Source organism: Rhodococcus sp. IEGM 1318 (assembly GCF_033142465.1).
Taxonomy (GTDB): domain Bacteria; phylum Actinomycetota; class Actinomycetes; order Mycobacteriales; family Mycobacteriaceae; genus Rhodococcus_F; species Rhodococcus_F qingshengii_B.
On record NZ_JAWLSC010000002.1, the window covers coordinates 548,543 to 603,547 of the forward strand.

The following is a 55,005-nucleotide window of genomic DNA, read 5'->3' on the forward strand; positions in this document are numbered from 1 at the left end:
TCCCCCACCCCGCGTGTGGTCCCGCCGGGGGGGGGGGGGGGTGTAACACAACATTTTTCTCTCCCCTATGGGGGGGGTTGGGGGTCTCTGGTTGCCCCCCCCCCCGACCCTCGGATGAGCTGGATTCTCGGTATGCCTAGCGGAACAGGTTCGCGACAAACGGAATCGTGTCGGCCTGCGATTCGACCAAAGCGCCGCTGTGATCGGTGTTGTAGGTCTTGAACGTGACCGGTTCACCGTTGGCGACCAACGCTGCAACCAGCGAAAGTGCAGACGGTGCAGGGACATCCACGTCAAGCAGGCCCTGGCCGATAAAGATAGGGCGGTCGTATCCACTGGTCGGTACACCCATGTAATCGTTCAGCAGACCCTGGAAGTTCGGGATCTGACTGAGCGGGCGGGAGAAGATGTCACCGAGGACCAGATCCTTGGATGCCTCGTCCAGGTCTGCGGCGCAGAGCTTTTCGGCCGAGTCGACCTTTTCCCTTCCCAAGTCGTTCAGGTAGGAATTCAAGTCGATCTCGGGGTGCGCTTCCCGCAAGCCCGCGAGGATGTAGAGCGCGTACGACGTCAACCCGCCGCCGAGGGCGATGGGAGGGAAGCCCGGACCGGCAGGCAGGAGGGTCAACTCGATGTTGGCCGGCACTCCGGTACCCACGCCACCGCGGTAGTCGAGCGAATCCCCACCGTATTCGGTGGCGTAGCGGGCCGTCGTGATGGCCGCACCGCCGCCCTGCGACTGTCCGACCACTGCCCAACGATTCGAGATGGAGGAGTCGATGACCCGGGCCGCCTTGACCGAGTCGACTACGCTGTGCGCCTCCACCTTTCCGTCGAGGTACGGCATCAGCCCTGGTGTACCCAGACCGACGTAGTCGGTGGCGACGACGGCGTAGCCCTCCGAGAGCCAGCGCCCCAGGTACGGGTAGTCACGTTCGGGCAGGCCGGGACCGACCAGCGAAGGGGCACAGGAATCGTCGAGTCCGGTGGTGCCGTGCGCCCAGGCGATGACGGGCCAACCACCTTCCGGAGCGGGACCGGCCGGGACGTAGTACGCGCCACTGCTCAGCGCAGGTCCGCCATTGGAACCGATGGTCCAATACGTGAACCGCTTGGCGTCGGCGGTACCCGGAATCCACAGACCCTTCGGCAGCGGCTCACTCGACACCACCGTGCCCGTGGCCTGCGACGCGCTCGGCGCCTGCGCGGACGCGACAGGCGCAGCAACGGCGGAGCCGATCGTTGCAGCACAGAGGGCTGCGATGGATATGCGGGCAAACGACTTCGACTGGAATTTCACGTCTGACGACTCCGGTTCGTGCGGTGGGCGACCTCGTTGGACGTTATCGTAGATTTTGTTTAACCGATCGGTCAAGCAAAATCTTGCAGCTTTGCGACACGTACATGTCGAGATCCCGGCCCCGACTCCGACCTAGCATCGAACCGGCACGAAACAACCGCAGGAGGATGGATCCATGGCACACGTACAGCGTTTCGACCACATCGGTATCACCGTCGCGAACCTCGAATCGGCAACGGCGTTCTTCGTCGGACTGGGGCTCGAACTGGAGGGCACCGGATCCGTGGAGGGTGAGTTCGTGGAAACCGTCTGCGGTATCCCTGGAGCCAAGTGTGAAATCGCAATGCTGCGCCCTCCGGGCGAAGGATCACGGCTCGAGCTCTCGTCCTTCGTCACGCCTGACCACACACCCGGATCGACTGCTCCGATGGCCAACGAGATCGGTCTGCGCAACGTGTCTTTCCAGGTGGGCGATCTCCAGGCGGCGGTCGACGCGGTGGCTGCGGACGGTTACGGGCTCATCGGCGGGATCGGCGAGTACGAGAACAGTGTGCGCATGGCCTATGTCCGAGGGCCGGAAGGACTCATCGTGTCTCTGTTCGAGCAGATCGGCTGAGGCATCACGACGACCGGACCGTCAGATCGCCTTCCAGGAGCTGACCAAAGCGCCCATCGCGGCCGCGAATTCGGCGAACGCCGCGTCAATTCTGACGCGGTCACCGGTGGTCACGAGATCGAGCGTCAACCCCCGAATCTGCGCCAACACGATCGTCGCGTACCGATCAGCGCGATCAGCCGGACATCCATGCGCGAGCGCAGCTTCCGTCAAACCACCCAACCAGTCCCCCACCACATGATCGAGAAACTCGCGATACCGCTCCGGATGCAACAACGCCTGTCCGTAGATCTCGAACATCAAGCGAAAGTTCGGCAACGATTCCGCTGATGTGCGCCGATTCCAGTAACTCGTCATCATCTCGACGATGTCGGTCCCGGAAGAGATGTCGAGAGAAGAGCTGTCTCGCAGGGTGGCGACTACTTCAGTGAGCAGTTGTTCCTTCGAACCGAAATGATGGATGAGTGTCGCATGGCTGATCCCCAGGTCCTTGGCCAACGGCCGCATGGACAGTTCACCGACGCCGTTCGCCGTGACATACGCGGTTACCTGCTCGAGCAATTCGGCACGGCGATGCTGGTAACGCAGTTTCCGGCCGTCGATCGGCGTGCTGTCCTCCACCTGCAGGAGCCTACGCAGTACCGGAAACACAGCAGTACCGGAAACACAGCAGCACTGGGTCACACGGTGACGTGGTGGCGATCCGATCGACTGATCGTGACAGCGGCGACGACGATACCGATCACCACGCCGATCAACGTGTCCGCGACGCGAGCCACTGCCGCATCGGTCCCGATCGGAGCGCTGAAACCGATGAGTAGGAGTGCCATCGGAGTGACGGCCAGTGACGTCAGCGCATAGTTCTTGATCACGAGTAGCTCCGCGGCAGTCTGCAGAATCACAACCACGGCAACGGCTTGCCAGTAACCGAGCGTCAGCGCGATGAGAGCAGCAGCGACGACGGCGCCACCGACATTTCCCACCAACCGCTGAATCCCGCGCTGGACGGTCTGCTTGTAGTTCAGCCCCTGCATCGCGGCGATGGCACCCATCGATGCCCACAGCGGATGCTCCAGCCCGGCTCCCGCCGCGAGCCAACCGGCCAGAGCCGAGGCGGCCACGATGCGGAGAGCATTCATCCGCACCGGGCGCGAATACAGTCGGCGCAATCCTTCGAGGAAATAACCTTCGGGCGCCGCCAGGGTTCGTGCCGGCGCAAGGTCGTGTTCGATCATGCTGGAGCGCTTGAGCTTCCGAAGCTCCTTCTCGTGCTGAGCAATACTCCGGATCAAAGTCGCGTCGCCGTGCAACTGCCACTGCTGTACTGCCGCTTCTGCTTCGTCGAGCACTGCCACCAGTTCACGTCCGTGATCGACGGTCGACTTGATTCGACCGCTCGACGCAATGACCAAGCGGGCGTTGGCAATCGATCCGAGCGCCGGTTCCACTCCGTCTGTGCCGGACTGTTCGAGACGCCCCACCGCAGAGACTGCACGAGCCACCGCCAGGCGGGCAGGTCCCATCGGCAGTACGAGCGCTGGGAGCATCGCGGCCACCCAACCAACCAGAACTCCAAGCGCACCGGCAGTCACCAGTCTCGCCAGATCATCGACACTGGAAGCATATCCGGCTGCACCGGTCGCCGCGAAGACGAGGATGACCGGCCCTGGTCCGGTGATCCGGAAGCCCGACATGAAGCAGTACGACGCACCGGCAAGCAACGAGAGGATGCCAATCTGCAACCAGGTCGGAACGCCCACAACACCCATTGCGCCTCCGAAAGCGATGGAAACCACCAATGCGGCACCCACCATCGCCAGCTTGCCGGCCAACCGGGGATACGGCTCGTACCTACCGAAGGCGGCACACAGCGCGCCCAAGGCCGCGAAGCCGGCCAATTCCCGATGCCCGAGCAGTCCGCCGACCACGAGCACTACGGCGGTGGCGAGTCCGACCCTGATCGCGGGCGCGATGGTCGCGTCCGCGGACCCGATGCGAAAAGCCGCTCGCCACGTCGCCCCGGAGACGGTGTGTGCAATGGCCTCACTCGAATGAGTGAGGCGGCTGGGCGTCCTGGCTGCGGTTTCGGTTCGGGTCACCGAACCAGCATACATTTATTTCACTAGTAAATTACTTGTGAAGTAATGTGAATTCTGTCGCTAAGATGGGGCCATGGGCGCGGCGAACAGATCCGAAGACGACTTCATCGACAAAGTCCGTCGCGAATGGAAGCGCGCCTACCCCGAGTTCGACACCGCGCCCGTCGAGGTGATGGGCAGGATCGCCCGCATCAACGCGCAGTCTCTTCACCAACTCGACCGCGCGCTGGCATCCAGCGGAGTCTCTCGCGCCGAATTCGACGTGATGAGCGCACTCGCTCGCAGCGACCGTCCCCTGCGAGCGAGCGAGGTCACCGCCGTCACGATGGTCAGCGGCGCCGCCACCACAAAACACGCCGACCGCCTGGCCAAACTGGGCTTTGTCGAGCGTCAGCGTTTCGAACACGACGGGCGGGTGGTTCTGCTTCAACTCACCGACGCCGGTCGCGAATTAGTCGAGGCCGAGTTTCCCCGACGAGTCGAGCGAGACCGTCAGGTTCTGACCGGACTCGACGAGAGCGAACGAGCCCAACTGACGGCGCTGCTCAAACGAATCTCACTCAACATCGACTCGGGGATCTGGGACTGACCTACTTCGGCAGCGGTACGTTCTGCAAGCGCACCTGACCGCGCGCCACCTCTTTGCCCGATTCCGGATCGGTGATGACCACCGACCACAACTGCTGAACCCGGCCCTGCTGTATCGGCACAGCCACGACGTCCACGCGCCCACCCGTACGCGCTCGCAGGAAATACGTTCCGTTGTGCACTCCGACGGCGAATTCGCCACGGTCCGCCACTGCAGTGCTGGCCCCGATGCTCGCGGCGGACTCGACGGCGGCCGTGTAGACACCTCCGTGGACAACGCCCCACGGCGTGTGATGCGCCTCGGACAGAACGATGTGCCCGACGACCTTCGTGCCGGACACCTCGTCCAGTTGCAATCCGGCAGCGCTGACAAATCCGCTTGCTGCCTCGAGATTCAATTCCGTCATGACGACCCCTCATCTGCTCCGTTGGATTTCTCGACCTACCTTCCGCCCTCGAATACATACCGTCAAGTGCTAAGTTGGAATTTCCAACTAACACTTTCAACCAGCAGGGGCCCAGAGATGACGGCGACAAAAGGACGTAACTGCTCCATCGCCAACGCCTTGGAGGTCGTCGGCGAGAAGTGGTCACTTCTGGTGCTCAGAGAAATCGTCCTCGGGCAACGACGGTTCGACGAGATCGCCGCGGGCACGGGAGCCAGCCGCGACATCCTCGCCGCGCGTCTGCGCACCCTTGTCGACGCCGACGTCCTCGCAAAGCGTCGGTACGAAGAACATCCGCCGCGCTACGAATACGTAGCCACCGAATCAGGGAAGGCGCTCTACCCGATCCTGATGGCACTCATGGAATGGGGAGACACCTTTGCGACGACGGGTCCGCCACCAACCGTCGTCGAGCATCGTTGCGGTGAAATCATGCACGCCCAAGTTGTGTGCGCACACTGCAAAGAGCCGCTGGCCGCCAGAGACGCGCACGTAGTCGAACTCTCGCCACCTGCTCGATAGCGTCAACGTCCGGGTGGAAACCCGCCGGTTGCGATTGGACCCCACGAGTCGACGGTGACGCGGATCAGGCTCTTGCCCTGCTTGCGCATGGCTTCGCGGTACTCGTCCCAGTCAGGATGATCACCGGCGATGGACCGGTAGTAGTCGACCAACGGTTCCACCGAATCCGGGAGATCGATCAACTCCGCGGTTCCATTGACCTGGACGTACGGACCGTTCCACTCGTCAGAGTGGATACACAGAGACACCGCCGGTGTCCGTCGAACATTCGCCGCTTTGGCCCGTTCCGGGTACGTGGAGATGACAATCCGACCCTCGTCGTCGACACCACACGTCACCGGAGAGATCTGCAGCTCGCCCGATTTCTTCACCGTGACAAACGTGGCCCGATGGCGCGGCCTGACAAATTCGAGGAGTTCTGCAAACGACACACGATCTGCGCTGGCGATCTTGGACATGATCTCAGCCTAATTCGATTTACGAGCGAACGCTCAGGGCATCTCGATGGTCTGAGCACGTGCGATCTCGCCGATTGCACGAATGATGTACGCGCTCTGAGCTTTCTTCACTCCGGTAGACAAGCTCCCGATGACCAGAACCGCCGAACGCAGGTACGCGCCGTGCCCGATGCGGAAGGAATCGTCTTCCAGATCCGAGACCCCGAGCGCCCCGGTGTAGACCGCAGCGAGCGCCTGAACGTCCAGATCCGGCAGCCACACGATCGTGGACTTGGCACAGGTAGTCAGCGCATCCTGCACGTCCTCACTGGACAAGCCGTCCGGATGCGTGTCCTCGAGCAATTCACGCACGATCGCCGCGTGAACTGAGCTGACCTGCTCGAAGGAGAGCCCGCGCAGTTCTTCGACGGCGGCGAGCAATCCGTCACGATTTGCCGCCCGCACCGCGACCAGTGCGTCGACGGTGGCATCGGCGATGTCACGGGCCACGTTCGGCCAAGCTGTCGGCCAGCTCTGTTCGGGCGTCATCCTGATATCTCCTCGGTCTTCGCGTTCGCGCGGAAGCCTGCCACAGCCCACCGACAGGATGGGCGTTCCGTCAGTGCAGCCGCTTCAACAACGACATTGCGTTATGCGGCGCAAAGCCTTTCATGTCGTTGTCGAAGTAGACGTACACGTCGAGGCCCTCGTCCGCCCAGGCCTGAAATCGCTTGGACCACTTGTCCAGAGCGTCGTCGGTGTACCCACTCGCATACAGCTCCTTGTCCCCGTGCATCCGCACATAGACGAAGTCGGTCGTCGGAGTGGTGATGCGGGGGTACCTGCCGGCGGTGTCTGCAACGACAAAACCGATGGAGTGCTCGCGCATCAAGTCCACGGCTTCGTCGGTCTCGAAGCTGGCGTGCCGCGCCTCCACCGCGTAACGGATCGGCTCGTCCTGCTCAGTCTGCGCGAACACTCTCTCGTCGGTCAGCTTGTCGTCGTGCTGCGCTGCCAGATCAGCTGCAGCCTGCGTGGTGTGGGGAAGACCGTCGAAGAAGTCCGCCAATCGCCGCGGTTCGAACTGCAACGTCGGAGGTAGTTGCCACAGAATCGGCCCGAGCTTCGGCCCGAGGGCGAGCGTCCCGGCGGCGAAGAAGTTCGCGAGTCCGTCGCGGGCGTCGAGCAGCCGTTTCATGTGCGTGATGTACCGGCCGCCCTTGATAGCGAACACAAAATCTTCGGGAGTTTCACTGCGCCATTTGGTGTAGCTTTCCGGCTTCTGCAGCGCATAGAACGAGCCGTTGATCTCGATCGACGTCAATCTCTCTGCGGCATAAGACAATTCTTTGCGGTGAGCAAGACCTTTCGGATAGAAATCTCCGCGCCACGCGGGATACGTCCACCCGGAGATACCTACCCGAATATCTGCCATCGCTTCAGACTAAGCGGCACTCGAGTGTTTTTACACTCCGTGTTTTCAAACTCCGGCACTGAGCGCGACGGATACCGGTACGACGGTCAGGCACACCACCGCGGCGACGAACAATGCGATCACGAGGCGACGGTCCCATCTTCCGCGTGCACCGCTGGCAGCCAGCATGAAGATCACAAAACCTACACACACGGACACGATAGTCACGATCACCGGAGTTCCAACCATGCCGTGATTGTCCCCTACCCATTGCCACCGAGCGCCCTACGGGTACACGATCGAAGTACCCATCCCGAGCAAGGAGTGGAAATGCCGAAATACCTCTGGCAAGTGACATACTCGCCCTCCGGCGCCGCCGGCCTACAGCAGGAGGGAGGCACTGCGCGACGCGACGCGATAACCCGAATGGTCGAAAGCATCGGCGGCACAGTCGAATCCTGCCACTTCGCACTCGGTGGACATGACATGTTCGTCATCGGCAACCTGCCGGACGACGTCGCGGCCGCCGCATTGAGCATTCGCACGGCTGCCGCAGGTGCAGCCCGCTCCGAGTCGATCACACTGCTCACGCCGGAGCAGATCGACGAGGCTGTCAAGCGACCGACCGACTACCGTGCGCCGGGCAAATGACGGCAGAAGGAATAGATCCCGGCAGCGCCCGAGTTGCACCCGCTGTGACGGAGACTACGCAAACACCTGACCTGGGCACCTACGGAATCTGGCGAGGAGCGGCTGGTTTGCCGCCCGAACTGGGAACAACGATCGAGAAACTCGGTTTCGGCACCATCTGGATCGGCGGCTCACCGCGGGCCGATCTACGGATCGCCGAGAAACTCCTCGATGCGACCGAGCACATCACCGTGGCAACCGGAATCGTCAACATCTGGTCCTCACCTGCGGCTGAGGTGGCGGAGTCCTATCACCGACTCGAAGCCGCACATCCAGGGCGATTCCTCCTCGGCGTAGGCGTCGGACATCCGGAGGCGACCGGCGACTACACCAAGCCGTACGCCTCGCTCGTGTCTTACCTCGACGAACTCGACGCGGCCCAGGTCCCGGAATCTCGCCGCGTCCTCGCCGCACTGGGACCGAAGGTGTTGAAACTGTCCGCCGATCGCGCCGCCGGCGCGCATCCGTACCTGACCACCCCCGAACACACGGCCGAAGCTCGTGAAATCCTCGGACCCTCGAAGATCCTTGCTCCTGAGCACAAGGTTGTTCTGGAAACCGATCCGGAGAAGGCCAGAGCAATCGGACGTCCCGCCGTCGCCAACCCCTATCTGTATTTGCGCAACTACACGAGCAATCTCGAGCGCCTCGGTTTTGCACCCGAAGAGTTGGCCAACGAGGGAAACGATCGCGTCATCGACGCTCTGGTTGCGCGCGGTACCGCGAAGTCCATCGCGGATCGGCTTCGCGAGCATGTCGCAGCAGGCGCCGATCACGTTGCGATCCAAGCACTTCCCGCCGAAGGTGATCCGCTCGCGACCTACGAAGCACTGGCCGCCGAACTCTTCGGCTGACCGGACAACTCTTGACTTGGATAAGTTGTGTCCGAGCATACTTGGACATGACTTATCCAAGTAAGGAGAACATCATGAAGATCGTCATCTTCGGGAGCGGGCTCATCGGAAGCCAGGTCGCCGCGGGGCTCGCTGACGCCGGGCACGACGCGAAGGCACTCGGTCGCGCCGACGGGATCGACGTCACCACCAGCATGGGTATCGCCGAAGCCGTCGAGGGCGCCGACGTCGTCGTGGATCTGACCAATTCCCCGTCCTGGTCGGACGAGGACGTCTTGGTCTTCTTCCGTGACGGAACCGGCCACATCCTCGCCGCCGAAGAGAAGGCAGGCGTCGGGCACCACGTCATTCTGTCCATCGTGGGTGCCGATCGACTGCCCGATTCCGGGTACATGCGAGCCAAAGTCGCCCAGGAAGACCTGGTCAAAGCCGGCCCGATCCCCTAACGCGATCGTCCGCCCGACCCAGTTCTTCGAGTTCGTCGCCGGAATCGCCGACGCGGGAACCACCGACGGCGCCGTCCACGCAACGCCGGGACATCTGCAACCCATCGCGTCTCGAGACGTCGCGTCCCACGTCGCCGAGGTAGTGACCGCCGCGCCGCAAAACGGCACGGTCGAGATTGCCGGGCCCGAACCGCTGGGCATCGACGAACTGGTCCGGCGCCTGTTCATCGTCACCGGCGACAACCGTTCGGTGATCTCCGATCCCGAGGCCGGCTACTTCGGCGCGAAACTCGACAACTCGGCACTTACCCCGACGCCCGGTGCAGATGCATGGATTGCGCCGACAACATACGACGCGTGGCTTGCCGAGAAGGCCTGACGTACACCCTCGGCCGATGTCCGATCCGCACCGCTTTCCGCGGCGTCGATAGAGTCCAATCATGAGGCTTTCCGGAGGCGTGGAGTGGTCACTCCACTGCTGTGTGGTTCTGAGCCAGTCCAAGGGGCCGGTACCCACAGCCAGACTCGCCGAACTTCACGGGGTATCGAAGACATACCTGGCGAAGCATCTGCGAGCGCTCGCGCACGCCTGTCTGGTCAATCCGACCGAGGGCCGAGACGGTGGGTACGTCCTCACCCGGGCCCCCGAGAAAATTACCGTTCTCGACGTCGTCCAGGCGGTTGACGGCACCGAACCTGCGTTCCGGTGCACGGAGATTCGACAGCAAGGAATCCTCGCCGCTCCACCCGAGCAGTGCCGTTCCGCCTGCGAAATAGCCAAAGTCATGGCTGACGCCGAAAAAGCCTGGCGCGCATCATTGTCGGGGGTCACGATTGCCGATCTTGCTGCAACCCTGGATCTTCCAGACCTCAGAAAGATCCTGACCGAACCGATCTCGCCCTAGAGTTGTCTACGCCTCACGATGCATTAATGCGTCTTTCAACTATCGGGTACCTTGTTCGGGGATCAAATCTTGACGAAGAAGCCTCCGGGAATTTTCGCAGGATCTCGGAGGGGGTTTCATGGGAGTCAGTGGCGCTGCGGGTTTGGGGCAGAATATCCGTCAGACATCGGGACTGTTGCGTCGCTGGTGGTCCCTTGCGTACGACGGCGAGTGGTTCCCCAGGTTTCTGGCTGCTCGATCGATGTTGGGGACAGCCAGGGTCGTCGTCACCTTCTGGTGTGCTGTGTTCGTCGCACTCGCAGTACTGGCGCAATTCGTGAAGGGTGGCGCGACCGAAGTCCCTGAACGACTCGCTGCTGGGACAGCATGCGTGATCGCGCTGTACTGCATGATTCGTTGGTCGTTCGGACGATCCTGGCCGAGCCACCGACAATCCGTTCGCTTCATTGCGCTCACCAACATCTGTTTGTCCTTGATCCTGCTCGCCGGAATCCATGCGAGCTTCCTGGCACTGACCGGTGCTGTGCTGTTCGTGGTCGTCGCGAACTATTCGTCGGTATTTCACAGCCCCCGGATAGTCACGGCACAGATCGCCGGCGCACTGCTGGTCGTAGCACTACTGACAATTCGGGCGGTAACCGATCCGGATACCGATTCCTCGCTGTCGGTGTCCACCGGATTGGTCATCGGGTGTGTTATCGCATCAGCCGCGATGACCGTGCATTTTCTCGTCCTGTATTTGACCGACGACGCGCGACACGCTTGGCGAGATCCGCTCACCGCTGCTCTGAATCGGCGTGGGCTGCACAACGTCTGGCACCAACTGTTCGATGTCGAAGAACTCCGGGGACACGTAGTCCTTGCGATAGTAATCGACGTCGATTCGTTCAAGAGCGTCAACGACAAACTGGGTCACGCAGAAGGCGATCGGATGCTGGTGACCGTGGGTCGACGATTGAACTCGGTCGTCGGAGAGGTCGGATTGGTTGCGCGGACAGGTGGCGACGAGTTCGTGATTCTCATGCCTGTCGAGCCACGTCGCATCGAACAAACCGTGGTGAACATCCACCACTCGATATCGCGCCCCGCCGGCCGACAGTCGATTTCCGTGAGCGTCGGAGCCAGCGTGTGGCTGTCTTCGACAATCCCGGACGCTTCGGGAACCATCGATCGGATTCTTGCCGATGCCGACAACGCGATGTATCGGGCGAAGCGACGAGGTGGAGACCAGGTAGCTTGGGCGGTAACGCATCTGAGCTGAATCAGCACGTCGCATACCGATCAACTTCTAGACGGTCTTCGCGCCAACCGTCGCTGAGACCGGATACCCCTCAGATACGTCGCATCACGGAAACAACCTTGCCCAAGATGGCCGCTCGGTCGCCGTCGATGACGCTGTACGCGGGATTGCGAGGCTCGAGATAAACGTGGCCGTCGCGGCGACGGAGCACCTTCACGGTGGCCTCCCCGTCGATCATCGCGGCGACGATCTCACCGGAATGGGCCTCGTCCTGGCGGCGCACCACGACGACGTCACCGTCGCAGATAGCTGCGTCGACCATCGACTCACCACGCACCCGAAGACCGAACACCGTACCGGAACCGACGAGCTCGCGAGGAAGCGCGAGTACCTCGTCTGCGTGCTCCTCCGCGAGGATCGGCGCGCCGGCCGCAATGTCACCGACGACCGGAACCGTCACCGTATTCGACGACGATTGCTCCTTCGCTCCCACGAGGAACGGCCGCACGTCCAACTGCCGAGCCATGGCCGCTCCTCGGCGGAGGAAGCCCTTTTCTTCGAGGCTCTTGAGGTGCTTGGACACCGTCGAGGTCGAGCGCAGACCAACCGCGTCTCCGATCTGCCGCGTGCTCGGCGTGCACCCGTTGGCAGCCACGAGATCCCGGATGGTCATCAGAATCTGCTGCTGGCGGAGCGGCAGGGAGGAGGCGTCGAGGCCACCGAACATGTCGAGATCGTCGTAATCGGTCACGACGAGAATCGTAGTGAGGGGTCCCGACATCCAGGCCAGGCAGCCGGAGTCTGCCAGAAACGGCACAGCCAGTTTGTTTCCCGAGCGGCGCATGGCACGCTGAGCTGATGGAGCCTCTCGAACCGATGCGCCCGGTCAGTGTTGCAGTCGACACGCGGACCAAGACTCCACTCTGGAAGATGGCGGTTCTCTATCCGGCAGTGACATCGGTGTTCATGTTTGCCGCACTCACCACCCGAACGGGAATTGGTCTTGTCGTACTGGGACTGGTCATTTTCGCAGTCGGCGCGAGCACTTACGTGATGTCGGAGCGACGGATGCTTCGGGAGAACTCGGGGGTTCGAGTTCCATACTTCACCGGACCTTCCGTCGCCCCGCGGCACCTCGATCTACTCGCGGCAGCAGGGATGCCCCTGCTTACGAGTGGAGCGGTGTTGACCGTCCGAGCATCCGATGCAGAACGTCCTTGGGTTTTCATATCGGTGTTCGTGATAGCGATGGTCCTGGCAATAACTGTCCCGATGGTTGTGCATAACGTGCGGGTCAAGCGGACAGAATCAGCCTGAGCAGTCGCGCCATACCGATATCTCGCAGCGTCACGTTCAACCTTCCCAGACGTCGGACCGACGTCTGGGTGGTGCGACCGGTTCACCCCCGGTGGAGTCGGCTAGGCGCTGGCGGCCTTGTCTGCAGTTTCGACAGGGGTCTCGACCTTGCTGAACTGCAGCACGCCGTCTTCGATCTCGGCGTCGTGCATCAGCTTGCGGTCGCGGTAGTAATTGTTGACCACTTTCCACGCACCGCGGGCACCCTGACGCGGCATTTCTCCGTCGCCGCGCTGAATGTAGCCCGAGGTCAGAGCTCCGCCCATGAGAGATTCTTCCGCGAAGTCCTCGGGTTCGGCGTGAACCTCGAAAGTCGTATAGTCACGCTTACGCATGATCTTGAGTACGCGACACAAATAGGACGCGGCCAGGTCGGCCTTGAGCGTCCAGGATGCGTTGGTGTAGCCGAGGATCATCAGGAAGTTCGGAATGTCGGAGTAGAGAACGCTCTTGTAAGCGACGGTCTTGTTGAGCTTGACCGGCTCGCCGTCAATGCTCATGCTCGCCCCGCCCAGGATCTGCACGTTCAAGCCGGTCGCCGTGACGATGACGTCGGCCTCGAGTTCGCGGCCCGACTCGGTCAGGATGCCCTTCTCGGTGAACTTGGCGATACGGTCCGTGACGATGTCGGCTTTTCCACTCTTGAGCACTTTGAAAAGGTCCCCGTTGGGAACCACGCACAGGCGCTGATCCCACGGGTTGTAGCTGGGGGTGAAGTGACTCAGGTCCACGTTCTTGCCGAGCTGCAAGCGGATCTGGGCGAGGAACAGCTTCTTCGCCAGCTTCGGGTTGGTGCGTGAGAGCTGAAAGCTGGCGCGTTGCAATGCAATATTGCGGGCTCGACCGATCTTGTACGCAATCTGGTCGGGAACGCGCGCGAACTTGAGACCCACTGCAACGGGGTCCTCGGAGGGCAGCGCCTGGATCCACGTGGGTGAGCGCTGCAGCATGGTGACGTGGCCGGCCGTGGGAGCCATCGACGGGATCAGTGTGATCGCGGTGGCACCGGACCCGATGACCACTACCTTCTTGCCGGTGTAATCGAGATCCTCCGGCCAGTGCTGCGGGTGCACGATCCGACCGCGGAAGTCGTCCTCACCGGGGAAGGTGGGGCGGTAACCCTTGTCGTAGTTGTAGTAACCACAGGCGCCGACGAGGACGTTCGCGGTCCACGTCTCGGTCTCACCCGTCGCCTCGACCAGGACGGTCACGGTCCACCGAGCAGTCGCGCGATCGAAGTCCATTGCCACGACCTTGCGGCCGAAGTTGATGTGATCGGTGACGCCGTATTCCTTGGCGGTTTCCTCCACGTAGTCACGGATGCTGGCGCCGTCCGCGAGCACCTTGGTCCCGATCCACGGACGGAAACCGAATCCGAAGGTGAGCATGTCGGAGTCCGAACGGATGCCTGGGTACTTGAACAGGTCCCAGGTGCCACCGATGTTCTCGCGGCGCTCGAGGATCGCGTAAGTGCTTCCGGTCTGCTCACGAATGAGGTGACAAGCCGCGCCGATTCCGGACAAGCCAGCGCCGATGATCAGTACGTCGACATGCTGTGTCATGAGGAAACTCGTTTCGTAGGTCGTCGCGAAGCTACTTCTGGCGTCGGCAGTGGCCGAGAACGATCGGCCGGTTCAGGCCGGGTTCCCTAAGGTCAGCGCCAATGAACAGGGTATGTGCAACTGTCGGTAACAGTCAATATCTCGACCCGACCAAGTACGGAACATTGAGGTGCGACGCACCGGCCTCACGGTAACTCGACCGAGACGGCTGAATGCCTCGAGCCACCGGGGTGTCGTTCACGTCATAGGCGGAAAGGTCCGATAGCTCGTCTACTCGAGATACTCATCGCCAAAATATTTAGCGCCCTAACATAATTCGAGGGTTCACAACCAGGCATCTAGGCGAGCTTTTACGTGGCCCCGGAGGTGCCACACTCTATTCGCCTAGATGACGCGTCGAGCGCGCGAGTTTCCATGGGCGGACGGGCAACTGCGATATCGCCGTAACCTTCGTACGCATCAGTGGAGAGGTCACTGCGATAACTAGCCTGCTGACGAAACCACGCTGAAAGCAACGGTTTTGGTTTCGCAGCGACGAGAACGGGCGGACTGGACCCCCACCGGTCATGTAAGCGCTATGACACACTCCAGCACAGTCACCGTGTACACCACTCATAGCGATCGAGGGTTCGCCAATGCAATCGTTGCCGGAATCAGCACCAGGGCTGATTCCGGGACACAAACCGCAGACATGAAACTGTTAAAGCACCACACCAGCGATCACGGTAGAGCGATTGTTCTCCTACCACTCGGGGGCATCGACTGGCAGGTGAAGGAGCTCTCCGCACTCGAGGGATCGGTCCTGGTCGGCGATCTCAGTGGCGGCCGCTCCATGATTCGGGGGCTGGCAGCGGGCGCCCACACCGCGCTCAACTCTCAACTACCGTTCCCATCGCTGCTCGATGAGCTGCAGGCCGCCCTCAACCCCAACTCCACTCAGCCCGCACACGACAACTCCGCTCTCGTACAACGCATCCGGTTGCGTACCGAAGAAACCGCACGAATCGGCAGTCTCACCGATCGCGAATTCGAAATCGTGGGACTTCTCTACGGCGGTTCGAATGTCGACTTGATTGCTCGAACCGCTCACATCGCACCGACCACGGTTCGCGCCCACATCCGAAGCATCTTGCAGAAGCTTGGGGTGCACTCTCAGCTGGAGGCCTGCGCGATGCTCCGCCGCTCTGGTCACGACGCACGCAGACACCCACTCGAGCTTCGGATCGGACGCTTCTAACCGGAAGTGTCCCAGACGCACTCATTGAGATGGGTGCTCAACCCGATCGAACTCGAAGTTCGCAAAGATAGTCAATTTTGACGATTCGACGACGTGCCCGGACGTCGAACATTGGGTCCTACACGACATCGAAGACACGAGTGAACATCGAAAGGTGCATTCAATCAATGGAATACACACGCACAGTGCCGCGCCATCTCGTCCACAGACATGCTGTTGCCGAGGTTTTCTTGACGGATTACCGGATCGAATCGGACTCGGCGTACCAGGTTGCTGTGCAGCTCCCGGTCTCGCACCGGATATTCGACGCATCGAGCGAGCAACACGATCCGCTCGGGGTGGCAGAAGCATTCCGACAGGCAGTGGTGCTTCTGTGCCACACCCGATACGACATTCCTCTGCACTACAAGTTCCTCATGGAAACATTCAGCTTCGAGATGTTGGATGCACTCGACGTGAAACCAGTAGCGGAGCCGTTAAGTTTCTCGATGACCGTGGAAAAACTCACCCATCGTGACGGAGCGGTCTCGGGCGTTGAAGTGTCCGGGGTCCTCAGCGAGGGCACCCGGCACGTCGCCAGATGCAACGCTGTTGCGCGAGGAGTCAGCCCCGAGGGATATCGTCGAATTCGGCAAGGACGAGAAGACCACCGCCCGAGCCGGCGCGTCGTTCCCTCCGGAACCGCGGTAGTCGGATCGGAGCGAGTCGGACGCCTGACCGATGGAGATGTGCTCATCAGCACTGATCCTGCTCGGCACACGATGTTCTGCACTCCCGATCCGCGCAACCACTCCCTTTTCGACCACCCCGTCGACCACATCCCAGGAATGATTCTCTTCGAGGCCGCCCGACAAGCGGTCCGATTCCACATCGGCAACCCAGCAACAAAGATCGCCTCACTCTCGGCGGTCTTTCCGAGGTTCACTGAATGGGAAACGCCGTGCGAGGTGTCAACGACCCCCCTTGACGCGTCAGGCCATGCGCACCGAGTTCGGTTCACTCAAGAACTGGAAACCACCGCGGAACTTGAACTTACAGTTGCGGACCAATTATGAGAGGGAACGAACACGTTCTTCTCGTCGCGTCATCCACGTCAAACGCTCGGTGGTTCCCACTCTCTCGGCGCAAGCGCCGCCAGTTGCATGACGTGCGCCAACTTGTCCTCGCGGACAATCGTTGGCAGCACCAAGTTCCACATCTGACTCAACCGCTCGTACAGATCGGTTCTGCCCGTCAGCATTTCCGAGAGAATCTGCACTCCGGTGAACGACCCCACCACAAATCGAGCCAATGCGTCGATATCGGTACCCGGGACGATATCGCCGGCTTCAGCTGCTTGGGTTGCCACCTGCTTGATAGCCTCGATCCAATCGAGGTACGGCTGTTCGATAGGACCTTGAATACTGCCGATCTCCATCGTCAACCGCATGCCACCTCGCGCGATGGGCTCGGTCACAAGCTGCCGAGCCATCTCCTGCGAAACGAGCACCAGGGTTTCGATCGCGATGTCGGAATGCGCAGCAACCCGCCGGGTACCCTCCATCGCCATACCGTGCTGCGCTGCGATGACCGCGTGCGCAAGCTCCTCCTTCGACGCGAAATGAAAATACATCGCGCCCTTGGACACACCCCCGTGCTGCAAGATCGTACCCAAACTGGCGGAGTACCCGAACTTCTCGAAGCTCTTCGCAGCACCCAAAATGACGGCCTGGCGCGTGAGGACAGCACGCTCCTGCATGATCTACCCAGCTCTCGTTGCCGACGGAATGAATCTCAACGATACGTCGAAAGACCCGGCAGCAACGCTCTCGACACGGACACACCGTGACGACTCTGGTACTCGGGGCCACTGGTTTCATCGGCTCAGCAGTGATGAAACAACTGGTTTCCCGGGGTGGAAACGCTGCAATCGGTTTCGTGCGCACGGACAGCGCAGCCAAACGACTCAGCCGCAAAGGAGTTGCCGCCACTATCGGCGACATCAACGACAGCGCCTCTCTACGAGGTGCAATGAGCCAGGCGTCTACCGTCATCTGCTGCGTATCGTACGTGGGCGACGACGAACAACAGTGCGTTCACGTCAACCAACACGGCATACGGAACGTTGCGTCGATCGCCGCCGCCGTCGGCGTCGAACGGCTGCTCTACATCAGCACCGCGGCTGTGTACGGGCCAGGCCCGTTTCGAGACTTGCCGGTCAACGGCGTGCCTCTCAAACCCCTCTCACCTGCCAGTCGCACGCGCGCTCTCGCCGAGAAGTTCGTGCGCGACGCCGGAGGCCTGGTCATCCGGCCCCATCTCGTGTACGGATCCGGCGACAGATGGTTTCTGCCGACACTGACGCGAATTGTCTCTCGACTCGACTCGATCATCGACGACGGTAACGCCATCCTGTCAGTAGTCGACGTAGACCTACTCGCCCGATCTATCTGCAAACTGTCGATAGAACAGCAATTTCGCTACGGCTCAACACTTCACGTCAACGAGCCTGTCCCACGGACAGTCATCGACCTTCTCGAGCATCATGCGCGGGAGACCAACTGGACTCGGCCCCAGAACTCTATCCCCCGCGCCGACGCAGTGAAAGTTGCTGCCCAGCTAGGTCTCGACATGCACAAGATAGACATGATCAGCCTCGATCACTGGTTCCGGTCGAGACTGTACTGAGGACACCTGCGTAATGAACAAGACCTATTGGCAGTCACCAAGCATTTATGGGGACAACCCTTTTGAGGAGATGCGTACATGGCTGGATAGCGTGGTGAACTTCGAGGACACTGCACCGCTTTCCTCGGACGGGTGGCAACCAAGTCTCACCACCCTGAACTGTCGAGCGAGGCACTGCGGACAAGCGGCCCAGCGCAGTAGCCGCCCAGCCAGAGTTCGTTCACGGGCCGCATTCTACGAGGCCGAAAATTAATGTCTGCTGGCATCCTGGCCCCGCCGACGCAGACGCCAACGACGGCGACAGCGACAGCGACAGCGGCGGGCTACAGTTCCGCTGCCGGTGTCAGCTCCCGAAGTTCACGCCAGGGGCTGGTGTGGGCGCACCAGCGCTGGGCAGTGAGACCACCCAGGATGCTTGTTGCACCGCGTAAGTGGTGTACGGGAACATCGCCAGGTAGGGCTCGAGTCCTGGGTAGTCCGATACCCACATGCTCGTCGGTTCATCGACGCTGCTGCAGGACGCCAGGACGACGTAGGAGCCGTACGGGATATCGTTGATCGTCTGAACTGTTGTGCCGGTGGGGATCACACCGCTCTCATAGATCGTCTGTCCCGGACCGATCGTCACTTCGATCGGTGGCAGCACTCCGCTGGGCGCGTTCCCGAGCGAGGTGCTGCATTGCAGAGCTCCGCCCGAATTGTTGGTGATGGTGTTGCTCACGGTCGAGTCGGAAGCACTGTAGGCGAAGGTGACGTCGGCAGCGGTGGAAGCTGAGGCCAGCGAGGGAGCGGCCATTGCCAACGGAAGAGCGGCAGCACCGATGAGGGCCGCGCGTGTGATCGAACGCATCGAATCTCCTTCTCGTTCAGCGTGAAAGGTCGTCAGTTGATCTTGGCACGAAACGAGACCATTTGGACGGATTTACCGAAGATTGATGCCTTAGCTAATGACCACAGTTGGCGGCTATCTCAGAATGACTTGGGATGCCGACAAGTTGAATGCCCGTTTCTTCTTCGAGTGCTGGCCACCGATCACCCCGATTCGCGAGCGAATCGACATCGGCCGCTTGCTAGTCACTGGACCGAAATCAGCCTGAAACTCAGAACATTCCGGTTACTCGCAGGGTGATGTTCAGCCTTCCCGATGGCAGACCGATTCCCGGAAGACTACTTCCCGCAATAACTTTCGGCACACCGTGATACGCGAACCGCGACTCTCCGCCGAACACGAAGAGATCACCCGAGTGCAATTCGACGTCGGTGTACGGCTTGTTCCGGTTCTCGGAATTCCCGAACCGAAAGACACAACTCTGCCCGACACTCAGCGAGACGACAGGAGCGTTGCAGCGCTCGTCCTTGTCCTGATGCATACCCATGCGAGCGCCCTCGTCGTAGAAGTTGATCAGCGCGGTGTCGGGTGCGTACCTCTCCCCCTCACTCGGGTCACCGTAGGCAGCGGCAACGGCGGTGCGGCCGAGGTCGACGAGCCAGTCAGGTACCGCCGCAACGGGCGCACCGTTCACGTCGTCGGCCGTGCGGGTGTACTTGTACGGCTGCCAATGCCAACCGAGGCAGACTGTCTGCACCGACATCTTGTGCCCACCAGGAACAACAGCGGAGCGCATCGGCACGGGCGCGGTGGCCCACCGTCGACACTCGGCCACCAAGGTGCGTTGCTGTTCGACGCCGAGCCAATCCGGAACGAGGATCGCCCCCGGCGCCACTTCCAATCGTGGCCGAGGAATCAGAGCGTTCATGGTTTCCACGCTAATCGGTTTCGTAGCATTGACACCCTCCACACGGACTTGTATCGTAATCAACAGATTGGTTGATAAAGGAGATGGTTGACAAGTGATCGTGGATCCAGGGGCAGACGAGCGTCTTGACAAAGCGTTCATGGCGCTCGCCGACCCGGTACGACGGCGGATCATCGCCCGCCTGAGCACCGGTCCCCAAACGGTCAACGAGTTGGCCGAGCCATTCGAGATCACGAAACAGGCCGTCTCCAAACATATTCAGGTACTCGAGACCGCGGGTTTGGTCACTCGCAGCCGCGAAGCCCAAAGGCGGCCGGTACATCTCAACGCCGCAACTCTCGAGGCTTTGACGGCCTGGATCGACCGCTATCGACTGATCCACGAACAACAGTTCCGCAAGCTCGATCACCTACTCAGCACCACACAGAAGGAGACTTAGCCATGGCTACCACCAATCCCGTCACGATCACGGCTCCTGAGGGCGTGCCGTTCATCGACATCACCCGCGAGTTCGACGCACCTGTCAGTGCCGTCTTCGCAGCTCATTCGAATCCCGAACTGGTCAAGCAGTGGCTCGGCCCCAACGGATACGAGATGGAGATCGACGAATACGACTTCGTCAGCGGCGGCCGGTACAAGTACGTTCATCGCAACCCCGAGGGAGAAGAGTTCCGGTTCAACGGCGTGTTTCACGTCGTTCGCGAGAACGAATTTGCCATCCAGACGTTCGAATACGAGGGATTCCCCGACGTGGTCAGCATCGAATCGATCGCGTTCGAGGACCTGGGCAACGGACGCACCCGGCTCTCCGGCCATTCCGTGTATCCGAGCCTCGAAGCGCGGGACGGAATGATCGAGAGCAATATGGAACTCGGCGTCACCGAAGGTTACGAACGCCTGGACAAGATCGTCGCGCAACTCTGAGCACCTGCTTGCCAAAACCTCCGCAGTGAAAGGCAGTTTCATGGACTGGACCCTCGAAGTAGTCGTCGTTCCCGTCAGCGACCTCGACCGTTCGATCGAGTTCTACCGCGACAAAGTCGGTTTCGACCTCGACCACCACACCGTGAACGAACACATGACGGTTGCCCAGCTCACGCCGCGAGGTTCGGGCTGCTCCATCGTCATCGGCAACCTGCCGTCGCAAACCGAGATGGCCCCTGGTTCACTGAAAGGCTTGCAGCTGGTGGTTGCCGACGCTGCAGCGGCTCGGCAGGAGCTCATCGACCGCGGCGTCGATGCCAGCGGGGTCACTGTCTTCGATGAGCGTGACGGTGGCACTTTCTTCGGGTTCTCGGACCCCGACGGTAATACCTGGGCTGTCCAGCAGCTGAAGGTACGCGGAGAGAAGCCGCTCATTCCGAAGGAGTACCGCGACCGCTTCGGCGCGTAAAGCCCGCCTTCCACGCTGCGTAGTCTTCGGGCATGCAGACAGCGCAGGGGCGATAGCCGGCCGCAATCGCGGTCGGCTCGTCCGCGAAGAACACTCGACTGGCGACATAGCCACCACGCGCGATTGCCTGCGCCGCCCCTCGACAGTCGAGTCGGCCGTAGATCTTCGTTTTCCGGTGCCCGCCAAGCGCACCGGGCGTCGAACTCTCGTGGGGTTTGTTGCGGGCGTCGCGGAGTATGTACGTCCTATTCGGCATCGTGAAGCACCAATCCCAACGTTCGACGCGTGCCGGAGTGCACCACGCTGACACCATGTCGTACAGGGGCTCTGGACCACCCCCGCGAACTCTGCACCGGTCGATCCCGCGTGGTGAAGATCAACGCGTGACCTTGCTCGAGAACTGTCACCGTCCCTTTCGACTGGGCGCGCGGCCGCTGTTCCACGAGCAAGAACTCGCCGCCGGCGTGATCGATGCTAGGTCTGTCGAGCCCGATCACGACTTGCAAGGGAAACACCAACTCTCCGTACAGATCCCGATGCAGTGCATTCCAGTCACCAGGTCCGTAGGACAGGAGAATCGGTGTAGGGCGATTCTGACCGGCGTCGTGACACTGATCGATCCATTCTTCGAAAGAATCCGGCCACGGTGCACCCTCGCCCAGCTTGAACGCCCACTCCCGCGCCACGGGCAGCAGGTGTCGGTAGAAGGCGGATCGCATAGCCGTGATCGGCTCCGGTACGGGATCACCGAAGTACCGGTACGCCCCCTGGCCGAAGCAGTATCGAGCCATGTCGATGGTGCTCCGGAACCGGTCGACGTCCGAGTACCAGGAAACAATTTCGCGGCACTCCGACTCGTCGAGTATCGGCGCCGTCTGGGCACACCCACTGGAGTTGATTCCCTCGATCAGCGCAGGCCAATCGAGGGAATCAACTCGAGCAGACAGATCGGTGAAGAGGTCCATACGTCGTAGACGACGCGGCGGTCAGGAATGTGAGAATGCCAGCAGCTGGTCAGCCAGATCGTTGTACGTACGGGCGATCCCGGCATAACTGAGCACGGGTTCCGGATTCCAGGTCCCGATCTTCCCCGCCTTCACCGCGGGCAAGTTGGACCACGCAGGATTGGTGCCGAGTGTATCCAGTTGCAAACTGGACGGGCGATCGTCAAGGAAGATCATGTCGGCCGGATAGTGGTCCGCCATCTCCCAAGCCAGTTTCTCGACGTAGACCGACGACCCCTCGGCCGGATCGACGACGGCAAGGCCCAATCCCGCCAGGTCCGCGAGGATCGGGAATCCCGAACGACTGACACGAATCGTGTCCGGATCTGCGGAAGCGAACAAAACCTGTGAATTATTCAGCGAAGAAGCAACTTCGGAGATCCGCGCACGCGCAGCGTCGTAGTCTTTTCGCTGAGCCTCCATATCCTGGTCCGCCCCGAGTTCCACGGCCAGTTCCACGATCTCTTGCACGGTTCTGTCGATGGTTCCTGCTGCCGTTTCCACGAACAGTACTGTCGACAAGCCTTTCACCGCATCCAAGTTCGCCTCGTCGAGTAGTGCTGAACCACGCAACTGAGGGACTATGACGACGTCCGGCTCCAGCGCAGCGACCTTCTCGAGTTCCACTTGTCCCCAGAGCTGCCCGACCATGTCGGTCTTCGAGAAATCCAAATTGCCGGAGATGCTGGTGTCCGTTGATCCCGGTGATCGTGTCAGCGCCCCGAAAACACCGACAGGCACCAGTCCGTAATCCCACAGAGCGCCCGCGATACCGGTGTAGGTGACAAATGTCCTTGGCGGTGAATCCAATTCGATCAGATTGCCGCGATCATCGGTGAAGGACCAGCCTGCATCGCCTTCACCCCCGGCGTCTGCAGCCGAACGCGAGCAACCGGCCGCTGCCAGCGCAGCAGCCAATCCTGCTGCAGCGCCGAAGAACTTGCGGCGATTCCAGTCCATCTCGAGACGCCTGTGCGGTCGTGGAGTGAACAGCGTGGTCATGTGTGTGCCCTTTCGGCGATTGGTTGAACTGTTGCAGGAGTTGGCGAACGAGAAAAGAGAAGGATCGATCCAAAACCCGTGAGCATTCCGACGCCGGCACAGACGATCAACGGCCATAGCAAGGCAAACTCGTCCGAGCCGACGAAGAGCGAGCCGCACAAAGCAATTCCGGCAGCAAGCCCGAATTGGCGCGACGAGTTGGCTGTTGCCGAAGCCGTCCCGGCGCGCTCTGCCGGGGCGTCCGACATCGCGGCATTCGGCAACACCGGTGACACCATGGCCGAACCGACACCGGCCAGAATCAGTCCGGCGATCAGCGCCGGCCAGATCGGCGTGACGAGAACGTACAACATGGCCAGGCAACCGATTCCGCAGAGGATCGTCCCGAATCCGAGCGAAAATCGAAGATCGACTCGCTGAAGTCGTGATCCACCCAGCGCCGATACGAGGACAAAAGCGAGCGGTTGAATCGAGAGCACAAGTGCGGCCGTCGACGCCGACAGTTCCAACCCGTTCTGCAGCCACAGTGATAGAACTACGAGCGGGCCGTAAGCCGCAAGGTAGTACCCGAAAGCAGCGACGAGAACTCCGTCGAATTTCAGGGATCGGAACAAGGCCGGATCGAGCATCGGACTGCTGCTTCGACGCTGCCAGGACACAAATGCCGTCAGCGCACCGATTGCGATGAGGAAGGCAAGAGCTGTCGACGACGAAGCCCACCCGATGTCGCCGCCCCACGTCACGCCGAGAACCCCGGCAACGGCAGCGAGGGTGAACAAAACCATTCCGGCCCAGTCGATATTGTCGTCGCCGCGCTCACTGTCGGCGAAACAGAACACAGCCAGTGCGAGCGCCACTGCGGCCACGGGGATTCCGAAATAAAAGACCGCACGCCAGTCGAAGAACTGCGTCAGCAGCCCTCCTGCAATATTCCCGATTCCTGCCGCCAATCCGGCGACGGTGCCCCACGCGGCAAAGGCGACGTGACGATCACGTCCCGAATATGCGTCGCCGAGCAGAGGCAGGAGCGTCGCGAACATCGCCGCACCGGCAATTCCTTGCGCGCCACGAGCTGCGACCAGAGCCGTGACGTCCGGAGCAACAGCGCACACGGCCGTCGCAACCAGGAACACGACCAGGCCGCAGATGTAGAGGCGTTTGCGTCCCCAAGCATCACCGAGTGCGCCCATGCCCACAAGAAGCGCGGCAAGAGCCAGCGTGTAGGCGTCGACGACCCAGGACATCGCACCCGTACTGCCGTCCAAACCGACTGCGATAGCCGGCACCGCGATCGTTGTGATCGTGGCGTACGTCAGTAACAAGAAAGTTCCGATGCATGCGGCGATGAGCGGCAGCCATCGTCGTGTCGACATGGTCAACCTCCGAATAGGGCGGTAAGTGCGCCCTAACTATGGAGGTTCAAGTCAACTTGAAGTCAAGGGCCGATTCGACGCGAATGTCGAGTTGCTCGAGCAACCACGGACACTGCATCGGACGCTCCAGCCGACACGTCAGGTGATGCTCGAGAATCAGTTTCGCTCGTGTAGCGGCGGCGATCTGCGCCTCGAGTGTCGACACTTGATCCGCGAGAACCGTGGAGAACTGCTCAGACGTGGTGTCGGTTTCGATGAAGGAGCGCACCTGGTCCAAGGACATCCCAGTCTCGGTATACATCCGGATCAATGCCAGCCGGCGCAGCTCACGCTGCCCGTACCAGCGTTTGCCGCCAGTTCGCGACCGCGCGGACAGCAGTCCTTCAACCTCGTAATACCGCAAGGTCGACGCCGCGATTCCGAACGATTTTGCAACCTCGCCGATCGGGATCAAGTGCTCACGCATTCACCGATCGTAGGCTGAATGCGTAGGCGGTTCCGGCAGTTATGTGTGACTTGGCATACTAACTAACGGAAGGGGTCGCGTAAGTGATCTCACGGCAAAATGCTGGATGCGCTCGTTGAACGAGGGAGAGCTGTGCTGGATCCAACGCGACCTGTCGGGCCGTACTCGTCAGGAGTGCCCGCCACTGCCCTCGAAGTCCGCATGCCGGACCTCGAACGCTTCGGCCTCGCCCAGTTGTGGCGTTCCGCGATCATCGCCGTCGTGCTGTCGACGTCCATCATGTTGGCGCTGATCGTGTGGCCTTTCCGCAAGCGTGGACGCACCTGGGCGGATGCTGCCTCCGACGGGATGGTCGACGGCTTCATCGCACTGGGTCCCACCTTCGTCAAGCTCGGCCAACTAGTCGCGTCGTCGTCCGGCCTGTTCCCGGCCCCGGTCGCCAATGCATGCCTGCGTTGCCTCGACGACGTTCCGTCCTTCCCTGCCGAGCAGGCCCGAAGAGTCGTACAGGAGGACCTCGGTTACTCCGTGGACGAACTGTTCGCGAAATTCGACGACGCGCCTCTCGCGGCCGCATCGGTTGCGCAGGTACACGCGTGCGTTCTGCACGACGGCCGAGAGGCAGTCATCAAGATCCAGCGCCCGGACATCTATGCGCGCATGCTGATCGACCTGCGGGCGGCATATTGGGGTGCGAACATCCTCGAGAAGTTTGTCGAATTCCTTCGAATTGCCAATGCCACCGCTATCATTCGCGATCTGCACAATGCCACGATGACGGAATTGAACAGCGCGGTCGAGGCCGACCGGCAAACCACTTTCCGGAACAACATCAGTGCGTTCGGCGACAACAAAGGAGTCACGACGCCGGAGGTCTACTGGGATTACTGCGGTCCCAGAGTCATCTGTATGGAACGCATGCGGGGCGTTCCGCTCGATCGGTTCGTCGCCGGCCCCGACGGAATCGACGAAGCCCGGATGTTGATCCGGCGCGGGGTGAAGGTCTGGCTCGAATCAGTCATCGTTCACGGTCCTTTCCACGGAGACGTACACGCCGGGAATCTGTGGGTTCTCGACGACGGCCGGATAGCAATGCTCGACTTCGGCATTGTCGGTGTTCTTCCGGAAACATGGCGATCGATCCTCTCCGATATGTTCCGCGCGACGATTATCGACGGGGATTTCGCCCGCGTTGCCCGGGGAATTCGATCCTTGGGTTATGCAACCGACTACGAAGTCGACGACGCCCAACTCGGTATGCAGGTCGCCACTGCGCTAGCTCCGATCCTCGGCCGTGATCTGGGTGAACTCAAGCTCAGCGAGCTGATCATCGCGCTGATTCAATTGGGTAAACAGTGGGGTGTTGCGAGTCCCGAAGAATTGGTCCTTTTCGGAAAGCAACTCGGATACTTCGAGAGATATGCAACGGCGTTGGCACCCGGTTGGGTGATCGGACAAGACCTTTATCTGTTCAAGAACGTATTTCCCGAGGCCGTCGCCGAAAAGGCGCAAGAACTCGGCATCACGATGCCTGACGAATAGATTTGTCCCCTATTTCCTTATTCTGCATTCGCCTGTCAGGGTTAGCCTGTAATAACCCACCGGCCAAGGAGCAAATGTGCAGCCACTTTCTGCAGCCCTCCGGCCGGACGAGTCTGAACGATACGAAACGTCCGATCAGTGAGACGGATCTCGAGCCCGTCTCGAACTCTCGAGTAGACAACTGAGGAAGCCGAAGAACAACTCTTACTCAGGAGATACCTTGCGCACTCGTGGAGCCGTCATTCGCCAAGCACCAGGCGCATACGAGGTGGTCGATCTCGTACTCGACTCACCCCGCAGCGGCGAACTCACCGTCAAGATGGTCGCCTCCGGCTTGTGCCACTCGGACGACCACATCGCCAGAGGCGACCACGGCGTAGGTCGCTACCCCATCTGCGGCGGGCACGAAGGCGCCGGAATCGTCGTCGAGGTCGGGCCGAACACCGAAGGGTGGTCCGAGGGTGATCATGTCGTGTTCTCTTTCCTCGCCGCCTGCGGCCGCTGTCGTTGGTGTGCAAGCGGAATCCAGAATCTCTGCGACAACGGCGCCGCCATCATGACCGGCAGCAGGCCAGGCGAAACCTCGAGCTACAGAATGTCCCTCGACGGTCAACCCGTCGCACAAACCTGCGGCCTGTCCACCTTCAGCGAATACACCACGGTCAGCACTCTCTCGGCGGTGAAGGTCGACAAACATCTGCCACTCGACGCTCTGTGCCTGCTCGGCTGCGGCGTCGGAACCGGTTGGGGCGCCGCCGTCAACTCCGCTCAGGTGTATCCCGGGCAGACCGTCATCGTCATGGGCATCGGCGGAATCGGAATCAACGCGGTACAGGGCGCCGCGCACGCCGGCGCCGCCCACGTGATCGCGGTGGACCCGGTCGCTTTCAAGCGCGAGAGTGCATTGAAGTTGGGCGCCACCCATGCCGTGGCCACCATGGAGGAAGCCACCGACATCGCACGCTCGTTCACCAACGGCCAGGGCGCCGATTCCGCCGTCGTCACCGTCGGAGTCACCACCGGAGAACATGTCGCGCAGGCATTCTCGTCGATCCGCAAGGCCGGAACATGCGTCGTCACCGGTCTCGGGAAGATGACGGACGTCGGAATTCCCGTGAGCCTGATGGAACTCACGCTGTACCAGAAGAGAATTCAAGGATCCCTGTTCGGCGCGTCCAATCCCACCGCCGACATTCCCTGGATGATCGATCTCTACACCAGCGGCAAACTCGAACTCGACGGACTGATCACCAACCGGTACACCCTCGACCAGATCAACAACGGTTTCGCCGACATGCATGCCGGTCGCAATCTTCGCGGAATCATCACCTTCTGAGCGAGTTCTCTCCGGACTTTCACTCGAGAGCAAGTCCGGAGAGATCCTCACAACGGCTTCACCAGGCGTTCATGGTGTCCAGGATTTGTCCTCTGGCCATCCACAATTCAGCCGACCAGTACGGCCACGAGTGAATTCCGGCGGGCGGAAAGCTGTACGTCGCTGGGATTCCCAAGGATTTCAGGCGAATCTCGAATGCACGCGCATGAACCCACGAGAGCGCCTCGAGTCCCATACCCGTCGCCGTGTGGAAGTACTCGATCGGCGCAGACGGATGATCATACGGTCCTGGGATTCCGTTGGACGACGAAATGTACATCGACAGTCCGCGAAGCGATTCCGCGTTGACAAACGGGTCGTTGCGAAGCCAGCCTGACGACCACGGCGGGCCCCACATCGAGTCGACGTTGTACCGCCCGGCATCGAACATCGCTACCCTGATCGCTTCACGCATGCCCGGCCCCGAGATGTTGATGTACCCGGACAGCGAGCCCGCGAACTTGAACTGATCACGATGGTGCCCAGCCAGGTTCAATGCCGCGCTACCACCCATCGACAACCCGATGATCGCGTTGTTGGTCGGTGAAACACCGTATCCCGCAAGAAAATCTGGGAGCTCGCGCGTCAGAAACGTTTCCCACCTGTACGTTATCGGCTGGGCGTTGAAGTTCGACGGCGCGTACCAGTCCGTGTAGAAACTCGACTCGCCGCCCACCGGCATCACCAAAGTAATGTTGTCGTTGCGGTACTGATCGAGTGCGTTCGTTTCGAAACTCCAAGCATTCCTGTCATTTTGCGCGCGAAGACCGTCGAGCAAGTACAACGCGGCGTTGCCGCCCCTCGCGGCCCACTGCACCTGAACCTTGATGTTTCCCATCGAAGACGGGACCCACAACTCGTCGTATCCACCCCATGTCGCCGAGTGAGCCGGGCTAGCGCCACGGGCCGGGGAAGCAGTCGCCGCGGTCGGCCCGAACGTACCGCCGAGAAGGAGTATCGACAACAACGCCGCTAGGAGCACCCGCACCCGCCGTGTATTGCGTTCGGGCACCGCGAATTTGATTCTCTGCAAGGTTGTGTCTTTCCCCGAAACTGTGCATGAAGAAACTGCTCCGGTAAGTGCATCGTCGGTTCCACTGTCGACGTGTTTGTCCCTTTCCGGGGGCTCCGGCGTTACAAAGTCGAGGTCATCGCAGCAAACGGACAACTGTCATGCCGAGCGAATCCAGGTGGCGAAAAGCACAATTCACGAAGCACGCTGTCTGCGCTCACTCAGCCGAGCAGCGAAGCGATCGCGTCTCGCCCAGCAGCAGCACAAGCTTGGTCCTGCATTCCGTCTGGAGCGCCACCGACACCGATACCGGCGATCGACCCGGTTCCAGTCTTCAATGTGACTCCACCTGCAAGGAAGAGAGTGCCGGGAAGGTCGGCGATGGTCGATCCTTCGCCTTTGGTACGCTGCGAGAGGTCACTGGTGTCGGCTCCGAAAGCTGCAGAGGTGTATGCCTTCTCGCGTGATGCCTCTACCGTGTGCTGCGCTGCGTTGTCGCCGCGCACCATGGCGATGACATTTCCCGCACGGTCGACGACGGAGACTGTGACGAAGCCGAGACCGTCGGCGCGGCATTTCGCCAGCGCTGCACCGGCAGCCGTCACTGCTGCATCGGCGCTGAGTCGATTCTGAGTGACAACCGCCGAATCTCCGGTCGCAGCAGGCTGCTGCGTGGCAGAAATCGACGTCGTGCTCGACAGGTTCTCCACGGGTGTGTCGGTGCTCGAGCATGCGGCGCTCGCAAGGATCGCGACAACCGGAATGGCGACAGCAAGCGTCCGGGGCAGTCGTGTGTAAATGCGGTAGTTCATGATGGGCACACTTTCAGCCGAGTGGTTCGAAACCGTCCACTACAGCGTCGCGTCTCGGCGAGGGTCCGCACATCGGGCGCTCGGGTGGCGAACAGTGCCCCCTACGGCTACCCAGATGTCATCCGAATGGTTGATACGAGGGCCAGGGCGCACTCCGTAACATTCGAGGGATGAGCAGTGGAGCCACGGCGAATGCTGACGCCGACCTCGGTCTACGCGGTCCGTTGGCGTATGCGATCCACGCGTCGTTCTTCGTGCTGCTGTCCACGTCGGGAGTCCGGTACGTCGCGGTCCACGGCACCAGCGGCCGGTTCGGGGTGGTACTCGTCCTGGCCGTGGTCCTCGCACTGCTCTACGCCGTCATGGCTACGGTGTCCTCGCGAGTTGTGGGTCGCCAACGGCTCTGGATGTGGCCGGTACTGAGCACATGGGCAGCGTTGGTCTGGCTTGCACCGAGTTTCGCGTGGTGCGCGTTCCCTGTTCTCTTCCTCTGCATTCGTCTGTACCCCAGCAAAATCGCCTACCCCCTCGTCGGGATCCTTGGCGTTCTCGCCGGCATCGCGTTCTACCGGGTCACCGGCCGTGCCGAATTGGTGACCCTGCTCGGGCCTCTGTGCACCGCTGCACTGGTCGCGGCAGCGTACGGACAGATGGAACGCGATGCCCGAGAACGTCTTCGGCTTCTGCGCCAGGTAGCGGAAGCGCAGTCGGCATTGGCAGATACCGAACGGGCTGCCGGGGTTGCCGCTGAACGAGAGCGCCTCGCTCGCGAGATCCACGACACCGTTACTCAGGGACTGGCAAGCGCCCTGCTTCGGCTCGAGGCAGCCGAACAAACTTGGAATACAACAGGTTCGCCGTCTCGAACCGATGTCGATGCCGCGACAGAGAACATCCGCACGAGCCTGACGCAGAGCCGCGATCTCGTCCATGACCTCGCACCTGCCAAAGATGGCCCCGCTGACTTCAGCGCCCTGGTCGTGGCCGCCGCCCGTCAGTTCACCCCTGATGTTCGGGTTCGCACTGTGGGCGAACCGGTCGCCGTGCCGCCGGACGTGGCTCACGCCATCGTGCGAGTGGTCTCGAGCGCGTCGTCCAACATCGCCCGCCACGCTCGCGCCGACACAGCGGGCGTGACGATCACGTATCTCGACAACTCCATCTCCGTAGACATCTTCGACGACGGCGTCGGCTTCGATCCGGGAAAACTCGCCGACCATTCTCGGTACGGTGGATACGGCCTACGCGCGATGCGAAGTCGCGTCGCGCAGCTCGGGGGATCGTTCACCGTGGAAAGCGTACCGGGAGACGGCACCGTAATCGCGGCCCAGTTCCAGCTCGAACGGAGGATCCAGTGACCACCATTCGCGTCTTCCTCGTCGATGATCACCTGGTGGTGCGCGCCGGGCTGAGAGCGCTGCTCGACACTCAGCCGGACGTCGAAGTAGTCGGCGAAGCATCGTCCGGCGAAGAAGCGGCCACGGCGATACCGTCGGCCTCGCCGGATCTGGTGATGATGGATCTGGACATGGGCACCGGCATGCACGGTGCTGAAGCGATCAAACGCCTGCGAAGCGACGGTGTCGACGTACCCGTACTGGTTTTCACGACGTATGACACCGACGCCGACGTCGTGCGGGCTGTGGACGCCGGTGCCATCGGGTACCTACTCAAGGACTCGACGCCCGACGAGATCTTCGGCGCGGTGCGCGGCGCGGTAGCCGGGCGAAGCGTTCTCTCCCCTACCGTGGCCTCTCGTCTTGTCCAGCAGATGCAGCGCCCGCAGGAAACCCTCACCGCGCGTGAGTCCGAACTGCTCAGTCTGCTCGCTGAGGGGATGACCAACCGTGAGCTGGGCAAGGCACTTTTCATCAGCGAGGCGACTGTGAAAACCCACCTCGGGCATATCTACGCCAAGCTCGGCGTAGATACCCGCTCTGCCGCAGTGTCCGTCGCACTACGTCGTGACGGAATACGCTGACCCGCCCGCGCACGTGCAGGCTCTACTTGATCGAAGATCCGTGCTGCGTCAACGGCATGACCTCGATGCTCATGTACGGGAACAAGGGGAGATTCCAGAGAATCTCGTGCAGTTCGTCAGCCGACTCGACGTCGAAAATGCTGATGTTGCTGAACTGACCCACAATTCGCCACAAATGAACCCACTTGCCCTGTCGCTGAAGGTCTTGTGAGTACGCCTTCTCCGTCGCGACGGTATCGGCGCGAACTTCCGGATCCAGGTCGCGCGGAATATCGACGTCCATCCGAACGTGAAAGAGTGCCATGTTCCTTTTCCTCTAGTTCCTGGTCCAGGTCTTGACGGCGTCCATGTTCAGTTCGACTCCCAAGCCAGGCCCGGCGGGGAGGTGCAACTGACCCTCGGAATACTTCAGGGGTTTCTGGAGCAGTTCCTCACTGAAGAGTAGCGGGCCGAAAAGTTCTGTTCCGAAGTTGATTCCGGGCTCAGCGCACGCGAAGTGCAACGAAGCCGCTGTGCCGATCGGACCTTCGATGGACGTCGCACCGTGGCACGCGATACCCGCGGCCTTGGCAATCGCGACGATGTCGCGACTGCGCTGGAGGCCACCGCACTTGGTGGTCTTGAGGGCGATGACATCGGCGGCGCTCCGGCGAGCGATTTCCAGGGCGTCGTGTGGGGTCTGCACACTCTCGTCGGCCATGATCGGAATCGGCAGTAGCCTGCTGAGTTCGGCGAGGACCTCGATTTGGTCTGCCGGAGTGGGTTGTTCGATCAGTTCGACTCCGCCGTCTGCGAGTTGTGGCAGGTACCGCAGTGCCGTGAAGCGATCCCACCGCGCGTTGACGTCGACACGGACTCCGGCGTGGCCGTCCAGCGCCTGCGCGATGTTGACGATGCGCGCGACGTCGACTGCTGGATCGAGTGCTCCCATTTTGAGTTTGAAGCTGAAATTGAGCCTGGACTCGAGCTTTTCGTGAGCTTCCTCGATGATCTCGTCCGCCGGCGCAGCACCAAGTGCCCACGTGACGTCGACACTCTCGCGGAAAGCCCCGCCGAGGAGCGTGTGCACGGGGACTCCCAGGCTACGAGCCCAGGCGTCGTGCAACGCCACGTCGACGGCGGCCTTCGCGAATCGTGCATTGGCAACAACTTTTTCGATGTCGGCCATGATCGCGGTGATCTGATCCACGCGCCTGTCGACCACCACCGGCGCGATGTACTTCTCGATGATGACCTGCATCGTCTCCACTGATTCGCCGCCCCACCACGGCCCGCCCGGAACGACACCTTCGCCGTATCCGATCACCCCGTCGGAGGTGCGAATCGCGACCAGCAACAACGGCTGCGCCGTCATCGACGTGGTGGCGAACTTGTGGGGGCGAACCAGCGGAACGTCGAGGATGGTCGTCTCGATGGAGACGATCGACAGGTCTGTCATCAAATCACTTTCTTCAGAGCAGTTGTGGATCAGGCCGGATCGAGCACGAAGTCGTATGTGACCCGGTTGATTCCTTCGACACCCGGCTTCGGATCGAGAATCAGTTCGGGCTTCGTCGCCGTTGCCACGTCGTTCTCGATCCACTCTCCATCCTTGAAATAGAGCTGGGTGGTGATGGTGCGCTTACCGGGAGCCTTCACCATGAGGTGCAGGTGAGCCGGACGCCACGGGTGCCAGCCGGCCTTCTCGATGAACCAGCCGGTGGGGCCGTCGGTCGGGATCTGGTACGGCGCAGGCTGAATCGTGGTGATCGAGAAGCGCCCCTCGTCGTCGGCGACGATCGTTCCGCGGAGGTTGCCGTCGGGGATGTGCGGCGCGAAATGGGAGTAGTAGCCTTCGTCGTCCGCGTGCCAGAGTTCGACGGTTGCACCGCCCAACCCCTTGCCGTCGAGATCGCGAACCTGGCCCTCGAAGACCAGCTTCGATCCAACCTCGTTGTCACGCATCGGAAGTTCACACTTGGCAGGCAACGTCTTGGCATCGGCAACGTAGTACGGGCCCTCGATGCTTCCCTTGGTGCCGTGCTGGCCGCGGTACGCAACCTCCTCGACGTTGTGCTCGAGGAAGACGTCCAGCCACAGGGGCCACTCGCCGAACTGGCCGATGTCGATGAGCCACTGCTTGAGGACGCGGTACTCGGGGTAGGTGATGCCGTGCTTGTCGATGACGCCGGCGAGTGCCTCGAGCACGTCCTTGGCGATGGCCGAGACGCGCTCGGGCAGGGTGTCGGCGCTGACTCGTTCCTGGAGGAACTTGTCGGTGGCGGCAGTGCCCGAACCTACTGCGGTGGGGCTCTCGGAAGTGGTCATGTGGTCCTCCTCGGGGCCGTATGTGGCTGTTACCGGGTGGGTGCCGTACTGCTGGGCTGAGTCGGCTTCCCAAGTCTGGTTGTACGCATTGGTTGTACGCTCTGCGTACATCTGTTACGCTCTGCGTACGCTTGTACTGTGCGCCCAGTCACAAGGTTTGTCAACCTCCGAAGGCGTCAATCGGTCATACCCGCAGATGAAAGGCCATTCCGTGAGCGAGAACGATCGCGATTACATCCAGAGCATCGAGCGCGGATTTGCTGTGCTGACGGCGTTCGACGAGAAGAACCCCAACCCGTCGCTCGCCGATCTTGCCGCCGAAACGGGTCTCTCCCGCCCAGCGGTCCGGCGCATCCTCCTCACGCTGCAGAAGCTCGGATACGTCACCGGCAACAACAGTCGGTGGTCGCTCACCCCGCGCGTTCTGAGCATCGGGCAGCACTTCTCGGCATCACATGCCTTGACGGAGGCGGCGCTCCCTCGTCTGCTGGAGATCGCAGAACACACCCACGAGTCGGCGTCGCTCGGGGTGCTCGACGGCGTCGACGTGGTCTACGCCGCGCGTGTACCCGTCCGCCGGATCATGAGCATCAACGTCAGCGTCGGCACCAGAGTGCCTGCATATGCCACCTCCATGGGTCGGGCCCTGCTAGCTTGGGCGCCAACCGAAATCGTCGCAAACGTCATCGCGAACTCCACGTTCGACGCCCTCACGCCCACCACGATCACCGACGAAGGCGCATTCCATACCGCCCTTCGGGTGGTGCGCGAGCAGGGATACGCGCTCACGTCCGAGGAACTGGAAGACGGCCTGATTTCCCTCGCTGCTCCCGTCCGCGACGCCGGCGGAAGCGTCGTCGGAGTGACAGCGTGTTCGACCTCGGCCGGACGAACATCCCCGGAAGCCTTCCGCGCCGACGTCGCACCGTTCCTCGTCGAGAAGGCGAATCAACTCAGCGCGGACATGGGGTACCGAGGCTAGCGCCTCAACACCTCGGAAGGAAGCAATCCGTACTTACGCCGAAAGGACGACGCGAACCGTCCGGTGTGCGTAAAACCCCATCTCACAGCGACATCGGTGACCGTCGTCGAGTCGTCGGCATCCACCAGATCTGCATGGACCCGCTCGAGACGGATGTCGAGCAGGCATTCCGACGGACTCCGGCCCACGTACTGCCGAAATCCTTCCTGCAATCTCCGTACGCTGACGCCCGCAACCTCGGCCATCTCCGCTGCGGTCCACACGCGGGCCGGGTCGTCGTGCATCTCGTCGAGCACCCGTTTGACGATGCGCGGCCTGGCGTTACACACCGCGTCCTCACTTTCGGGCATTGCAGCAAGGACGAATGCCGTGACCACGGCGCCGGAGAGCTGACCTGCCACCAGTTCGTTGTGCAGCACGCCGACCGGGCCGAGTATCTGATCCGACAGTGAGCGAACAAATTTCAGCCATCTGGCCCCGTCGTCTCCCCGAAGATCCACCTGATCAGGCAAGTGCATTCCGGGTCGACCGAGAACCTTTTCCACCTCACGGTCGAGGTACTGACGGTCCATCCGGACTCCGACGATCTCGCAGTCCGCACTCCACCGCGTGATTCTTGTGGTGATGTCAGGCGGACATACCGTCGCGACGCCCTGCGTCGAGAGCACGTGCGAGCCCGCGAACACCGACTCGAGCTCGCCCGAGAGCGGGATGTTCACCCCATAGGCACCGGGATGATCGGATTCGACGGCGACGTCTGCTCCCCACCGAATATGAGCGATCCGCAGCGGTCCCAACTCGGTGGTGCACACCCCCACTCCACTGGCCGCATGCCGCGACAACGGCGTCAGCGTGTGCGGAAAATAGGCGTCCGAAACCGCATGACACGCCTCGTCCCAATCGCGGGGAGCTGTACTGATCATGGAGTCGACCATCGTCCTTCTTCACCTTCCAAACCCGTGACCAGCCACATTGCCGAGCATGGGCGCTGAACATCATTGAACACTGTGTCCCCGGTCACTTCCAAGAGGAAACGGGTACCGGCCGCGATCGGGTGCGCAATCCGGATAGACACCGCGCTGTACGGATCGACCGAAGCCTGCGCCCGCCGTACGTTCGTCTTCACTCCCGGCGCTAGTCGCCCACTACTTCCCTCCCACACTTCGCGGCACTCTCACTCAACCGCCATCCGACAAGGAGGTCCGGTCATGGAACAAAATCAGCTTCGAGGAATCTTCGGTCAATTCGCGAGCGGCGTCACCGTCATCACCTGTACCAATGGCGACGGTCAGCCACATGGGGCCACGGTCACGGCATTCACGGCAATCTCTCTGGAACCACGTCTGTGCCAGATCACGATGACTCGCAAGTCCAAGGCGTGCGGCTATCTCGGCAACGCGCCGTTTGCCGTCAACATACTTGCCTCCGACCAAGTGGACACGGCCATGCATTTTGCCGGCCGACCGCAGCGCACCGAACCGAGGTGGATCGACGGACCGACCGCTCCCCTGCTCGACGGCGCCGCAGCAACCATCTCGTGCGTCCCGTGGAAGGAGTACGACGGCGGTGACCACATCATCTTCATCGGCGAGATCGTCGACGCGCAGTCGAGTGGCAAGGATCCGCTTCTGTTCTACCGAAGCACTTTTCACGATCTAGGCGCTACCTCGTCGACCACAGTCTGGAGCGGAAGTCAGGACGACCCACACAGCGGCTGGTTCGACGCCACCACTTCGTTCACCCCGATACATCTTCAGCCCGCACCCCAAACGATCTGAAAGGCGTTACCATGACGACCACCGAAATCCCTCCCACCGGCACCGACCCCGCAGATTCCGGAGCGCCACAGGTCAATCCGGCCGCCGACTGCGAAGCCAACCGCACGAAGAACTTCGCCACCCGACCGATGACCGGTGACGAGTACATCTCGAGCCTGCAGGACGGTCGCGAGATCTGGCTTCACGGTGATCGCGTCAAGGACGTCACAACGCACCCCGCGTTCCGGAATCCGATCCGCATGACCGCAAGGCTGTACGACGCTCTGCATACGGGCGAGCACGTGGACGCCTTGACCGTTCCGACGGACACGGGCAACGGCGGTGTCACCATGCCGTTCTTCCGCACTCCGACGTCGTCGGCTGACCTGCTCAAGGAACGCGACGCCATCGCGACGTGGGCGCGTATGACCTACGGCTGGATGGGCCGCTCCCCCGACTACAAGGCAAGTTTCCTGGGAACTCTCCACGCCAACAAGGAGTTGTACGCACCGTTCCAGGACAACGCCGAGCGCTGGTACCGCGAATCGCAGGAGAAGGTTCTGTACTGGAACCACGCGATCATCAATCCCCCGGTGGATCGCCAACTTCCACCGGACGAGGTCGGCGACGTCTTCATGAAGGTGGAGAAGGAAACCGACGCAGGTTTGATCGTCAGCGGCGCCAAGGTGGTCGCCACCGGATCGGCGATCACCAACTACAACTTCATCGCTCATTACGGTCTGCCGATCAAGAAGAAGCAGTTCGCCTTGATCTGCACGGTACCGATGGACGCTCCGGGTGTGAAGCTGATCTGCCGCACCTCGTACACCGAACATGCTGCGGTGATGGGCAGTCCGTTCGACTACCCGCTCTCGAGCCGCATGGATGAGAACGACACTATCTTCGTCTTCGACAAGGTTCTGGTGCCGTGGGAGAACGTCTTCATGTACGGCGACGTCGACCGGATCAACGCGTTCTTCCCTCAGTCGGGATTCTTGCCCCGCTTCACCTTTCAGGGCTGCACTCGACTGGCCGTCAAGCTCGACTTCATCGCCGGACTGTTGATGAAGGCACTCGAAGCCACCGGCGCCGGCGGCTTCCGCGGAGTCCAGACCCGCGTCGGTGAAGTGATCGGCTGGCGAAACCTCTTCTGGTCGTTGACCGAATCGATGGCGCGCGACCCGGAACAGTGGGTCGGCGATTCTGTGATCCCGAAGCTCGAGTACGGCCTCACCTATCGGATGTTCATGATCCAGGGATACCCCCGGATCAAGGAAATCATCGAGCAGGACGTGGCATCAGGCCTGATCTACCTGCCTTCGAGTTCACTCGATTTCAAAAGCCCGGACGTGCGTCCATACCTCGACAAGTACGTTCGCGGTTCCGACGGTATCACCGCCGTCGATCGGGTGAAAGTCATGAAAGCACTGTGGGATTCGATCGGAACCGAGTTCGGCGGTCGCCACGAACTCTACGAGCGCAACTACTCCGGCAACCACGAGAACGTCAAGGCGGAGCTGCTGTTCGCGGCCCAGAATCGTGGGCACGCCAGTTCCATGAAGGGACTGGCCGAGCAGTGCCTGAGTGAATACGACCTCGACGGCTGGACGGTTCCGGACCTCATCGGCAACGACGACGTCTCGTTCTTCAAGAACCGGTAGCTCACACGGTACGGATACTGCACCCTTGGTCAGGACTAGGCAATTGCCTAGTCCTGACCTGAGACACACGATCTCAAGGTGAATTCAGCTGGAGGACACCCATGACGGATATGTTTCTCGATTCGAAACCCAGAAACTACTGTGCGAGTTGAGTAGCGAGTGGCAAGCGACGTGCAGGCGAGGGTTCAGCGGGCAGTCGGGAGCTCGACGGCGCCGTTTTCGAGGAGAACGTGTGCGTCGATCATCTGACCGCCCCGTTCGACGTAACCCATCAGGTTCGCTCCGGACCCCCAGCCGAGCAGTCGCTGCACCTCTTCCGAAAGATCAAGCAGTTTTTCACGCGGGATTGACAGGTATTGGTTCTCTTCCTGACGTAAGCAGGCGAGGTCGAACGCCATCGTCAAGCCGGTCCGTGGCACCTCTGACGAGTTGTTACCGCCGCCGTGGTACGTAGAACCGGTCCAGATGAGGGCCGCACCGGCCCGCATCACGGTCGGCGCCGCTTCGGCCTGTTTCGGACCTCGTTGGTCGTCCCACCGATGGCTTCCGGGTATGACGAGGGTGCCACCGTTTTCTGCTGTGAAATCGCTGACCGCCACCATGATCTGCAGTCGGCCCTCGCGTCCGTAGTCGGGGTGGCGCCACAGAAAGCTCGTGTCGTCACGATGGAGACGCTGGGCACCTTGCCCTGGGTGGATTTCGATTGCCTGGGTGACACCGATCTGGATATCGGGCGTGATTTCGATCTGGTCGTCTCCGACCCAGACGGACAGGGGCACCTGAAGGATTTTCTTGGCGGCCCCGTAGTAGAGCGGATGGAGCGCGATTTGGGGCATGAGATCGATCCGGCCGAAGAGCCCTCCTGCTCTTCGTGTTTGGGTTCCGGCGAAGAATTCGTCTTCTCCGTAGCCGGTGCTTTCGAGGACGGGTCCGAGTTGGGCTCGCAGCTCATCGAGCTGTGGGGTGTCGAGAAAATCTTCGACGATGACTCCGCCGTCGCGGTGGATCACGTAGACGATCTCGTCGACTGTTGTCGTCGAGGGCAGGGCGGTGAGGTGGTTGGCCATGGTTGTCATTGGTGTCTCCTTAGATTGCGGATCGAGGATTGGCGGAGAGTGTTTCAATTTGGGCGAAGATGCCCTTGTCTCCGTGCCCGGCGGCGCATGCACGTTGTAAGTTGTCGAGATTCGCCGTCATCAGAGCGGCACGTTGGCCTGCTCGCTGCATCGATTGTTGCCAGGCTTCTACTGCGGCTGCGTATACGTTCAAGGTTGCCTGATCGGTCTCGTACTCTCCGGATTCGAACGCTTTGAGTGCTTCATGAAGGAGTTCGAGAAGTTTGTCGGTCCACAGGTGCAAACTGTGGCGCATCTCTGCGATCGCGACGTCCTCGGACCGCACGTACGCTGCTGCTTCGTGAAAGGCACCGAGTGCGACATTGAAGAATGCGCCTGCCATGGCCGCGTCGATCACGTTGGCGGCACCGGGACGGGCTCCGACATATCGTGATTGGGCGGCGATGGGTGTCAGAAGGCTCTGGACGTCCTCCCACACGTCCTCGTCTCCGGAATAGTTGATCCCTGAGCTTTCGGTTCCGATGTCCTCCGGGTATGCAGCTATGGCTCCGTCGAGGTACCGAGCGCCTCGCCCTGCGATCCACTCGGCGAACTGGTTCGCTTCCTCCGGCGTACCCGTTGCGGTGTTGACGATGATTCTTCCGGTAATCGAATCTGCCTCTGTAACGACATCTTTGGCGATCTCGTAGTTCAGGAGACTGATGACGATCAGCGGACTGGCCGCAATCGCAGATTGGGGAGATTCGGCGACTGTAGCTCCAGCCGCAGCGAGGGGTAACGCTCTGTCGGCGGTTCGATTCCACACCGTCACCTTTGTCCCGTTGCGTATGAGCGCCTGGGCGAGAGCCGTTCCCATCAAGCCGGTGCCGAGTATTGATACGTCCATGTTGTTCATCCTTTGCCTGTCGTCAGTGCGTGGAAGTCGGACTTGCGGAACAGCCTGGTGCGCAACCAGTATTCGATTGTGCTGGCCGGCCACAGGGTGTCGATTCGACCGTCAGAGGATTGATACCAGCTGTCGCAGCCACCCGATGCCCATACAGTTCGGCGCATGCGTTCTTGGGTGGCGGCGTAGCTGCGAATCTGGACGGTGCGATCGAGTTCGAGGGCAGAAATCCTTTTTCGGCGCATGTGCTGCACTGCCGACGCGATGTATCTGGCTTGTGCTTCGATCATGAAGATGATCGAGTTGTGACCGAGACCGGTATTCGGGCCGTTGAGGAACCACAGGTTCGGGAACGCGGCGGATGCAAGCCCGAGCTTTGTTGCGGCGCCCTCGCGCCAACTGTCGGAGAGTTCGACTCCTTCGCGGCCGAATACTTTCATCGGTGCCAGGAAGCTGGTTGCCTGGAATCCAGTCGCGAAGATCAGAGTGTCGACCTCGTGTTCCGCTCCCTCTGAGTCAATGATCGAATGCGGGCGGATCTCGGCAATCCCCGAGGTGTTCAAGTGCACATTTTCCCGTTGCAGTGCGGGGTACCAGTCGTCGGATATCAGGCGACGTTTACAGCCAGGATCGTATTTTGGGGTGACCTTGTGCCTCAAGTCCGAATCCGGCACTTGCTGTTGAAGATTGGTGAGCGCCTGGGTTCGGTACTGTTCGACGAGTTTGCGGTTTCCGAGGAATGCGCTGGCGAGCTTTTCGAATGCCCAGTAGGTCCGCCATCGCAGCCACCGTTGACGGTAAGGACGCCGCGAGAATCTTTCGCGGGTGGCGGGCGACAGGGCGGCATCACCACGTGGCATGACCCAGTTGGGTGATCGCTGAAATACATGCAGGGTCTCTGTGTGCGGGGCGATTTCGGGGACGAACTGGATCGCACTGGCGCCGGAACCTATCACTGCGACACGCCTTCCCGTCATGTCGAGGTCATGTCGCCACTTGGCAGAGTGGAACGCGGCACCCTCGAATGACTCCAGTCCGGGTAGCTGCGGGATGTACGGATTACTCAAGCCCCCTGAGCCGTTGACGACAACGGCCGCCGTCACTGATTCGCCGGAAGCGAACTGGATGTTCCACCGGAGCCGGTCCTCGTCGAATCGCATTTCGGAGACCTCGACACCGAAGCGGATGTGCGGCAGCAGATCATACTGCGCAGCAACAGATCTGAGATAGTCGAGCAGTTCCGACCATGGCGGGAAGATACGGGTCCAGTTCGGGTTCTGAGCGAAGGAGTAGGAATACAACACGCTGGGCACATCGCAGGCTGCCCCTGGGTATGTGTTGTCGCGCCAGGTTCCGCCGACATCGTCGGCGCGTTCGTACAGGACGAAGTCGTCGATACCCTTCTTCTTCAGTTCGATCGCCATGCACAGCCCGGAAAACCCGGTTCCGATGATCGCGATGTGGCCGTCGTTGACCCGTGATGACATGTGCTGTGCCTTTGTTCAGAGATGGATCCACGTCGACTTCGTCGACGTGAATTTGTCGAGTGCATGGATGCTCTTGTCCACACTGTGGCCTGAGAGTTTGCGACCGCCGAAGGGGACGGAGAGATCCCCTTCCTCATAGCAGTTCACCCAGACAAGGCCTGCGTCGATTTCGCGCGCGAGCCGGTGGGCTCGTGTGAGATTCGACGTCCACACCCCCGCTCCGAGACCGAACGGTGTGGCGTTAGCCAACGTGACGGCGTCAGCGTCGTCAGTGAAACGGGTGACTGCGAGGATCGGTCCGAAAACTTCTTCGAGGAACAGGCAGTGCTCGGCCTGAACATCGGTGAACACGATCGGATCCAGGTACGCCCCCGAACCTGCTCGTTCCTGCAGTGAACCGTGGGCGAGCGTTGCGCCTTCTGTGTGAGCAGTTCTCGCGTGTTCGAGGACGTCCGCGCGATGCGCCCGACTCGCGACGGGCCCGATGTGTGTATCGGGATCGAAAGGGTCACCGACAGTGCATCGCTTGATTTCCGAAATTACCTCGGCGACGAATTGATCCGCGATCGATTCCTCGACCAACAAGCGAGCACCTGCAGTGCACATCTGTCCGGCGTTGAAGGTAATTGCCCATGCCACGGTGCGCGCTGCAACGGCGAGGTCCGGGGCATCGGCGAATACCAACTGTGGGCTCTTGCCGCCGAGTTCGAGATGTACGGGTTTCGCATTCGATTCACCCGCGTAGATCAGCAACTGTTTGCCGACATCCGGTGATCCGGTGAAGGTGAGACAGTCGACGCCGTTGTGGCGAGCAAGGGCAGCTCCGGCCTGTCCACCGCTACCTGTGACAACTTGCAGCACGCCGTCGGGAAGTCCTGCAGCCGAACCCAGCTGAGCCAAGCGGAGCAAGGACAACGGTGACTGTGTAGCGGGCTTGATCACCATGCTGTTGCCTGCAAGCAACGCAGGGGCGATCTTCCAACTACTGAGCGTGAGTGGGAAGTTCCATGGGGTGATCGCCGCGACCACCCCCACCGGCTCACGGCTCACCAACGCGACCGCATCGATCAGGCCGCGTGGCGACTCGTCGTAGAGTTTGTCAGCCAGTTCTCCATACCAGCGGAAGGTGTTCTCGACGGCTCGCAGCTCGATATCACGTGCCACCTGGATCGGCTTACCCATCTCGAGTGTGATGAGCGCAGCGAGTTCGTCACGGTGCTCGTGGACGAGCTCTGCCCACCGCTGCAGTACCGCACCACGCTCGCGCGCACTGATTCTCGCCCACCGGCCATCGAGAAACGCCGCGCGGGCACCCTCGACGGCTCTGTCGACGTCGGCGTGAATGGCCAGCGGGACACTAGTTACGACAGTGTCGTTATGCGGGGATACAACATGGTGACGATCACTCCCGTCGCCGTTGAACCACTGACCGTTCAGCCACATAGCCGATGGCGCTTCGATCGACGTCGCGAATTGTGTCCATTCCTCGCGGGTGTTCATGTGCGTTCCGTTTCCGAGTAGAGGGTCGGCATTTTTTCCGTTTCCGGGAGGAGCGGCTTGCCGGCATGAATCGGTGGGACGCGGCCTGCCCATGGGACGGCTTCCTCGAGTTGCGCGGCCACGGCAAGCAACAGATCGTCACGGCCGGGAGCTGCGGCGAGCTGCACTCCGATCGGCAGTCCGTCACACATTCCTGTGGGGATGGAGATAGCCGGTTGGCCGGTGACGTTGTAGATGGCAGTAAAGGGCGAGTACTTCGCCAAGGTGTCCACCCACTCGCCGGCGGTGATACCCCGTCGGTTGGAGTCGAGCTCGCCGACGTGCCAGGCGGTCGTCGGCGTGGTGGGCGTGAGAGTGAGGTCGAAGAATTCGAAGAAGCTCGCCGTGCCACGGGTCAGGTGATTCTGGTAGCGGCGGGCGCGGGCGATGTCTGCCCATTCCACGGCGAATCCGTGACGAACCATGGCGGCAGTCGAACTCTCCAGCGAGGAGTACATGTCCTCGCTGGCGCCTGCTCCGGTCAGTGCGCGCATGGACTCTGCGATCGACGCCGACCAGAAAGTGAGATTGAGATCCCGAAACAGTTCGGGGTCAACATCTGGTGCCGCATTCTCGACGTGGTCGCCGAACTGTTCGAGCAAGCGCGCGATACGCATCACCTCGGCTGTCACGGCGGGGTCCGCAGCGTGACGACTGCCAGGTGATTCGGTCGACACAGCGATCCGGAGGCCTTTCGGTCGCCGGCCGACTGCTCGGCTGTAGTGGCCGGGGCTTCGACGCGGCTGAAAGTACCGGTCCCCCGGTGCGCTGCCGTGCACTACGTCCATCAACGCGGCGGCGTCGCGGACTGTCCGGGTGACCGCGAACTCAGTCGTGAGGCCGAAGAGCGGTTCATCCGAATCCGGGCCGGGTGGAACGAGCCCGCGGGTCGGTTTAAGTCCCACCAACCCGCACAGCGCGGCAGGGATTCGTATTGATCCGCCGGCGTCGTTGGCGTGTGCCCACGGCAAGGCCCCGGCGGCAACGAGCGCCGCGGAGCCACCGCTGGATCCACCGGCGACTCGCTGCGGGTTCCAGGGGTTGCGGGTAGGACCATTCACTGCCGATTCCGTGGTTGCGCTGAATCCGAATTCTGGTGTGGCAGTGCGACAGGTAACGGATAGTCCGGCAGCGCGCCACCTACCCATCAGATCGGAGTCACGTGTGGCGATATAGCCTGCGGTTGCTGCACTACCGTTCTCGTTCGGCATCCCCGCCGCAGTGCACAGAAGATCCTTGAGCGCGAACGGAACCCCACTGAAAGGGCCGGACGTGGAATACGTCGGTGGTGGGTCGAGGGGAGGACCGACGGTGGCACCGAGGTGCGTGTCGACGTGGGAGATTGCAGCTAGTGCGGCTTCGCGCACTTCAGCAGGGGTGACTTCTTTCCGATCGAGTCGACATTTCAGGTCCGTGGCGTCCATGTCCGAGTATTCATGCAACTCCATCGAGCACTTCCTTTCGTGCGAGAGCGACCTGGACCAACCATGCGAAGACAGGGTCCTTCCGGCGCCATTCCGGATGCCATTGGACGCCGACGATCGGTCTCCCGCGCATCTCCACCGCTTCGATGACACCGTCCGGAGCCCACCCGCTGGCAGTGAGGTCAGGGCCGAGTCGGTCCACTGCTTGGTGGTGCAAGGAGTTGACCTCTACGTGTGCGCCGTATATCTCGAACACCGTCGAATCGGTGGCGGTCCGTACGGGGTGGGTCTCCTCGGCTATGCCCAGTCCTGGTGACTTGTGGTTGATGTCTATGGTCGGAAGATCAGGCACGAGCGTGCCTCCCAATGTCACATTCAGCATCTGCATCCCGCGACAGACACCGAGCAGTGGAGTACCGAGTTCTACTGCACCCGATATTAATTCGATCTCATACGCATCTCGACGCGGGTCACTGTCCGGATCGGTGGGCGCGGCGTCGATACCCAGTGTTTCAGGGTGGACATCCTGCCCACCAGAGATGACTATTCCATCGAGCCGTTCAATCAGGTCGATTCCACCTGCCTCATAAGGAATTTGGACGACGAGGGCGCCTTCGTACGACAGCCGGGTAGGAAAATCGGAGTAGTGCATGTCGAACTCGAGATGGCGGTACCGAGGTTCGACGGCCAGGCGTTCCGCGCTCGAGCGCCGACCGGTCACTCCGATCAATGGGCGACGCGCACGCTCAGGCGAATTCGACGACGACACGATTCACCCCTCCTTCACGAAGCGCTGCGATTCCTGTGTTGATCTCGTCGAAGGGGACTCGCAACGAGATCATCTCGTCGAGTTCGAGTCGGCCCTGGACGTACAGCTCGGCCAATCGCGGAATATCGGTCGGGAATTGGTTCGACCCGAGGAGGGAGCCTTGCAATCGCTTCTCCTGGAAAAACAATTCCGACGCTGTGATCCGCAGCGGCTCGTCATCAGGAACCATGCCGAGGACCGTGGCCACTCCGCCGGGAGCGAGCATCGAGAATGCCTGCTCGACAGTGACTCTGCGGCCGATCGCCTCGAATGAGTAGTCCACCCCACCTGGACACAACGCGCGTACGGCGTCGACGGGTTCGATCTCAGCCGCGTTCACTGACGCAGTCGCCCCGACTCGAAGAGCCTGATCGATACTTCGCTGGTCCACATCGATCGCGATGATCCGGGCCGCGCCGGCTAGCCGGGCGCCCTGAACTACCGAAAGCCCCACGCCTCCACAACCGATGACGGCAACCGACGACCCTGGTTCGATGCGAGCACTGTGCCAGACCGCCCCGACGCCGGTGATGGTGGCGCACCCGAGCAAACTCGCGCGATCGAGAGGTACCGAATCGTCGACGCGGACGACGCTGTTCTCGTGCACGAGCATCTGTTCGGCGAATCCACCGATGCCACCCATTCGTCCCACTGCGCGCCCGGCCTTGGTCGTCAACGCCGGCTGGGGCCGCGAGCGGAGGCGGGAATGATTGGAGCAGAGGGTGAGTCGACCTGCAATGCAGTATCGGCATCGGCCACAGAAAGCTGTCATGCACGTCACGACGTGGTCGCCAGGCGCTACAGCCGTGACGTCTGACCCAACCGATTCGACGATGCCCGATGCCTCGTGACCGAGCACCTCCGGAAGTTCTGTTCGCCAGAGCGCGTCCACGTAGTGCAGATCGGTATGACACAGCCCGACGGCTGCTGTACGTATGCGGACTTCTCGGGGTCCGGCCACGTCGATGTCGAGCTCTTCGAACTCGAGCCGACCAGGGGCAGCGTTCAGTATTGCTGCTTTCATCTTCAGACCTGTCCTCGGTGTCAGACGTGCTCGAAGTAGCGTTCGAGCTCCCAATCGGAGACTCCTGCGGCCGGGTCTCCCCCAGTGGTGAAGAACTGCAACCATTCCCACCGGCGCGTGCCGATCCAGTACTCCACCAACTCTCGCCCCAAAACCTCCGTCAGGTTTACATCGCCGCTCAATTCCGTGATCGCTCGAGAAAGGCTGGCTGGCAACTTCGGGGTTCCCGGCGGCAATCCCCAGGCCATGACGGTGCATTCGGGGCCAGGATCGCTGTGATCGCGCAGACCGATCAGTCCGCCGGCAAGGAACGATGCCATCGACAGATAGATATTCACGTCCGCCGACGGGACGCGATACTCGACACGAGAGAGCTTCTCGGTCGTGCAGACGGCTCGAACGGCCGCGCTCTTGTTGTCAACGCCCCACGTGACGGTGGTGGGAGGTCCGTCGAATTCCGCGATTCTGCGGTATGAGTTCACGGTCGGATACTGGAAAGAACTGGCCGCCGCCATTGTGCCGAGGACGCCGCCGATGAAGTTCCGCATCGTCTCCGACGGGCGTGAGGGCTCAACTTCATCGAAGAAGGCATTCCGTCCGTCCCGTTGAAGGGAAAGGTTGATGTGAGCGCCCTGCCCGAACTGGTCCGGCGACCACCGAGCCATGAAGGTGATGGTGCGACCGTGCTCGTAAGCGACTTCCCGCATGATCTGCTTCGTTCGTACGTACCAGTCCGCTGCGGTGAGAATGTCGGTCGGTGGGAGATTTACTTCGATCTGGCCGTGCGCGGACTCGTCTGCCCAACCTTCCCAAGGGATTCCAGCCCGCTCGATGCGGTCAGCCATTGCGTCCATGAGCGTCGTGTAGTCCCGTGATCTGCTCAACAGGTAGATCGCGCCCTGGGTACCGCCGAGTGGATGCAGGTTCGTGAAACGCTGTTCGCGGGCCTGCTCGATCGACTCTTCGAACACCGTGGCCTCGATCTCCACGGCCGCCTTACCTGTGAATCCAAGCTCGGCAAGCTCTTTGACCACACGTGCGAGCGTGGATCGCGAACAAACCGGAAGCGGTGCCCCGTGTTGATCGACCAGATCACACATCACCGTGGCGAGACCTGGTAGTGATGCGTCGGTTGACAGAGTCGTAAGGTCGGGACGAAGGAAGACGTCGTGCATCTCACCGCGCCAGTCACCGAAGTCGAACCCGAGCTGAGCGGTGTTCCCGAGATCGACTGCCAGGGCGATATCGGCGAATCCCCAGCCCGATTGCGCTCCGGACTCAAACTTTTTGGGTGACAGATGTTTTCCGACCAAGGCACCATCCAACGTCACGGTTTGTGCGCGAATCGTGCGAACGGAATTGTTGCCGATCCATTCACCGAGGTTCGTCGTGTCAGACATGGAGGACCGCCTTCATTGATGCTCCCGCGACGACCGACAATTGTCGGTTCGTGCCTTTGATGTAGAACTTCCCTGCGCGCAGGGAGTAGACGAACAACTCGAAACCCGCTAGCAGTCGACGTAGATCTATCTCGAGGCCGTGAATTTCATACGCATCCGTTGTCGGCCCCACGTGCACGGCTGCGCCCGTGTCGAGAGCAGCCAATGACAATCCGGGCATTCCCGGCAGGCCCGAAGCTTTCTCCCAGAATTCACACGCTGCGATGTCCAGCGTCGGTGGCTCTGGTTCGATAAGAGGGGTCAACGCGGCAACATTCGCAGTGCCCGCCAGGGGCTCGTCCTCGGATATCGCCAGTTCGTCGACGCTGATGCCGACAACAGGAACTGTCGAACCCTCGGGACTACTGACGTGCACGCCGGTTGCTGTTCGAGTCAATCGTGCGCGTTGCGGATCACTGGTCGAGTGCAGGTCTACCTCGGCGGGCATTGCCTCGAGAGCTTTCCTGCCCGAGTCGGAATCGAGAGCAACGCGCAGGCGCGTCACGACAGCTCGTACCAACGGGGGAGGGTCGAACTCCATCGTGACGGCGACGTCGGGTGCACACCGGGTGTGGGATTCATCGGGTCGCGATGGATCTGCATCCACCCGCTCTCGGATGTCGGTCATGGGGTGGTCCCTCCAGTTTCGGGGCATGGGGCAAGCGATTCGGTTGCGCGTCAGTGAGGCGCGGTTTTGTGCGATGTCGCAGCTCTCGCCCTGGTGTGATCTGCCAAGCGCTATAGTCGAGCAATGAAGTCAGTCACATGACTAACTCATGTGACTGAGATTATGGCGGATCGGAGCTAGCGTCAATAAGCAAACTGCAGGAGACCCCGAAGTGCGGCAACGCCGCACCCGGAACGCACCGGGCAGATCAAGGATCGACCAGGGTGTCACGCACGCTGAGTGACATCGATACGCTCGACCCCTGGAGTCCCACGACAACGAGAAGGTGAACGGTAAAGCGAATGGCGTACCTGACAGCATCCGAGCGGCGGACTGCGATCGTCGAGGCCGCCGCCCGAGTCATCATTCGCGACGGACTGGCCGCGGCGACCACCCGCCGCATCGCCGACGAAGCCGGAGTCAACCTCGCCGCGTTGCACTACAGTTTCGACGGCAAAGGAGAGATCTACACCGCCGTGGACGACATGTTTCGTGCCACCACAGTGGGATCACGCCTGGTATCGACGACTGGCCGGACACGACAAGAGATCATCCGTTCATTGCTCGAACGCTTCCAAGATCTTCTCCACACCGATCGGGACGTCCCGATCGCCCAATACGAGCTGCTGCTGTGGGCGCTGCGCAATCCGGACAAGGCCGAACTCGCCGGAGCCAGCTACACGACGTACATATCCGCCTTCGCCGATGAGCTTCGGCACGCAACCGACATCGACGGCAGCGACGCCACACTGCTCGCCCGCTACACGATCGGCGCGATCGACGGAATCTACATGCAAAATCTCGCAACTGGCACGACCGGCGTGAGCGCACCTGAACTCGACGCCATCTCGTCCGCGATCGTCGGCATCATCGATTCGATCCACCCGCCCCACTAGAGCTTTCCCGTTTCCCGCCCGGCGTTGCAATCGACAGCGTCGGGCCACAGTCGTGCCCGTAGTCATCCAAATACCGCGGCTGCATTCAAAGAATTTTCCGGAACTCATTGACGAACAGCAGGGGCGAAGCTAATCTCAGTCGATCGACTCAGTCATGTGACTGACATCACCATCTTCTGAGGGCTTTCCCGATCCTCACACGCGCGATCGCGGCCTATCCCGGCATATAACCCCTGCCCGCACTCGACAGTGCACCAATTCAAGGACGCACATATGAATCACTCGTCGAATAACGCTGTAGCACAGACTGATACGGAGTCCATCAACCTTGAATCCGGCCATCTCAGCCGCCTTCAACTGACCTCGCTGGCCATCTCGTCAATGATCCCTGCCGTCGGCATGGCGTCGTTTCCAATGCTGCTGGTACTCAACGCCGGACTCGGTGGTTGGGTCGCTGCTCTGCTCGCAGCGCTGACAGTCATCTGCGTCGGCAGAGCAGTAACCGTCTTCGCCAGCCGCTATGTCGCCTCCGGATCGCTCTACTCCTACGCCGGTGAAGTATTCGGGCGATGGGCCCAGTCACTGATCGCAGCCTCGTTGTTCCTCGGGTATCTGGCGATGGTCGCAAGCATTTTGCTGGTCATCGGCGCGTACAGCGGTAGCTTTCTGCAATCTGTCGGCATCGACGGCGGCCTCGGTCGCCCTGCACAAATCGCGATCTACCTCGCCTCCGCAGCAATTGTCGCGGCGATCACCTGTCGCGGCCTAGATGTTTCGATCGTGATCGCGGTCCTACTCACCGCGATTTGCCTTCCACTGTTGCTGGTCATTACCGGGGCGAGTGCGATTCACACTGGTCTACATCTGCAGGAACAACTGACTCTTCAGGGCGCGTCCGTCAGCGGGATCGTGGCCGGCATCGCATCCGGAACTGCGTTCCTGGTCGGTTTCGAGGGAAGCGCGGCCCTGGCCGCAGAGACCCGCGACCCGAAGAAGAATGTGCCGGCCGCCGTGATGAGTGTCCCCATTGTGCTTGGAACCTTGTACGTGATCGCAACCTTCCTACAGGCACCAGGAATCACGGAGACGTCCGACCAAATCCTTTCCGGCACATCATCCCCCGCCGCCCTGGCCGAGAATGCGGGCTTACCGACCGCGATGGGACAAATGACGGACCTCGTTGTCGCCGTAGCGACCTTCGCCGCACTGATCGGATTCGTCAACTACGGATCCCGCTTCGTCGCCACCCTGTCAGCCGAAAAGCTTCTACCACAAAGGTTCACACGCATACACTCCCGATTCCACAGCCCTGCTTCCGCAATCCTGCTGATCGTTCTCGGTGGTCTCGTCGGCATTTGCACCTTGGTGATCGGCGCCACGGGCCCACTCCCCTCTATCTATAACGCAGTGTCAACCCTGGTCGTCTATTTCTGGGTGAGCCCCTACGCCGTCATCAGCATCGGCGCCGTGATGCTCCTCTTCCGCGAGCGCGCAGCCACCACCGTGACAATCGCAGCACTGATCGCCGGCGCCGTCGCAACCTCATGGATCTATCTCAACGGAATCTTCTTCCCCGCACCGTCTCCAGTCAGTGCTATGTCCTACGTTTCCCTCGCAACCATCACGCCGGCCACTATCGCCTTTTACCTGATGGGGCGTCGAAGCCACGCTGACGCCTCCCAGTCGCCACCTCACCTGCACTCGGAACGAGCGACGGCCCGAGAGCAGTAGACGAACCTCAACTTCAAGCCAACAAACCGGCTTCCCGTCGCGAGGCGCGGGCCCACTGGTGTATGAAGACCACGCCGCCCAACCTGCACTGGAACTAAAAGCGGAAGCGCCGTCGGCGCCAATTTGCTCGAGTTGGATCAGTTGGCCAAAGACATTGTCCTTTAAGCCGTCGCTACGTCGCGTACGCGCCATCATTCGGGCGCAGCCTCTTCGGCTACTACGCGTGCGCGGCAGCCAACAACACTGTGGCGCATGGAATGCCCTTCGACCATGCACTCGATGACGGAGACCTTCAGAACCGTGCAACCGGAAGGCCATGATCCAAGGTCGCGGTCAGGCGTTCGACGCGACCGTTCCGTACGCGGCGAAGGAAACGCAGGCGTGCTCTCAGCCGCTCAATACCGGAGCGACCTTCTGGGAACTCGTGTTCGGGGCCATCGCCTCGCGAATGCTCGAGCGCGGTGCCCAAGCCTGACATGCGAACATTCGCATACTCGACTTTGACAATCATTTACATTAAGCGGTAAATCTATAACCATGCACCTCAATACCCGCATGTCGCGGCGCCTCACCCTTGCCACATCAGTAGGCCTCTCACTCGCCCTCGTTACGGGCTGCTCGTCCGACAACAAGGACTCGGCAGCGTCGGAGACCACCACGACAACCGCGTCCGCACCCACCGAACAAGCCTCGGCAACACCACGTCTCGCAGTCTCCTACGACGGTGGCGTCCTGGTGCTGGATGCAACTTCGCTCGACGTGGTCGGCGAGACCAAGATCGACGGCTTCACGCGACTCAACCCGGCCGGCGACGGTCGCCACGTCATGATCTCGTCGGGCGAGGCGTTCAAGGTGCTCGACACCGGCACGTGGTCCTCGGCCCACGGCGACCATTCCCACTACTACACAGCCGATCCCGCGATGTCCGACGTCGAGTTCGCAGCCAACGAGCCCGGACACGTTGTACGCCATGCCGGAAAGACTGTCCTCTTCAACGACGGCTCGGGACTCGTCGAGATCTTCAATCCGGCGCAACTGGCAAAACGCCAACCCCGCGTCGAGACGTACACCACGCCAGAACCCCATCACGGCGTTGCGGTCGCACTTGCCGACGGCAGCCTGTTGACGACCATCGGAAATTCGGAGTCCCGCAACGGCATTGCCATCCTCGATGCCGACCGCAAGGAAATCCTGCGCAACGAACAGTGCCCCGGTGTCCACGGCGAAGCAGTCGCTGCCGGCGAAGCCATCGTGCTGGGCTGCCAGGACGGGTTGCTCGTGTACAAGAACGGAGCGATCACCAAGGTCCAGAGTCCGGATGCTTACGGCCGCATCGGAAATCAGGCAGGCTCGGAGGAGTCGGACATCGTGCTGGGTGATTACAAGACTGACAAGGACGCCGAACTCGAACGTCCGCAACGGGTCTCGCTGACCAACACGACGACGTCCGAACTCAAGCTCGTCGACCTCGGCACCAGCTACACCTTCCGCTCACTCGGCCGCGGACCGCACGGAGAGGCACTGGTGCTCGGCACCGACGGCGCCATCCACGTCATCGACCCGAACACCGGCGTCGTCACCAAGAAGATCGCCGTCATCGACGCATGGACCGAGCCCACCAAGTGGCAAGAGCCCAGGCCGGCACTCTTCGTGGAAGACCACACCGCGTACGTCACCGATCCCACGTCAAAGAAGCTGATCGCCGTCGACCTCGAAGACGGCAGCATCCTGACCGAGACCACCCTCGATCACATCCCGAACGAATTAACCGGCGTCACTGGCTGATTCAGATCCTCACGTCAAGCCCCCATCGCACTCCGAGATGGGGGCCTGCGCCGTTTTCGTGCCTCTCACCGGGCAATCTCGATATGCAGGCTGGCCGCTCGGTTCATTCGTCCTGCTACAGTCGCATCAATGCATTCTTGCCGCACGTCCTGACCACCATCCGCAGCAGTACCTTGTTACTCCGCCCTGGGATGGCGATTCTGTGTGCCTTCATAGGGACTCGCGATAACCGAGTCCCTATCTGACCACTCAACAGAATCCAACTATGGAGTACGTACATGAAGAACTTTCTCGTCACCGGAGCCACCGGAAATTTGGGCGGCGCTGCGCTGAGTATCCTGCAGGCACAGACCGGGCCGAAACCTTTGGCGTTGGTCCGAAGCACTACCCAAGCTGATGCACTCGGCCGCCGAGGGATCGATACGCGAATCGGCGATTACACGGATCGCGCGAGTTTGCGGACCGCTTTCAGAGGAATCGACGGTCTACTGTTCGTATCGAGTCCGGCACTCGATCCGAATGTCAGAATCGCCCAACACAAAGCCGTTGTGCAGGAGGCGGTCTCGGCAGGCGTCGAGCACATCGTGTACACGAGTGCAATGGGAGCGCAGCATGATCCCGGGCATCGCACTACGGAAATCGAACTGCAGGAGATCGGCGTGAGCCACACTGTTCTCCGCAATGCGCTCTACTCGGATGCATTTGCTGCCAAAGTAATTCACGACATGGAATCAGGCCCCATCATTTCCGCCGGCGCGGGAAGTTCTCTGGCCACCTCCTCCATTGCCGATCTCGCCGAAGCAGCAGTCATCGCACTGACATCCCCTCCCGCCAAGCAGTTGTGGGAACTTCGAGGCCCGGCCTGGACCTTCGATCAACTCGCCGAATCGGTCTCGGCGGAACTCGGAAGGACGATCGAGCACAGAGAGGTGGACGACCTCGAAACCGGATCCTTTGCTGTCCTCTTTCCACTGATTCGCAAAGGGGTCTTCAGCGAAGAGTCCAATGACCTGGCAACACTGCTACGACGCGCACCTCAGACAATCGAAGCCGTTGTCGCCCGGCTCTGCCGAAGCTGAGCGGTGGGCACGGCCACGACTGACAGCGATACAAGTCAGCGTGGAATAACTCTGCGTAGAAGTTCGTTGCAGAGGGTGTCGGTGTTCGATTCTTTGCCCCGGGTACCACCGAAAGAATTGCCACTTCGAGTGGCCACTTGCCGAGAGGCGCAAGACGGGCACGCGCTGGAGCCGCTGGACACCTTTCGGTGCCAGCGGCTTTGTCGTCTGAATGATCAGGCCGGGTTTTCGCCGGCAGCGACGTCGAGGATCCACGCCACCCCGAACGCATCGGTGAGCATGCCGAAACCGGGGCTCCACGCCGCGGCGGCAAGACCCTCGATGATGGATCCACCGACAGAGAGTTTGGCCCAGTAACTCT

60 protein-coding genes and 1 pseudogene (1 of these 61 running past the window's edge) are annotated in these 55,005 nt (G+C 61.2%); 27 read left to right on the top strand and 34 right to left on the bottom strand.

Annotated features, from left to right (window positions below):
* Window positions 1–136 precede the first annotated feature (136 nt).
* The gene (locus R4P65_RS06885) at window positions 137–1,300 is read right to left on the bottom strand and encodes an alpha/beta hydrolase family protein (RefSeq protein WP_317825931.1); all 1,164 of its coding nucleotides are present in this window, start codon (window positions 1,298–1,300) and stop codon (window positions 137–139) included.
* 175 nt (window positions 1,301–1,475) lie between these two features.
* On the opposite strand from R4P65_RS06885, the gene R4P65_RS06890 reads away from it, so the two are divergent.
* Window positions 1,476–1,916 carry a VOC family protein gene (locus tag R4P65_RS06890; protein ID WP_317825932.1) on the top strand — a complete coding sequence of 147 codons (441 nt, stop codon included), beginning with the start codon at window positions 1,476–1,478 and terminating at the stop codon, window positions 1,914–1,916.
* A 21-nt stretch (window positions 1,917–1,937) separates the two neighbouring features.
* On the opposite strand, the gene R4P65_RS06895 is transcribed toward R4P65_RS06890, so the two are convergent.
* Both R4P65_RS06895 and R4P65_RS06900 read right to left on the bottom strand, forming a co-directional pair.
* A complete protein-coding gene (locus tag R4P65_RS06895) occupies window positions 1,938–2,537 on the bottom strand; it encodes a TetR/AcrR family transcriptional regulator (RefSeq protein WP_317825933.1) in 600 nt (199 codons plus the stop codon).
* Window positions 2,538–2,596: 59 nt separating this feature from the next.
* The gene (locus R4P65_RS06900; protein ID WP_317825934.1) at window positions 2,597–4,030 is read right to left on the bottom strand and encodes an FUSC family protein; all 1,434 of its coding nucleotides are present in this window, start codon (window positions 4,028–4,030) and stop codon (window positions 2,597–2,599) included.
* Between the two features lie 58 nt (window positions 4,031–4,088).
* Here R4P65_RS06900 and R4P65_RS06905 point away from each other — a divergent pair, with 58 nt between their 5' ends.
* Window positions 4,089–4,604, top strand: a complete 516-nt coding sequence (locus tag R4P65_RS06905; RefSeq protein ID WP_230817536.1) for a MarR family winged helix-turn-helix transcriptional regulator — start codon at window positions 4,089–4,091, stop codon at window positions 4,602–4,604.
* A 1-nt stretch (window position 4,605) separates the two neighbouring features.
* Here R4P65_RS06905 and R4P65_RS06910 read toward each other — a convergent pair whose 3' ends face one another.
* Complete coding sequence (locus R4P65_RS06910) at window positions 4,606–5,010, bottom strand: PaaI family thioesterase (RefSeq protein WP_317825935.1); 405 nt, start codon at window positions 5,008–5,010, stop codon at window positions 4,606–4,608.
* A gap of 117 nt (window positions 5,011–5,127) precedes the next feature.
* Here R4P65_RS06910 and R4P65_RS06915 point away from each other — a divergent pair, with 117 nt between their 5' ends.
* Window positions 5,128–5,571 (top strand): helix-turn-helix domain-containing protein, encoded by a 444-nt coding sequence (locus tag R4P65_RS06915; RefSeq protein ID WP_317825936.1) that lies wholly within the window; start codon window positions 5,128–5,130, stop codon window positions 5,569–5,571.
* Window positions 5,572–5,573: 2 nt separating this feature from the next.
* Here R4P65_RS06915 and R4P65_RS06920 read toward each other — a convergent pair whose 3' ends face one another.
* The 4 genes from R4P65_RS06920 to R4P65_RS06935 form a co-directional block, all read right to left on the bottom strand.
* A complete protein-coding gene (locus R4P65_RS06920; protein ID WP_030536493.1) occupies window positions 5,574–6,029 on the bottom strand; it encodes a PPOX class F420-dependent oxidoreductase in 456 nt (151 codons plus the stop codon).
* A 33-nt stretch (window positions 6,030–6,062) separates the two neighbouring features.
* Window positions 6,063–6,557, bottom strand: a complete 495-nt coding sequence (locus R4P65_RS06925; protein ID WP_317825937.1) for a hypothetical protein — start codon at window positions 6,555–6,557, stop codon at window positions 6,063–6,065.
* Window positions 6,558–6,627: 70 nt separating this feature from the next.
* Complete coding sequence (locus tag R4P65_RS06930) at window positions 6,628–7,443, bottom strand: DUF72 domain-containing protein (protein ID WP_317825938.1); 816 nt, start codon at window positions 7,441–7,443, stop codon at window positions 6,628–6,630.
* Between the two features lie 45 nt (window positions 7,444–7,488).
* Entirely contained in the window at window positions 7,489–7,671 is a 183-nt protein-coding gene (locus R4P65_RS06935) for a hypothetical protein (RefSeq protein ID WP_230817531.1), read from the bottom strand.
* A gap of 81 nt (window positions 7,672–7,752) precedes the next feature.
* Between R4P65_RS06935 and R4P65_RS06940 the strand changes: the two genes are divergently transcribed.
* From R4P65_RS06940 to R4P65_RS06960, 5 genes and pseudogenes are all read left to right on the top strand, one after another.
* Complete coding sequence (locus tag R4P65_RS06940) at window positions 7,753–8,073, top strand: GYD domain-containing protein (RefSeq protein WP_007729728.1); 321 nt, start codon at window positions 7,753–7,755, stop codon at window positions 8,071–8,073.
* Complete coding sequence (locus R4P65_RS06945; RefSeq protein ID WP_230817529.1) at window positions 8,070–8,966, top strand: LLM class F420-dependent oxidoreductase; 897 nt, start codon at window positions 8,070–8,072, stop codon at window positions 8,964–8,966. The genes R4P65_RS06940 and R4P65_RS06945 overlap by 4 nt, the downstream gene beginning before the upstream one ends.
* Before the next feature lie 74 nt (window positions 8,967–9,040).
* A pseudogene (locus R4P65_RS06950) lies at window positions 9,041–9,791 on the top strand (SDR family oxidoreductase).
* A 61-nt stretch (window positions 9,792–9,852) separates the two neighbouring features.
* Complete coding sequence (locus R4P65_RS06955; protein WP_317825940.1) at window positions 9,853–10,317, top strand: Rrf2 family transcriptional regulator; 465 nt, start codon at window positions 9,853–9,855, stop codon at window positions 10,315–10,317.
* Between the two features lie 118 nt (window positions 10,318–10,435).
* Complete coding sequence (locus tag R4P65_RS06960; protein ID WP_317825941.1) at window positions 10,436–11,578, top strand: GGDEF domain-containing protein; 1,143 nt, start codon at window positions 10,436–10,438, stop codon at window positions 11,576–11,578.
* Between the two features lie 70 nt (window positions 11,579–11,648).
* Here the strand turns inward: R4P65_RS06960 and lexA are convergent, their stop codons facing one another.
* Window positions 11,649–12,338, bottom strand: a complete 690-nt coding sequence (lexA, locus tag R4P65_RS06965) for a transcriptional repressor LexA (protein WP_020909365.1) — start codon at window positions 12,336–12,338, stop codon at window positions 11,649–11,651.
* Between the two features lie 77 nt (window positions 12,339–12,415).
* Between lexA and R4P65_RS06970 the strand changes: the two genes are divergently transcribed.
* Complete coding sequence (locus tag R4P65_RS06970; RefSeq protein ID WP_317825942.1) at window positions 12,416–12,874, top strand: hypothetical protein; 459 nt, start codon at window positions 12,416–12,418, stop codon at window positions 12,872–12,874.
* Window positions 12,875–12,975: 101 nt separating this feature from the next.
* Here R4P65_RS06970 and R4P65_RS06975 read toward each other — a convergent pair whose 3' ends face one another.
* Window positions 12,976–14,475: an NAD(P)/FAD-dependent oxidoreductase gene (locus tag R4P65_RS06975; protein WP_317825943.1), complete on the bottom strand. Its 1,500-nt coding sequence runs from the start codon at window positions 14,473–14,475 to the stop codon at window positions 12,976–12,978.
* A 691-nt stretch (window positions 14,476–15,166) separates the two neighbouring features.
* Between R4P65_RS06975 and R4P65_RS06980 the strand changes: the two genes are divergently transcribed.
* Both R4P65_RS06980 and R4P65_RS06985 read left to right on the top strand, forming a co-directional pair.
* On the top strand, window positions 15,167–15,712 hold the full coding sequence (locus R4P65_RS06980; RefSeq protein WP_317825944.1) for a helix-turn-helix transcriptional regulator: 546 nt from the start codon (window positions 15,167–15,169) through the stop codon (window positions 15,710–15,712).
* Window positions 15,713–15,879: 167 nt separating this feature from the next.
* Window positions 15,880–16,767, top strand: coding sequence for a ScbA/BarX family gamma-butyrolactone biosynthesis protein (locus tag R4P65_RS06985; protein ID WP_317825945.1), 888 nt, complete (start codon window positions 15,880–15,882; stop codon window positions 16,765–16,767).
* Window positions 16,768–16,805: 38 nt separating this feature from the next.
* On the opposite strand, the gene R4P65_RS06990 is transcribed toward R4P65_RS06985, so the two are convergent.
* The gene (locus R4P65_RS06990; protein WP_317825946.1) at window positions 16,806–17,450 is read right to left on the bottom strand and encodes a ScbR family autoregulator-binding transcription factor; all 645 of its coding nucleotides are present in this window, start codon (window positions 17,448–17,450) and stop codon (window positions 16,806–16,808) included.
* A gap of 86 nt (window positions 17,451–17,536) precedes the next feature.
* On the opposite strand from R4P65_RS06990, the gene R4P65_RS06995 reads away from it, so the two are divergent.
* Window positions 17,537–18,379: an NAD-dependent epimerase/dehydratase family protein gene (locus R4P65_RS06995; protein WP_317825947.1), complete on the top strand. Its 843-nt coding sequence runs from the start codon at window positions 17,537–17,539 to the stop codon at window positions 18,377–18,379.
* Window positions 18,380–18,722: 343 nt separating this feature from the next.
* Here the strand turns inward: R4P65_RS06995 and R4P65_RS07000 are convergent, their stop codons facing one another.
* Complete coding sequence (locus R4P65_RS07000) at window positions 18,723–19,229, bottom strand: hypothetical protein (RefSeq protein ID WP_317825948.1); 507 nt, start codon at window positions 19,227–19,229, stop codon at window positions 18,723–18,725.
* A gap of 250 nt (window positions 19,230–19,479) precedes the next feature.
* Window positions 19,480–20,136, bottom strand: coding sequence for an alpha-ketoglutarate-dependent dioxygenase AlkB (locus R4P65_RS07005; protein WP_317825949.1), 657 nt, complete (start codon window positions 20,134–20,136; stop codon window positions 19,480–19,482).
* A 94-nt stretch (window positions 20,137–20,230) separates the two neighbouring features.
* Between R4P65_RS07005 and R4P65_RS07010 the strand changes: the two genes are divergently transcribed.
* Genes R4P65_RS07010 through R4P65_RS07020 form a run of 3 tightly spaced genes read left to right on the top strand, consistent with a single transcriptional unit; the run spans window position 20,231 to window position 21,529 of the window.
* A complete protein-coding gene (locus tag R4P65_RS07010; RefSeq protein WP_317825950.1) occupies window positions 20,231–20,575 on the top strand; it encodes a metalloregulator ArsR/SmtB family transcription factor in 345 nt (114 codons plus the stop codon).
* A 2-nt stretch (window positions 20,576–20,577) separates the two neighbouring features.
* Window positions 20,578–21,060, top strand: a complete 483-nt coding sequence (locus R4P65_RS07015; protein ID WP_317825951.1) for an SRPBCC family protein — start codon at window positions 20,578–20,580, stop codon at window positions 21,058–21,060.
* Between the two features lie 40 nt (window positions 21,061–21,100).
* Window positions 21,101–21,529: a VOC family protein gene (locus tag R4P65_RS07020; protein ID WP_317825952.1), complete on the top strand. Its 429-nt coding sequence runs from the start codon at window positions 21,101–21,103 to the stop codon at window positions 21,527–21,529.
* Here the strand turns inward: R4P65_RS07020 and R4P65_RS07025 are convergent.
* The 5 genes from R4P65_RS07025 to R4P65_RS07045 are packed head-to-tail and all read right to left on the bottom strand — an operon-like array spanning window position 21,492 to window position 25,374.
* Window positions 21,492–21,785 carry an Ada metal-binding domain-containing protein gene (locus R4P65_RS07025; protein ID WP_317825953.1) on the bottom strand — a complete coding sequence of 98 codons (294 nt, stop codon included), beginning with the start codon at window positions 21,783–21,785 and terminating at the stop codon, window positions 21,492–21,494. The genes R4P65_RS07020 and R4P65_RS07025 overlap by 38 nt on opposite strands.
* Entirely contained in the window at window positions 21,775–22,494 is a 720-nt protein-coding gene (locus R4P65_RS07030) for a 2OG-Fe(II) oxygenase (protein WP_317825954.1), read from the bottom strand. Before R4P65_RS07030 ends, R4P65_RS07025 begins: the two co-directional genes overlap by 11 nt.
* A 21-nt stretch (window positions 22,495–22,515) precedes the next feature.
* Complete coding sequence (locus R4P65_RS07035; RefSeq protein WP_317825955.1) at window positions 22,516–23,535, bottom strand: ABC transporter substrate-binding protein; 1,020 nt, start codon at window positions 23,533–23,535, stop codon at window positions 22,516–22,518.
* Complete coding sequence (locus tag R4P65_RS07040; RefSeq protein ID WP_317825956.1) at window positions 23,532–24,908, bottom strand: MFS transporter; 1,377 nt, start codon at window positions 24,906–24,908, stop codon at window positions 23,532–23,534. Before R4P65_RS07040 ends, R4P65_RS07035 begins: the two co-directional genes overlap by 4 nt.
* 46 nt (window positions 24,909–24,954) lie before the next feature.
* Complete coding sequence (locus R4P65_RS07045; RefSeq protein WP_230817510.1) at window positions 24,955–25,374, bottom strand: MerR family transcriptional regulator; 420 nt, start codon at window positions 25,372–25,374, stop codon at window positions 24,955–24,957.
* A 132-nt stretch (window positions 25,375–25,506) separates the two neighbouring features.
* Between R4P65_RS07045 and R4P65_RS07050 the strand changes: the two genes are divergently transcribed.
* Window positions 25,507–26,916 (top strand): ABC1 kinase family protein, encoded by a 1,410-nt coding sequence (locus R4P65_RS07050; protein WP_230817509.1) that lies wholly within the window; start codon window positions 25,507–25,509, stop codon window positions 26,914–26,916.
* Between the two features lie 220 nt (window positions 26,917–27,136).
* Complete coding sequence (locus tag R4P65_RS07055; RefSeq protein WP_317825957.1) at window positions 27,137–28,252, top strand: NDMA-dependent alcohol dehydrogenase; 1,116 nt, start codon at window positions 27,137–27,139, stop codon at window positions 28,250–28,252.
* Between the two features lie 58 nt (window positions 28,253–28,310).
* Here R4P65_RS07055 and R4P65_RS07060 read toward each other — a convergent pair whose 3' ends face one another.
* Both R4P65_RS07060 and R4P65_RS07065 read right to left on the bottom strand, forming a co-directional pair.
* Window positions 28,311–29,315 (bottom strand): alpha/beta hydrolase, encoded by a 1,005-nt coding sequence (locus R4P65_RS07060; RefSeq protein WP_411742523.1) that lies wholly within the window; start codon window positions 29,313–29,315, stop codon window positions 28,311–28,313.
* Window positions 29,316–29,524: 209 nt separating this feature from the next.
* On the bottom strand, window positions 29,525–30,115 hold the full coding sequence (locus R4P65_RS07065) for a heme-binding protein (RefSeq protein WP_317825958.1): 591 nt from the start codon (window positions 30,113–30,115) through the stop codon (window positions 29,525–29,527).
* Between the two features lie 170 nt (window positions 30,116–30,285).
* Here R4P65_RS07065 and R4P65_RS07070 point away from each other — a divergent pair, with 170 nt between their 5' ends.
* Window positions 30,286–31,473 carry a sensor histidine kinase gene (locus R4P65_RS07070; RefSeq protein ID WP_317825959.1) on the top strand — a complete coding sequence of 396 codons (1,188 nt, stop codon included), beginning with the start codon at window positions 30,286–30,288 and terminating at the stop codon, window positions 31,471–31,473.
* The gene (locus R4P65_RS07075; protein WP_317825961.1) at window positions 31,470–32,096 is read left to right on the top strand and encodes a response regulator transcription factor; all 627 of its coding nucleotides are present in this window, start codon (window positions 31,470–31,472) and stop codon (window positions 32,094–32,096) included. Before R4P65_RS07070 ends, R4P65_RS07075 begins: the two co-directional genes overlap by 4 nt.
* A gap of 22 nt (window positions 32,097–32,118) precedes the next feature.
* Here R4P65_RS07075 and catC read toward each other — a convergent pair whose 3' ends face one another.
* From catC to catA, 3 genes are read right to left on the bottom strand one after another with little or no spacing between them, the layout of a single operon-like run.
* Window positions 32,119–32,400 (bottom strand): muconolactone Delta-isomerase, encoded by a 282-nt coding sequence (gene catC / locus R4P65_RS07080; RefSeq protein WP_138870757.1) that lies wholly within the window; start codon window positions 32,398–32,400, stop codon window positions 32,119–32,121.
* Window positions 32,401–32,412: 12 nt separating this feature from the next.
* A complete protein-coding gene (locus tag R4P65_RS07085; protein WP_317825962.1) occupies window positions 32,413–33,534 on the bottom strand; it encodes a muconate/chloromuconate family cycloisomerase in 1,122 nt (373 codons plus the stop codon).
* A gap of 29 nt (window positions 33,535–33,563) precedes the next feature.
* Window positions 33,564–34,403 (bottom strand): catechol 1,2-dioxygenase, encoded by an 840-nt coding sequence (catA, locus tag R4P65_RS07090; RefSeq protein WP_317825963.1) that lies wholly within the window; start codon window positions 34,401–34,403, stop codon window positions 33,564–33,566.
* Between the two features lie 211 nt (window positions 34,404–34,614).
* On the opposite strand from catA, the gene R4P65_RS07095 reads away from it, so the two are divergent.
* A complete protein-coding gene (locus R4P65_RS07095) occupies window positions 34,615–35,385 on the top strand; it encodes an IclR family transcriptional regulator (protein ID WP_317825964.1) in 771 nt (256 codons plus the stop codon).
* Here R4P65_RS07095 and R4P65_RS07100 read toward each other — a convergent pair.
* Window positions 35,382–36,320 (bottom strand): AraC family transcriptional regulator, encoded by a 939-nt coding sequence (locus tag R4P65_RS07100; RefSeq protein WP_317825965.1) that lies wholly within the window; start codon window positions 36,318–36,320, stop codon window positions 35,382–35,384. The genes R4P65_RS07095 and R4P65_RS07100 overlap by 4 nt on opposite strands.
* A gap of 273 nt (window positions 36,321–36,593) precedes the next feature.
* On the opposite strand from R4P65_RS07100, the gene R4P65_RS07105 reads away from it, so the two are divergent.
* Window positions 36,594–37,163: a flavin reductase family protein gene (locus R4P65_RS07105; protein WP_230817500.1), complete on the top strand. Its 570-nt coding sequence runs from the start codon at window positions 36,594–36,596 to the stop codon at window positions 37,161–37,163.
* A gap of 11 nt (window positions 37,164–37,174) precedes the next feature.
* A complete protein-coding gene (locus tag R4P65_RS07110; RefSeq protein WP_317825966.1) occupies window positions 37,175–38,803 on the top strand; it encodes a 4-hydroxyphenylacetate 3-hydroxylase family protein in 1,629 nt (542 codons plus the stop codon).
* A 185-nt stretch (window positions 38,804–38,988) separates the two neighbouring features.
* On the opposite strand, the gene R4P65_RS07115 is transcribed toward R4P65_RS07110, so the two are convergent.
* Genes R4P65_RS07115 through R4P65_RS07155 form a run of 9 tightly spaced genes read right to left on the bottom strand, consistent with a single transcriptional unit; the run spans window position 38,989 to window position 49,114 of the window.
* Window positions 38,989–39,879 (bottom strand): phytanoyl-CoA dioxygenase family protein, encoded by an 891-nt coding sequence (locus tag R4P65_RS07115; protein WP_317825967.1) that lies wholly within the window; start codon window positions 39,877–39,879, stop codon window positions 38,989–38,991.
* A gap of 10 nt (window positions 39,880–39,889) precedes the next feature.
* Window positions 39,890–40,765 (bottom strand): NAD(P)-dependent oxidoreductase, encoded by an 876-nt coding sequence (locus tag R4P65_RS07120; RefSeq protein ID WP_317825968.1) that lies wholly within the window; start codon window positions 40,763–40,765, stop codon window positions 39,890–39,892.
* Between the two features lie 5 nt (window positions 40,766–40,770).
* Window positions 40,771–42,252 carry an NAD(P)/FAD-dependent oxidoreductase gene (locus R4P65_RS07125; protein ID WP_317825969.1) on the bottom strand — a complete coding sequence of 494 codons (1,482 nt, stop codon included), beginning with the start codon at window positions 42,250–42,252 and terminating at the stop codon, window positions 40,771–40,773.
* Between the two features lie 15 nt (window positions 42,253–42,267).
* Window positions 42,268–43,752, bottom strand: coding sequence for an aldehyde dehydrogenase family protein (locus R4P65_RS07130; RefSeq protein WP_317825970.1), 1,485 nt, complete (start codon window positions 43,750–43,752; stop codon window positions 42,268–42,270).
* Entirely contained in the window at window positions 43,749–45,239 is a 1,491-nt protein-coding gene (locus R4P65_RS07135) for an amidase (protein ID WP_317825971.1), read from the bottom strand. Before R4P65_RS07135 ends, R4P65_RS07130 begins: the two co-directional genes overlap by 4 nt.
* Window positions 45,226–45,984 (bottom strand): gamma-glutamyl-gamma-aminobutyrate hydrolase family protein, encoded by a 759-nt coding sequence (locus tag R4P65_RS07140; RefSeq protein ID WP_317825972.1) that lies wholly within the window; start codon window positions 45,982–45,984, stop codon window positions 45,226–45,228. The genes R4P65_RS07135 and R4P65_RS07140 overlap by 14 nt, the downstream gene beginning before the upstream one ends.
* Window positions 45,962–47,047: a Zn-dependent alcohol dehydrogenase gene (locus tag R4P65_RS07145; protein ID WP_317825973.1), complete on the bottom strand. Its 1,086-nt coding sequence runs from the start codon at window positions 47,045–47,047 to the stop codon at window positions 45,962–45,964. Before R4P65_RS07145 ends, R4P65_RS07140 begins: the two co-directional genes overlap by 23 nt.
* A 20-nt stretch (window positions 47,048–47,067) precedes the next feature.
* Complete coding sequence (locus R4P65_RS07150) at window positions 47,068–48,447, bottom strand: glutamine synthetase family protein (protein ID WP_230817492.1); 1,380 nt, start codon at window positions 48,445–48,447, stop codon at window positions 47,068–47,070.
* Complete coding sequence (locus R4P65_RS07155) at window positions 48,440–49,114, bottom strand: hypothetical protein (RefSeq protein WP_317825974.1); 675 nt, start codon at window positions 49,112–49,114, stop codon at window positions 48,440–48,442. The genes R4P65_RS07150 and R4P65_RS07155 overlap by 8 nt, the downstream gene beginning before the upstream one ends.
* 341 nt (window positions 49,115–49,455) lie before the next feature.
* On the opposite strand from R4P65_RS07155, the gene R4P65_RS07160 reads away from it, so the two are divergent.
* The 5 genes from R4P65_RS07160 (at window position 49,456) to R4P65_RS07180 (ending at window position 54,644) form a co-directional block, all read left to right on the top strand.
* Window positions 49,456–50,049, top strand: a complete 594-nt coding sequence (locus R4P65_RS07160) for a TetR/AcrR family transcriptional regulator (protein WP_230817490.1) — start codon at window positions 49,456–49,458, stop codon at window positions 50,047–50,049.
* 273 nt (window positions 50,050–50,322) lie between these two features.
* Entirely contained in the window at window positions 50,323–51,780 is a 1,458-nt protein-coding gene (locus R4P65_RS07165) for an APC family permease (protein WP_317825975.1), read from the top strand.
* Window positions 51,781–52,096: 316 nt separating this feature from the next.
* Window positions 52,097–52,255, top strand: a complete 159-nt coding sequence (locus R4P65_RS07170) for a hypothetical protein (RefSeq protein ID WP_317825976.1) — start codon at window positions 52,097–52,099, stop codon at window positions 52,253–52,255.
* A gap of 62 nt (window positions 52,256–52,317) precedes the next feature.
* Window positions 52,318–53,565 carry a zinc metallochaperone AztD gene (aztD, locus tag R4P65_RS07175; protein WP_317825977.1) on the top strand — a complete coding sequence of 416 codons (1,248 nt, stop codon included), beginning with the start codon at window positions 52,318–52,320 and terminating at the stop codon, window positions 53,563–53,565.
* Window positions 53,566–53,843: 278 nt separating this feature from the next.
* Window positions 53,844–54,644, top strand: a complete 801-nt coding sequence (locus tag R4P65_RS07180; RefSeq protein WP_317825978.1) for an NAD(P)H-binding protein — start codon at window positions 53,844–53,846, stop codon at window positions 54,642–54,644.
* A 215-nt stretch (window positions 54,645–54,859) separates the two neighbouring features.
* On the opposite strand, the gene R4P65_RS07185 is transcribed toward R4P65_RS07180, so the two are convergent.
* Window positions 54,860–55,005 carry the final stretch of a VOC family protein gene (locus R4P65_RS07185; protein ID WP_317825979.1) on the bottom strand. It continues 322 nt past the right edge of the window, so 146 of the gene's 468 nt are visible here — the last part of the coding sequence; the start codon falls outside the window, past its right edge — the gene reads right to left on this strand; the stop codon is at window positions 54,860–54,862.

What these genes read in the sequence shown, in the direction of transcription:
- R4P65_RS06890 (WP_317825932.1), top strand. Translation starts at nt 1,476, where the DNA reads ATGGCACACGTACAGCGTTTCGACCACATCGGTATCACCGTCGCGAAC.
- R4P65_RS06900 (WP_317825934.1), bottom strand. Translation starts at nt 4,030, where the DNA reads ATGTATGCTGGTTCGGTGACCCGAACCGAAACCGCAGCCAGGACGCCC.
- R4P65_RS06905 (WP_230817536.1), top strand. Translation starts at nt 4,089, where the DNA reads ATGGGCGCGGCGAACAGATCCGAAGACGACTTCATCGACAAAGTCCGT.
- R4P65_RS06910 (WP_317825935.1), bottom strand. Translation starts at nt 5,010, where the DNA reads ATGACGGAATTGAATCTCGAGGCAGCAAGCGGATTTGTCAGCGCTGCC.
- R4P65_RS06915 (WP_317825936.1), top strand. Translation starts at nt 5,128, where the DNA reads ATGACGGCGACAAAAGGACGTAACTGCTCCATCGCCAACGCCTTGGAG.
- R4P65_RS06920 (WP_030536493.1), bottom strand. Translation starts at nt 6,029, where the DNA reads ATGTCCAAGATCGCCAGCGCAGATCGTGTGTCGTTTGCAGAACTCCTC.
- R4P65_RS06925 (WP_317825937.1), bottom strand. Translation starts at nt 6,557, where the DNA reads ATGACGCCCGAACAGAGCTGGCCGACAGCTTGGCCGAACGTGGCCCGT.
- R4P65_RS06930 (WP_317825938.1), bottom strand. Translation starts at nt 7,443, where the DNA reads ATGGCAGATATTCGGGTAGGTATCTCCGGGTGGACGTATCCCGCGTGG.
- R4P65_RS06935 (WP_230817531.1), bottom strand. Translation starts at nt 7,671, where the DNA reads ATGGTTGGAACTCCGGTGATCGTGACTATCGTGTCCGTGTGTGTAGGT.
- R4P65_RS06940 (WP_007729728.1), top strand. Translation starts at nt 7,753, where the DNA reads ATGCCGAAATACCTCTGGCAAGTGACATACTCGCCCTCCGGCGCCGCC.
- R4P65_RS06945 (WP_230817529.1), top strand. Translation starts at nt 8,070, where the DNA reads ATGACGGCAGAAGGAATAGATCCCGGCAGCGCCCGAGTTGCACCCGCT.
- R4P65_RS06955 (WP_317825940.1), top strand. Translation starts at nt 9,853, where the DNA reads ATGAGGCTTTCCGGAGGCGTGGAGTGGTCACTCCACTGCTGTGTGGTT.
- R4P65_RS06960 (WP_317825941.1), top strand. Translation starts at nt 10,436, where the DNA reads ATGGGAGTCAGTGGCGCTGCGGGTTTGGGGCAGAATATCCGTCAGACA.
- lexA (WP_020909365.1), bottom strand. Translation starts at nt 12,338, where the DNA reads ATGTCGGGACCCCTCACTACGATTCTCGTCGTGACCGATTACGACGAT.
- R4P65_RS06970 (WP_317825942.1), top strand. Translation starts at nt 12,416, where the DNA reads ATGGAGCCTCTCGAACCGATGCGCCCGGTCAGTGTTGCAGTCGACACG.
- R4P65_RS06975 (WP_317825943.1), bottom strand. Translation starts at nt 14,475, where the DNA reads ATGACACAGCATGTCGACGTACTGATCATCGGCGCTGGCTTGTCCGGA.
- R4P65_RS06980 (WP_317825944.1), top strand. Translation starts at nt 15,167, where the DNA reads ATGAAACTGTTAAAGCACCACACCAGCGATCACGGTAGAGCGATTGTT.
- R4P65_RS06985 (WP_317825945.1), top strand. Translation starts at nt 15,880, where the DNA reads ATGGAATACACACGCACAGTGCCGCGCCATCTCGTCCACAGACATGCT.
- R4P65_RS06990 (WP_317825946.1), bottom strand. Translation starts at nt 17,450, where the DNA reads ATGCAGGAGCGTGCTGTCCTCACGCGCCAGGCCGTCATTTTGGGTGCT.
- R4P65_RS07000 (WP_317825948.1), bottom strand. Translation starts at nt 19,229, where the DNA reads ATGCGTTCGATCACACGCGCGGCCCTCATCGGTGCTGCCGCTCTTCCG.
- R4P65_RS07005 (WP_317825949.1), bottom strand. Translation starts at nt 20,136, where the DNA reads ATGAACGCTCTGATTCCTCGGCCACGATTGGAAGTGGCGCCGGGGGCG.
- R4P65_RS07015 (WP_317825951.1), top strand. Translation starts at nt 20,578, where the DNA reads ATGGCTACCACCAATCCCGTCACGATCACGGCTCCTGAGGGCGTGCCG.
- R4P65_RS07020 (WP_317825952.1), top strand. Translation starts at nt 21,101, where the DNA reads ATGGACTGGACCCTCGAAGTAGTCGTCGTTCCCGTCAGCGACCTCGAC.
- R4P65_RS07025 (WP_317825953.1), bottom strand. Translation starts at nt 21,785, where the DNA reads ATGCCGAATAGGACGTACATACTCCGCGACGCCCGCAACAAACCCCAC.
- R4P65_RS07030 (WP_317825954.1), bottom strand. Translation starts at nt 22,494, where the DNA reads ATGGACCTCTTCACCGATCTGTCTGCTCGAGTTGATTCCCTCGATTGG.
- R4P65_RS07035 (WP_317825955.1), bottom strand. Translation starts at nt 23,535, where the DNA reads ATGACCACGCTGTTCACTCCACGACCGCACAGGCGTCTCGAGATGGAC.
- R4P65_RS07040 (WP_317825956.1), bottom strand. Translation starts at nt 24,908, where the DNA reads ATGTCGACACGACGATGGCTGCCGCTCATCGCCGCATGCATCGGAACT.
- R4P65_RS07045 (WP_230817510.1), bottom strand. Translation starts at nt 25,374, where the DNA reads ATGCGTGAGCACTTGATCCCGATCGGCGAGGTTGCAAAATCGTTCGGA.
- R4P65_RS07065 (WP_317825958.1), bottom strand. Translation starts at nt 30,115, where the DNA reads ATGAACTACCGCATTTACACACGACTGCCCCGGACGCTTGCTGTCGCC.
- R4P65_RS07070 (WP_317825959.1), top strand. Translation starts at nt 30,286, where the DNA reads ATGAGCAGTGGAGCCACGGCGAATGCTGACGCCGACCTCGGTCTACGC.
- catC (WP_138870757.1), bottom strand. Translation starts at nt 32,400, where the DNA reads ATGGCACTCTTTCACGTTCGGATGGACGTCGATATTCCGCGCGACCTG.
- R4P65_RS07085 (WP_317825962.1), bottom strand. Translation starts at nt 33,534, where the DNA reads ATGACAGACCTGTCGATCGTCTCCATCGAGACGACCATCCTCGACGTT.
- catA (WP_317825963.1), bottom strand. Translation starts at nt 34,403, where the DNA reads ATGACCACTTCCGAGAGCCCCACCGCAGTAGGTTCGGGCACTGCCGCC.
- R4P65_RS07100 (WP_317825965.1), bottom strand. Translation starts at nt 36,320, where the DNA reads ATGGTCGACTCCATGATCAGTACAGCTCCCCGCGATTGGGACGAGGCG.
- R4P65_RS07105 (WP_230817500.1), top strand. Translation starts at nt 36,594, where the DNA reads ATGGAACAAAATCAGCTTCGAGGAATCTTCGGTCAATTCGCGAGCGGC.
- R4P65_RS07110 (WP_317825966.1), top strand. Translation starts at nt 37,175, where the DNA reads ATGACGACCACCGAAATCCCTCCCACCGGCACCGACCCCGCAGATTCC.
- R4P65_RS07115 (WP_317825967.1), bottom strand. Translation starts at nt 39,879, where the DNA reads ATGACAACCATGGCCAACCACCTCACCGCCCTGCCCTCGACGACAACA.
- R4P65_RS07120 (WP_317825968.1), bottom strand. Translation starts at nt 40,765, where the DNA reads ATGGACGTATCAATACTCGGCACCGGCTTGATGGGAACGGCTCTCGCC.
- R4P65_RS07125 (WP_317825969.1), bottom strand. Translation starts at nt 42,252, where the DNA reads ATGTCATCACGGGTCAACGACGGCCACATCGCGATCATCGGAACCGGG.
- R4P65_RS07130 (WP_317825970.1), bottom strand. Translation starts at nt 43,752, where the DNA reads ATGAACACCCGCGAGGAATGGACACAATTCGCGACGTCGATCGAAGCG.
- R4P65_RS07135 (WP_317825971.1), bottom strand. Translation starts at nt 45,239, where the DNA reads ATGGAGTTGCATGAATACTCGGACATGGACGCCACGGACCTGAAATGT.
- R4P65_RS07145 (WP_317825973.1), bottom strand. Translation starts at nt 47,047, where the DNA reads ATGAAAGCAGCAATACTGAACGCTGCCCCTGGTCGGCTCGAGTTCGAA.
- R4P65_RS07150 (WP_230817492.1), bottom strand. Translation starts at nt 48,447, where the DNA reads ATGTCTGACACGACGAACCTCGGTGAATGGATCGGCAACAATTCCGTT.
- R4P65_RS07155 (WP_317825974.1), bottom strand. Translation starts at nt 49,114, where the DNA reads ATGACCGACATCCGAGAGCGGGTGGATGCAGATCCATCGCGACCCGAT.
- R4P65_RS07160 (WP_230817490.1), top strand. Translation starts at nt 49,456, where the DNA reads ATGGCGTACCTGACAGCATCCGAGCGGCGGACTGCGATCGTCGAGGCC.
- R4P65_RS07165 (WP_317825975.1), top strand. Translation starts at nt 50,323, where the DNA reads ATGAATCACTCGTCGAATAACGCTGTAGCACAGACTGATACGGAGTCC.
- R4P65_RS07170 (WP_317825976.1), top strand. Translation starts at nt 52,097, where the DNA reads ATGATCCAAGGTCGCGGTCAGGCGTTCGACGCGACCGTTCCGTACGCG.
- aztD (WP_317825977.1), top strand. Translation starts at nt 52,318, where the DNA reads ATGCACCTCAATACCCGCATGTCGCGGCGCCTCACCCTTGCCACATCA.
- R4P65_RS07180 (WP_317825978.1), top strand. Translation starts at nt 53,844, where the DNA reads ATGAAGAACTTTCTCGTCACCGGAGCCACCGGAAATTTGGGCGGCGCT.